Source organism: Cyclobacteriaceae bacterium (assembly GCA_025808415.1).
In the GTDB taxonomy this organism is placed as follows: domain Bacteria; phylum Bacteroidota; class Bacteroidia; order Cytophagales; family Cyclobacteriaceae; genus UBA2336.
The window spans coordinates 920,687-972,500 of record CP075525.1 but is presented as its reverse complement, the minus strand read 5'-3'; the positions used below and the strand labels follow the sequence as shown (position 1 = coordinate 972,500).

The 51,814-nt window shown below is 43.3% G+C and carries 43 protein-coding genes, 2 tRNA genes and 1 pseudogene (1 of these 46 only partly in view); 18 read left to right on the top strand and 28 right to left on the bottom strand.

Going from position 1 to position 51,814, the window contains the following annotated elements:
* The 4 genes from KIT51_04515 to KIT51_04500 form a co-directional block, all read right to left on the bottom strand.
* Positions 1–766: the 5' portion of an adenylosuccinate synthase gene (locus KIT51_04515; protein UYN87532.1), read on the bottom strand. The gene continues 518 nt to the left of window position 1, outside the view; 766 of the gene's 1,284 nt are visible here — the first part of the coding sequence; its start codon is at positions 764–766; the stop codon falls past the left edge of the window.
* 20 nt (positions 767–786) lie between these two features.
* Positions 787–1,119: an STAS domain-containing protein gene (locus KIT51_04510; GenBank protein ID UYN87531.1), complete on the bottom strand. Its 333-nt coding sequence runs from the start codon at positions 1,117–1,119 to the stop codon at positions 787–789.
* Positions 1,120–1,122: 3 nt separating this feature from the next.
* Complete coding sequence (locus KIT51_04505; GenBank protein ID UYN87530.1) at positions 1,123–1,602, bottom strand: transcriptional repressor; 480 nt, start codon at positions 1,600–1,602, stop codon at positions 1,123–1,125.
* Positions 1,603–1,671: 69 nt separating this feature from the next.
* Positions 1,672–3,897: a bifunctional (p)ppGpp synthetase/guanosine-3',5'-bis(diphosphate) 3'-pyrophosphohydrolase gene (locus KIT51_04500; GenBank protein ID UYN88498.1), complete on the bottom strand. Its 2,226-nt coding sequence runs from the start codon at positions 3,895–3,897 to the stop codon at positions 1,672–1,674.
* A gap of 144 nt (positions 3,898–4,041) precedes the next feature.
* On the opposite strand from KIT51_04500, the gene KIT51_04495 reads away from it, so the two are divergent.
* The 4 genes from KIT51_04495 (at position 4,042) to clpX (ending at position 7,707) form a co-directional block, all read left to right on the top strand.
* Positions 4,042–4,123, top strand: a tRNA-Leu gene (locus tag KIT51_04495).
* Positions 4,124–4,197: 74 nt separating this feature from the next.
* Positions 4,198–5,544: a trigger factor gene (locus KIT51_04490; protein ID UYN87529.1), complete on the top strand. Its 1,347-nt coding sequence runs from the start codon at positions 4,198–4,200 to the stop codon at positions 5,542–5,544.
* Positions 5,545–5,698: 154 nt separating this feature from the next.
* The gene (locus tag KIT51_04485) at positions 5,699–6,370 is read left to right on the top strand and encodes an ATP-dependent Clp protease proteolytic subunit (protein UYN87528.1); all 672 of its coding nucleotides are present in this window, start codon (positions 5,699–5,701) and stop codon (positions 6,368–6,370) included.
* Positions 6,371–6,474: 104 nt separating this feature from the next.
* Positions 6,475–7,707 (top strand): ATP-dependent Clp protease ATP-binding subunit ClpX, encoded by a 1,233-nt coding sequence (clpX, locus tag KIT51_04480; GenBank protein UYN87527.1) that lies wholly within the window; start codon positions 6,475–6,477, stop codon positions 7,705–7,707.
* A 12-nt stretch (positions 7,708–7,719) separates the two neighbouring features.
* On the opposite strand, the gene lpxB is transcribed toward clpX, so the two are convergent.
* The 16 genes and pseudogenes from lpxB to KIT51_04400 all read right to left on the bottom strand — a co-directional run bounded on the left by lpxB (position 7,720) and on the right by KIT51_04400 (position 26,923).
* Complete coding sequence (gene lpxB, locus KIT51_04475) at positions 7,720–8,850, bottom strand: lipid-A-disaccharide synthase (GenBank protein ID UYN87526.1); 1,131 nt, start codon at positions 8,848–8,850, stop codon at positions 7,720–7,722.
* A 32-nt stretch (positions 8,851–8,882) separates the two neighbouring features.
* A complete protein-coding gene (locus KIT51_04470; protein UYN87525.1) occupies positions 8,883–9,302 on the bottom strand; it encodes a 6-carboxytetrahydropterin synthase in 420 nt (139 codons plus the stop codon).
* Between the two features lie 10 nt (positions 9,303–9,312).
* Positions 9,313–10,050 (bottom strand): hypothetical protein, encoded by a 738-nt coding sequence (locus KIT51_04465; GenBank protein UYN87524.1) that lies wholly within the window; start codon positions 10,048–10,050, stop codon positions 9,313–9,315.
* A gap of 134 nt (positions 10,051–10,184) precedes the next feature.
* Positions 10,185–11,600 carry a hypothetical protein gene (locus tag KIT51_04460; protein UYN87523.1) on the bottom strand — a complete coding sequence of 472 codons (1,416 nt, stop codon included), beginning with the start codon at positions 11,598–11,600 and terminating at the stop codon, positions 10,185–10,187.
* A gap of 18 nt (positions 11,601–11,618) precedes the next feature.
* Positions 11,619–13,484: a SusD/RagB family nutrient-binding outer membrane lipoprotein gene (locus KIT51_04455; protein UYN87522.1), complete on the bottom strand. Its 1,866-nt coding sequence runs from the start codon at positions 13,482–13,484 to the stop codon at positions 11,619–11,621.
* 18 nt (positions 13,485–13,502) lie between these two features.
* Positions 13,503–16,754 carry a SusC/RagA family TonB-linked outer membrane protein gene (locus KIT51_04450; GenBank protein UYN87521.1) on the bottom strand — a complete coding sequence of 1,084 codons (3,252 nt, stop codon included), beginning with the start codon at positions 16,752–16,754 and terminating at the stop codon, positions 13,503–13,505.
* A 131-nt stretch (positions 16,755–16,885) separates the two neighbouring features.
* Complete coding sequence (locus KIT51_04445; protein ID UYN87520.1) at positions 16,886–18,823, bottom strand: OmpA family protein; 1,938 nt, start codon at positions 18,821–18,823, stop codon at positions 16,886–16,888.
* 15 nt (positions 18,824–18,838) lie between these two features.
* Positions 18,839–19,435 carry an aminotransferase class IV gene (locus tag KIT51_04440; GenBank protein ID UYN87519.1) on the bottom strand — a complete coding sequence of 199 codons (597 nt, stop codon included), beginning with the start codon at positions 19,433–19,435 and terminating at the stop codon, positions 18,839–18,841.
* Positions 19,419–20,396: an aminodeoxychorismate synthase component I gene (locus KIT51_04435; GenBank protein UYN87518.1), complete on the bottom strand. Its 978-nt coding sequence runs from the start codon at positions 20,394–20,396 to the stop codon at positions 19,419–19,421. Before KIT51_04435 ends, KIT51_04440 begins: the two co-directional genes overlap by 17 nt.
* Before the next feature lie 31 nt (positions 20,397–20,427).
* The gene (locus KIT51_04430; protein UYN88497.1) at positions 20,428–21,009 is read right to left on the bottom strand and encodes a radical SAM protein; all 582 of its coding nucleotides are present in this window, start codon (positions 21,007–21,009) and stop codon (positions 20,428–20,430) included.
* A gap of 52 nt (positions 21,010–21,061) precedes the next feature.
* On the bottom strand, positions 21,062–21,949 hold the full coding sequence (locus KIT51_04425) for a bifunctional 5,10-methylenetetrahydrofolate dehydrogenase/5,10-methenyltetrahydrofolate cyclohydrolase (protein UYN88496.1): 888 nt from the start codon (positions 21,947–21,949) through the stop codon (positions 21,062–21,064).
* Positions 21,950–22,132: 183 nt separating this feature from the next.
* Positions 22,133–22,420 carry a hypothetical protein gene (locus tag KIT51_04420; GenBank protein UYN87517.1) on the bottom strand — a complete coding sequence of 96 codons (288 nt, stop codon included), beginning with the start codon at positions 22,418–22,420 and terminating at the stop codon, positions 22,133–22,135.
* Between the two features lie 26 nt (positions 22,421–22,446).
* Complete coding sequence (gene lepA / locus KIT51_04415) at positions 22,447–24,231, bottom strand: translation elongation factor 4 (protein UYN87516.1); 1,785 nt, start codon at positions 24,229–24,231, stop codon at positions 22,447–22,449.
* Positions 24,232–24,300: 69 nt separating this feature from the next.
* Entirely contained in the window at positions 24,301–24,756 is a 456-nt protein-coding gene (locus KIT51_04410) for an RES family NAD+ phosphorylase (GenBank protein ID UYN87515.1), read from the bottom strand.
* Complete coding sequence (locus KIT51_04405) at positions 24,753–25,235, bottom strand: DUF2384 domain-containing protein (GenBank protein UYN87514.1); 483 nt, start codon at positions 25,233–25,235, stop codon at positions 24,753–24,755. The genes KIT51_04410 and KIT51_04405 overlap by 4 nt, the downstream gene beginning before the upstream one ends.
* 111 nt (positions 25,236–25,346) lie before the next feature.
* Positions 25,347–26,923, bottom strand: a pseudogene (locus KIT51_04400) (amidohydrolase family protein).
* A 220-nt stretch (positions 26,924–27,143) separates the two neighbouring features.
* On the opposite strand from KIT51_04400, the gene KIT51_04395 reads away from it, so the two are divergent.
* A complete protein-coding gene (locus tag KIT51_04395) occupies positions 27,144–28,463 on the top strand; it encodes an ammonium transporter (protein ID UYN87513.1) in 1,320 nt (439 codons plus the stop codon).
* Here the strand turns inward: KIT51_04395 and KIT51_04390 are convergent.
* On the bottom strand, positions 28,460–32,461 hold the full coding sequence (locus KIT51_04390) for a DUF4011 domain-containing protein (protein ID UYN87512.1): 4,002 nt from the start codon (positions 32,459–32,461) through the stop codon (positions 28,460–28,462). The two genes, KIT51_04395 and KIT51_04390, sit on opposite strands and share 4 nt — an antisense overlap.
* 28 nt (positions 32,462–32,489) lie before the next feature.
* Complete coding sequence (locus KIT51_04385) at positions 32,490–33,389, bottom strand: helix-hairpin-helix domain-containing protein (GenBank protein UYN87511.1); 900 nt, start codon at positions 33,387–33,389, stop codon at positions 32,490–32,492.
* 152 nt (positions 33,390–33,541) lie between these two features.
* Here KIT51_04385 and KIT51_04380 point away from each other — a divergent pair, with 152 nt between their 5' ends.
* The 4 genes from KIT51_04380 (at position 33,542) to KIT51_04365 (ending at position 36,294) form a co-directional block, all read left to right on the top strand.
* On the top strand, positions 33,542–34,033 hold the full coding sequence (locus tag KIT51_04380; protein UYN87510.1) for a sigma-70 family RNA polymerase sigma factor: 492 nt from the start codon (positions 33,542–33,544) through the stop codon (positions 34,031–34,033).
* 2 nt (positions 34,034–34,035) lie between these two features.
* Positions 34,036–34,647, top strand: coding sequence for a hypothetical protein (locus KIT51_04375; protein UYN87509.1), 612 nt, complete (start codon positions 34,036–34,038; stop codon positions 34,645–34,647).
* A 148-nt stretch (positions 34,648–34,795) separates the two neighbouring features.
* A complete protein-coding gene (locus KIT51_04370) occupies positions 34,796–35,692 on the top strand; it encodes a LytTR family transcriptional regulator (GenBank protein ID UYN87508.1) in 897 nt (298 codons plus the stop codon).
* 185 nt (positions 35,693–35,877) lie between these two features.
* Positions 35,878–36,294, top strand: coding sequence for a hypothetical protein (locus tag KIT51_04365; GenBank protein UYN87507.1), 417 nt, complete (start codon positions 35,878–35,880; stop codon positions 36,292–36,294).
* Here KIT51_04365 and KIT51_04360 read toward each other — a convergent pair.
* Genes KIT51_04360 through KIT51_04340 form a run of 5 tightly spaced genes read right to left on the bottom strand, consistent with a single transcriptional unit; the run spans position 36,278 to position 41,173 of the window.
* The gene (locus tag KIT51_04360) at positions 36,278–36,913 is read right to left on the bottom strand and encodes an N-formylglutamate amidohydrolase (protein ID UYN87506.1); all 636 of its coding nucleotides are present in this window, start codon (positions 36,911–36,913) and stop codon (positions 36,278–36,280) included. The genes KIT51_04365 and KIT51_04360 overlap by 17 nt on opposite strands.
* Positions 36,914–36,954: 41 nt before the next feature.
* The gene (locus tag KIT51_04355) at positions 36,955–38,196 is read right to left on the bottom strand and encodes a glutamate--cysteine ligase (protein UYN87505.1); all 1,242 of its coding nucleotides are present in this window, start codon (positions 38,194–38,196) and stop codon (positions 36,955–36,957) included.
* Position 38,197: 1 nt separating this feature from the next.
* Positions 38,198–39,643 (bottom strand): RimK family protein, encoded by a 1,446-nt coding sequence (locus tag KIT51_04350; protein UYN87504.1) that lies wholly within the window; start codon positions 39,641–39,643, stop codon positions 38,198–38,200.
* A gap of 7 nt (positions 39,644–39,650) precedes the next feature.
* Positions 39,651–40,373, bottom strand: a complete 723-nt coding sequence (locus tag KIT51_04345; protein UYN87503.1) for a C39 family peptidase — start codon at positions 40,371–40,373, stop codon at positions 39,651–39,653.
* Positions 40,374–40,384: 11 nt separating this feature from the next.
* Positions 40,385–41,173, bottom strand: a complete 789-nt coding sequence (locus KIT51_04340) for an RMD1 family protein (GenBank protein ID UYN87502.1) — start codon at positions 41,171–41,173, stop codon at positions 40,385–40,387.
* A 95-nt stretch (positions 41,174–41,268) separates the two neighbouring features.
* Between KIT51_04340 and KIT51_04335 the strand changes: the two genes are divergently transcribed.
* Positions 41,269–42,030, top strand: a complete 762-nt coding sequence (locus KIT51_04335) for a S1/P1 nuclease (GenBank protein ID UYN87501.1) — start codon at positions 41,269–41,271, stop codon at positions 42,028–42,030.
* 30 nt (positions 42,031–42,060) lie between these two features.
* Positions 42,061–42,132, top strand: a tRNA-Arg gene (locus KIT51_04330).
* A gap of 348 nt (positions 42,133–42,480) precedes the next feature.
* Here the strand turns inward: KIT51_04330 and hflX are convergent.
* Entirely contained in the window at positions 42,481–43,686 is a 1,206-nt protein-coding gene (gene hflX / locus KIT51_04325) for a GTPase HflX (protein UYN88495.1), read from the bottom strand.
* Between the two features lie 141 nt (positions 43,687–43,827).
* Here hflX and KIT51_04320 point away from each other — a divergent pair, with 141 nt between their 5' ends.
* From KIT51_04320 to KIT51_04290, 7 genes are read left to right on the top strand one after another with little or no spacing between them, the layout of a single operon-like run.
* Positions 43,828–44,955, top strand: a complete 1,128-nt coding sequence (locus KIT51_04320) for a glycosyltransferase family 4 protein (protein ID UYN87500.1) — start codon at positions 43,828–43,830, stop codon at positions 44,953–44,955.
* Positions 44,942–45,496 (top strand): dTDP-4-dehydrorhamnose 3,5-epimerase, encoded by a 555-nt coding sequence (rfbC, locus tag KIT51_04315; protein ID UYN87499.1) that lies wholly within the window; start codon positions 44,942–44,944, stop codon positions 45,494–45,496. Before KIT51_04320 ends, rfbC begins: the two co-directional genes overlap by 14 nt.
* A 12-nt stretch (positions 45,497–45,508) precedes the next feature.
* Positions 45,509–46,267, top strand: a complete 759-nt coding sequence (locus KIT51_04310) for a polysaccharide biosynthesis/export family protein (protein ID UYN87498.1) — start codon at positions 45,509–45,511, stop codon at positions 46,265–46,267.
* Between the two features lie 16 nt (positions 46,268–46,283).
* Complete coding sequence (locus KIT51_04305; protein ID UYN87497.1) at positions 46,284–48,605, top strand: polysaccharide biosynthesis tyrosine autokinase; 2,322 nt, start codon at positions 46,284–46,286, stop codon at positions 48,603–48,605.
* Positions 48,598–49,326, top strand: coding sequence for a capsular biosynthesis protein (locus tag KIT51_04300; protein UYN87496.1), 729 nt, complete (start codon positions 48,598–48,600; stop codon positions 49,324–49,326). Before KIT51_04305 ends, KIT51_04300 begins: the two co-directional genes overlap by 8 nt.
* Before the next feature lie 2 nt (positions 49,327–49,328).
* On the top strand, positions 49,329–50,315 hold the full coding sequence (locus KIT51_04295) for an NAD-dependent epimerase/dehydratase family protein (GenBank protein UYN87495.1): 987 nt from the start codon (positions 49,329–49,331) through the stop codon (positions 50,313–50,315).
* A gap of 57 nt (positions 50,316–50,372) precedes the next feature.
* On the top strand, positions 50,373–51,782 hold the full coding sequence (locus tag KIT51_04290; protein ID UYN87494.1) for a tetratricopeptide repeat protein: 1,410 nt from the start codon (positions 50,373–50,375) through the stop codon (positions 51,780–51,782).
* Positions 51,783–51,814 lie beyond the last annotated feature (32 nt).

Genomic DNA, 51,814 nt, shown 5'->3' with positions numbered 1-51,814 from the left:
GAGGTGCAACACCTAAACCAGTACATGCCCCAGCCGTAACTGTAGTTGAACTTGTTACGAATGGATAGCTTCCAAAATCAATATCCAACAGAGAACCCTGGGCACCTTCAGCCAGAATAGAGGACCCTTCCTGAAGTTCATGATTAATCAAATACTCGCTCTCAACCAGTTTAAATTGCTTCAAAAACTTTATTGCATCCATAAAATGAGCTTCGAGCTCAGTCCAATCAAAACTCAATTCAAAATTTTTAAGGATACCAAAATGGATGTTTGTAAGCTGCTCAAATTTATTTTTGAAATTATCCGAAAGAATATCGCCAACACGTAAGCCCTGACGACCAATTTTATCCTGATAGGTTGGCCCAATGCCCTTTAAGGTTGAACCAATTTTACTTTCACCTTTTGATGCCTCATATGCTTGATCGAGCAGTCGGTGAGTGGGTATAATTAAAGATGCCTTTTTTGAAATGTACAGGTTTTCAAAAACGTTCAGGTTAAACTTTTTAAGGGCCTCTACTTCGCGTTTGAAAATCACGGGGTCTAATACAACGCCATTCCCGATAATGTTTTTGGTCTTCTCCCTAAAAATGCCTGAAGGTATTTGATGAAGTACATGTTTGATGCCATCGAACTCTAGTGTATGGCCGGCATTGGGCCCGCCCTGAAAGCGTGCCACCACATCATACTTTGGTGCCAATACATCAACAATCTTGCCCTTACCTTCGTCTCCCCATTGAAGACCTAATAATACATCAACCTTTGCCATACTTAGATGTCCATGAAAAACTATAAATCTATAACCTCATCTTCTGATTTAACAACCTGAAAGATGGCATTCAATTTTGTGATTACAAGCAGTTTCTTTACACCTTCGGAAGGGTTAAGAAGGTAAACTTCACCCCCTTTGTTTCGAAACTTTGTGAGTACCGTAATGAGCACCCCTATGCCACTACTGTTTATATACCGTAGGTCAGAAATATCGATAATACATTTTTTAACACCTTGCTGCAAGGCATTGGTGGCAACCTGAAGAACATTTGTACCCTCATTTTCACCAATAAGATCGCCCGAAAGGCGAAGGATTAACGTGTTGCTTTTTACTTCACTGGTATACTTCATGACTTATCCATTAAATGGTTTACCCCTTTTATTCTCACAATCAGGCTTGGTGCATGATGCGTAAAGGATAAGGGAATGGTGCATCACATTAAAATGAAGGATTTCTTCAACCGTTTTCTGAATGTTTTGAATGCGCGGGTCACAGAACTCTATTACCTTATGGCAATCGGTGCAGATTAAATGATCGTGTTGTTTGTAGCCATAGGATTTTTCATACTGCGCCAGGTTTTTTCCAAACTGGTGTTTGCTTACCAAATCACATTCAACCAGAAGATCAAGCGTATTGTATACGGTTGCCCGACTGACGTGATAATTGTTATTTTTCATGCTGATGTAGAGCGACTCCACATCAAAATGCCCGTTACGCGAATAGATTTCCTCTAAAATAGCATACCGTTCCGGTGTTTTTCGAAGCGCCCTGTTTTCGAGGTATGCAGAAAAAATCTTTTTTACCTCTTCGTATGTATTTATGGCTGCAGACATTGTTAAAATCAGAAGCAAAGATAAGAACCTGCATACCGCTTACAAACCCGTATTGGTTACCTGAAATAACTATTCAACCAACTTGGAATCGAAACGGCTCACTTTTACCACACCCTCTACTTTTTCCAGTTTATGGATCAATTGTTCAAGGTGGCGGGTGTCGTGGACATAAAGCATTATCTCCCCTTCAAATATGCCGGAATCTGTATAGAAAGACATGGAACTCATGTTTACTTTCAGTTCTTCTGAGATAATTCTGGAAACATCGTTAATGAGGCCCACGCGGTCCGTTCCTTTAATCTTAAGCCCTGTTAAAAAAGCTACTTCATGCTGTGAAGTCCATTTGGCTTTTACCACACGGTTGCCATGATTAGCCAATAACTCGGCTGCATTCGGGCAGGTTGTACGGTGAATTTTTATACCCTCGCTTACGGTAACAAAGCCAAAAACGTCATCGCCCGGTATGGGTGTGCAACATTTGGCCAGTTTGTAATCCACAATGTCCATGTCTTCGCCTATGAGCAGGATATCTTCGTAACGGCCCTTGGTTTTTGTGATTTCCTGCTCAATGGTTTGGGCATCGGCTACCCTAACATTTGGTTTGTTTTTTAAAGGGGATTTGGGTTTGAAGTCCTTAAATCGTTTTATATCCGAAGCCGGTATAATTCCCTTCCCAATCCTGTAGAACAAATCGAAATGCGATGGTGTGTTGAAAAATTCGCGTAGCTGCTCAAATACGATTTGGGTCGGTTCAACCTTCATCTGCTTAAGCTTGCGCATGACGATCTCTTTGCCGTCTTCGGCTACCTTCTTTTTATCTTCTTTAAGAACATCCTTAATCCGGCTCTTAGCTTTTGAGGTAATGGCAAACCTTAGCCAGTCTTCATGGGGTTTTTGCTTCTGCGATGTAAGTATTTCAATTTGGTCGCCATTTTTCAATACGTAATTGATCGGGACCAATTTATTATTGACTTTGGCACCAATACATTTTGACCCAACCTGGGTGTGTATTTCGAAGGCAAAGTCTAAAGCGGTGGCGCCATACGGCAAAGTTTTTAGTTCACCTTTGGGTGTAAAAACAAATACTTCATCACTGAAGAGATTTCCACGAAAATCATTTACAAAATCAAGGGCCGAGTGATCATTTTGCGCAAGGGAATCGCGGACTTTCACCAACCACTTTTCAAGGTTAGACTCGTGTGCAGAAGCCGTTTCTTTATATTTCCAATGGGCAGCATAGCCCTTTTCGGCTATTTCATCCATGCGCTGGGTACGTATCTGCACTTCAACCCACTGTCCATTTTTAGCCATTACGGTGGTGTGAAGCGATTCATACCCATTGGCTTTGGGGGTACTTATCCAATCGCGCAGCCTATCGGGATTAGGGGTATAAAAATCTGTTACTATAGAGTACACTTGCCAACATACGGCTTTCTCGTTCTCTAACGGAACATCAATTATTATCCGTATGGCAAACAGATCATACACTTCTTCAAACGGGATGTTTTGTTTGCGCATTTTATTCCAAATGGAATAAATGGATTTAGGCCTGCCTTTTATTTCATACTTGATTTTATGCCTGTCCAATTCCTCTTTAATCGGTTGCATAAAATTTTTGATAAACTTATTCCGGGAAGCCCGTGTGTCGTCAATGTTTTGGGCGATTGATTCGTACACCGGCCGGTCGGTAAAGCGCAGGTATAAATCCTCTAACTCACTTTTTATAGCATTAAGCCCTAACCGGTGCGCCAATGGGGCATAGAGGTAAATGGTTTCAGAGGCAATTTTTAATTGCTTGTTGCGCGGCATGCTGTCCAGCGTGCGCATGTTGTGCAGCCGGTCCGCCAGTTTGATGAGAATAACCCTTACATCATCGGCAAGGGTGAACAACATTTTCCGGAAATTCTCGGCCTGTTGGGAGGTGCCAAATTCAAATACGCCCGATACTTTGGTGAGCCCATCGATTATCTGGGCCACTTTTTTGCCGAACATCCGCTCAATGTCCTTTAATTCGATGTCGGTATCCTCTACTACATCATGAAGCAAAGCTGCAATAATGGAGGTTGTACCCAAGCCAATTTCTTCTACGCAAATTTGGGCCACGGCCAGGGGGTGGAAAATGTAGGGTTCGCCTGACTTCCTGCGCATGTCCTTATGCGCTTCAACTGAAATGGTGAAGGCTTTCTTAATCCGGCCGGCATCGCCCTCCTTAAGCACGGGCTTAGCTTTTCTTAGCAGTTTCCTGTATCGACCAATGATTTCCTTCTTCTCCTGCTCTACATCAATTACCATTATTCGTTTGCCGCTTAAATGAGTGAAATAAGAACCTTTAATTTAACACAAAATCAGACTTCCCAATTTCCGAATAATCTATAAATTTGCGCTCCTTTTACGCACACGGGTAAAGCCCGTACAAAAAACAAGGAAATTACCAAAAATGCGGATGTGGCGTAATTGGTAGCCGCGCCAGACTTAGGATCTGGTGCCGCAAGGCGTGGGGGTTCGAGTCCCTCCATCCGCACAAACAAGAACCCTTAATGCCTCAACGGTGTTGAGGGTTCTTGATTTATTACAGCGACATCAAAATTTATTGCTTTGGAAATCACATTAGACAAAAAAAACACAACCGAAGGCATTATTAAGGTTAAATTACAACAGGCCGATTATAAGCCCACCGTTGACGAAAAAGTAAAAGACTATGCCCGAAAAGCTAGCATAAAGGGTTTCCGGCCTGGGAAAGTACCGACAGGTGTAATAAACCGCATGTTTGGAAAATCGATTCTTGTTGAAGAAATAAACCAATTGCTTTCGCAAAAATTAAATGAATACATCCGCGAAAATAAGCTTCGCATTATCGGTGATCCACTGCCTGTGGCAGATGCTGAACGGGCTATTGACTGGGAGAACCAAAAAGATTTTGAGTTTGACTACCAGATCGGTATGGTTGAAGATTTCACCTACGAATTATCACAAAAGGTAAAAATCAAATCTTACCCGATTGAAGTTGATGAAAAGGTGATTGCAGAAACAGTTACCGACCTTAAAAAACGATTTGGTAAAGTAAACTATCCGGAAACCAGCGAAGCCGGTGACAATCTTATTGGGGAATTGAGCAATGAAGACGGATCTTTTAAGAAAGAAGCTGTTTTCATTCAAACCGATAAAGTTTCCAAAAAGGAACAAAAGAAATTTATTGGTTTGATAAAGGAGGATGTAGTAAGCCTGGATATCGAAAAATTATTTGATGACCATACCGATCTTGCTCAAGTGCTTGACACTACCCTTGAGGAAGCCAAAGCAACAAAAGGAAAGTACACCTTAAAACTTTCCTCCATTAGCCGTACCGAGCCCGCTGACGTAAACCAGGAATTGTTTGACCGCGTGTTTGGTAAAGATGCAGTTAAAAGCGAAGAAGAGTTTACCCAAAAAATAAAAGAAACCATTCAGGGCAACTATCAACGCGAAACTGATCATTTTCTCGAACACTTTATTGAAGATCATTTTATAAGCAACACCAAGATAAATTTACCGGAAGGTTTTTTGAGAACCTGGTTAAAAGCCACCAGCAAAGGACAGGTAACTGACGAGGTTCTGGGCCAGGAGTTTGATGCCTACATACGCAGCCTGAGGTGGGATTTGATCAAAAATAAAATTGCCGAAGACAACAACATTAAGGTAGAAGCAGAAGAAGTAAAAGCCAGGGCTAAGGAAATGATTATTGCCCAGTTTGGCGGGCCGGCAATTGCCAGCCAGTTGGCCGATCGGTTGGATACCATTGCCGACAACTACCTTTCAAACGAAAACGGACAAAATTTTATGAAGCTTTATAACCAACTCCGCAACGAACGGATTATGAAGCACATAAAGGAAAACATTAGTATAAACGAGAAAAAAGTAAGTGTTGAAGAATTTAAAAAAATTGTTGAAGAACACCGTCACTAAACTAAAATACACCCCTTTTTACGACTATGGTTTTGGTGCACCCAAAACCATTTTTGTTTAAAATGGGTTTACCCCAAAGAATTCCGATGCTTTTAGTAAAGCTATTCAGCTAAAAACCATAATTTGACACGTATAAACAGAACTTTTATATCCTATGGACAATACCAATGAATTCAGAAAATACGCTGTGCACCACCTGGGCATGAGCGGGAACACTATCGACAACTATGCCCAAAAAATCGAAAACATGACGCAATACGTTATCGAAGAGCGTCCCGGAAATTTCAGGGCCATTGATGTATTTACCCGGCTAATCTCCGACCGGATTATATTCCTGGGCATGGGCGTAGATGACCAAATCGCCAACTTGCTTATTGCTCAATTACTTTTCCTCGAATCGGCCGATCCGAAGAAAGATATTATTATGTACATCAACAGCCCGGGAGGATCGGTTTATGCCGGCCTGGGTATTTACGATACCATGCAATACATTAACCCGGATGTTGCCACGATCTGTACGGGGTTGGCAGCTTCCATGTCGGCTGTATTGCTGGCAGCCGGGGCAAACAAAAAGCGATCGGCACTGCCCCACAGCCGAATAATGATCCACCAGCCATCATCGGGCATGCAGGGAACCTCCAAAGACATGGAGATTTCACTGCGCCAAACCGTTGAGGTAAGGGCTGATTTGTATAAAATTTTGGCTAAGCACACAGGAAAAACCTTTGAGGAAATAGACCGGGATAGCGACCGTGACTACTGGATGCGGGCTACCGAAGCCAAAGAATACGGAATGATTGACGAGGTTTTAGAGCGCAAGAAATAATTTGAAGATTAGCCAATAAGTCAATAAGTCAATGGGTTATGAAATATTTGGTACCTTTGTATTTCATTGGCTCATTGGCTAATTGAACTATTGAATAATTAATTATGGCTGAAGTAACCTGTTCATTTTGCGGCAGAAACAAAAAGGATGTTGACCTGATGATTTCAGGCATACACGCCCATATTTGCGATAAGTGCGTTACTCAGGCCAGCCAGATTTTACAGGAAGAAAAGAAGAGTAAAACCGAGGCAGGTGTTACGCCAAGTTTCAAGCTTGTAAAGCCTCAGGAAATAAAGAAGTTCCTGGATGAGTATGTTATCGGGCAGGATGAAGCAAAAAAAGTGATGTCTGTAGCGGTGTACAATCACTACAAGCGATTGATGCAGCGCAAGATGGATTCAGACATTACCATTGAAAAATCGAATATTATTATGGTGGGTGAAACCGGCACAGGAAAAACCTACCTGGCCCGTACACTCGCTAAACTTTTACAAGTTCCCTTTTGTATTGCCGATGCCACTGTACTTACAGAAGCCGGTTATGTGGGCGAAGATGTAGAAAGTATTTTAACCCGTTTATTACAAGCAGCTGATTACAATGTTGAAGCAGCCGAACGTGGAATTGTTTATATAGACGAGATTGACAAAATCGCCCGTAAGTCAGACAATCCCTCCATTACGCGCGATGTAAGTGGCGAGGGTGTTCAGCAGGCCTTATTAAAACTATTGGAAGGCACTTCAGTTAATGTTCCGCCACAGGGAGGCCGCAAACATCCTGATCAAAAGATGATCAGCGTGAATACTGAAAATATCCTCTTTATTTGCGGTGGTGCATTTGAAGGCATATCCCGATTTATCGCCAACCGTTTAAACACCAGGCCCCTCGGCTTTGCATCTTCTTCAGGCCTGCACCCATCTGATATTGACAAAGACAATTTAATCCAGTTTGTTTCGGCACAAGACTTAAAAAGTTTTGGCTTGATCCCGGAACTTATTGGCCGACTGCCGGTACTTTCTTTCCTTAACCCGCTTGATCATGCCGCGCTTAGAAAAATTTTAACAGAGCCTAAAAATGCGTTGGTAAAACAATACAAAAAGCTCTTTGAAATGGAGAATATCGAGCTAGAGTTTAAGGATGGTGCCATTGATTTTATTGTAGAAAAAGCTGTTGAATTTAAACTTGGCGCACGCGGTTTGCGCAGCATTTGCGAAGCTGTTATCAACGATGCCATGTTTGAGCTCCCCTCTGAAAAAACCATTGATAAACTGGTAATTACCCGCGCTTACGCTGAAGAAAAATTCAGTCGCTCACAATACAGTAAGCTGAAAGTAGCGTAATCGATTTGATGATTAATCGATTTGATGATTTGAAGATTGAAGGTAGTGTAACATAAGGTCTGCCGTATTTTCAGATGCTGATCCTGTATCCAAGATATTTCTAATCTCATTATACCCGTGCAATATTTTCTCGCGGTACTGGTCATCCTTTAAGATCAGGTTAAGTTCTGTAGAGACATCCTTATTATTGGCTTTTTGCTGGATCATTTCCTTTACTACTTCCCTACCAGCAATAAGATTAACAAGCGATATATAAGGGACCCGAATTAAGTTCTTTGCTATCAGGTAACTTATGGAACTCGTACGATAAACTACCACTTGGGGCACTTTGAACAAAGCGGTTTCCAATGTGGCAGTGCCCGAGGTAACAATTGCAGCCTGCGCATAGGTGAGCAAATCATAGGTAGCGCCTGTAACAAAACTTACATTCGGTACAGCTCTTAAAACACTATAAAATTCCTGAGGTAAATTATCTACAGCAGCCACCACAAATTGAAACGTTTGATTTTTCTTTGCCACTTCGGCCATTAACGGGATAATACGCTTTAATTCCTGTTTTCTGCTGCCTGGTAGAAGCGCGACCAAAGGCTTATCGCTCAGTATTTTGTTCCGGGTTAAAAATTCCCGAGCAGCCTGATGCATTTTTACCGCATCCAGTACAGGGTTTCCTACATAATCCACTGTCCAATCAAACTTCTTAAAAAAATCCTTCTCGAACGGAAGAATAACAAACATGCGATCAACATTTGCTTTTAATTTAATTGCCCGATTTTGATTCCACGCCCAAACTTTTGGCGCGATGTACCAAAAAACTTTTATCCCATTTTGTTTTGCAAATTTCGCAATACGCAGGTTAAACCCGGCATAGTCAATAAGGACCACCACATCAGGTTTAAAAGCAAGGATGTCTTGCTTGCAGAACTTAATCATCCTGGATATAGTGGAGAGATTAGCCAAGACTTCAACAAAACCCATAAAGGCCATTTCGTTGTAATGAACGGGCACTTCCATGCCGGCTTCCTTCATATAGTCGCCACCGAAACCACGACAGAGCAAGCCTGCATGTCTTTTCTTCAATACATGGATTAGGTTGCCTCCATGCAGGTCACCCGACCTTTCACCGGCAACAAAATAAAACTTCAAAGGGGTTGAATCATTCACGCGGGAAGATAGTCCTATTCCCCGAAGTACTCAATATAGTTTCTTGGGGTTTCGTACAGGCGAACACAATATAATTTACCATGGGTAGTAATAGCGGGCAGGTTCCGCTCCAGGATTTTCCATATCTCCACGATCAGGTTTTCGCAACTGGCCATTTTACCCTGCATAAAGTCAACGTCAAGGTTGATGTTTTTATGGTCCAGTTTATCGATCACCTCAGTTCGGATGAGCGTACTCAACCGTTTCAAATCCACCACAAATCCAGTCTCGGGATCAGGAGTGCCCTTTACAGTAACAATTAAATCAAAGTTGTGACCATGCCAGTTATCGTTGGCGCAGGGGCCAAATACCGCAACATTCTTCTCCTTTGTCCAGGCAGGGTTATACAGCTTGTGTGCTGCGTTGAAGTGTTCTTTGCGGGAGATGTAGAGCAATGGAGATCGTTTACAAAGAATTATAGAAAGAAAACAACTTTAAGAGGTCTGCCTCATTATTTAATTTTATTCCTTGTTTGCGGATAAAATCATCAATCAACTTATCGTTTCCTCTTTTTAGTGAGTGTAAACTTTTCCTAGATTTTATCCGAATTAAGTCTTTATCAATATTATAGTAAAACAATTCTTTTTTCAGGATCCTTGTGTCCTTACTACCAACATTCAATGCGGGGTTAAAATCAGGTTTCAATATTTCAAGCCTTAGCTTTTTATATAAATTAACTTTTCCCTCCAAAATTACCTCAATAAAGCCTGTTAAAGGCACGCCATCTTCGAGGTAGTTTCGGCAATTTGTTAAAAACCTTGGGGTGGCTTTAAGTGAGTCAATCCAAACTACATTGCTCACTTTACTGCCTGGAAGAACCCGAACTTCGTTATTCTGCAACCTGAATTCGAATTCATCTTTGTAAAGATCATATCTTGTAAAATAACCTTCAATCAATTCTTCTCCTTTGATTAGCATTAATGAAGATTTGCCCCAATGCTTATCCCAATAAGTATCGCCTAAAACTTCTGAGGTCTCCGAAACAGAAACGCCCATCAAGGCTACCCCTGACTGAGGTGCATTTCCAATCGCCGCCATACGCTGTTGAAAATTATTTATACGTGTTATCTTCAACAAATTATCGTCTTGCGCCAAAACGCTTGTACCCGAAAGTAAAAGTATTTTTAATAGTAGATATCTCATACTTCAAAATTAAAGTATCTGGGTAGTTAAATCAAACTTACATTTCACGCCAAAAAATTGGCTTTAAAGCCCCCCCAAAAAAAAACGGGCTGCCTTTCGACAGCCCGCTTTTACAAGGAAAAACATCAGAAAGATTAAAGTTTAGTTAAGGTTAGGTAAACACGAGTGTACCAATTACAATAACCATTCCTTCTACCATACTCATCAACATCATCATCAACTGAAATTGAGAACACATCTCCTGGTGTCAACCCATCGCGATCGAACCGATAATAACCCCGGTTAGGAAATACCCTTTTAGGTACACCTTTTGGCATTTCCAAATCACCACTAAATGTTCCTGGCGCACCCGGAAGCGTTGGATTGAACTGAGCGGCAGTCATAATGTAGAACTGGCGATCTGGTGTACAATTAGTTGTTGTGTTGATCAACGGCACCATAATTGAACCAATGTTATTATTAGTAGTACCTGCAGGGAATCCTAAACCCGGTATTGTTGGAGGGGCTGGATTACTTATTGCATTCATGGTTGCCAAAGCAGCAGTACCAGCTGCACCAGTAAGACCTCCTCCAGTCTGGCCAAAAGATTGACGCTCAAAATTAATAACTACAGTAACATCCTGTCCGCGATACTTGCAAGTAAACTGGCGCATTGTTGAAAGGCCATTTGGCACTTTCTGTAATGTGACAGTCTGAGTTGAGTCTGTGCTTGAAGTAGCGAACACAAACGGCCTCATCCAAGGTTGCGGAAAGCTCTTCAGGATTTGAAGGTTATTAGCATTAGTAGCAAAATCAGGAGCCCAACGTGCTACTTGAGCCATTCGGTAAGTTCCTGTATAAGCATCATCATTTGCTGTATCAGTCATGCGTTGTACAAACATAGTATAGAGCATTGGGCTGCTATAGAAAATACCACCAGTAAGGTTTGGTGTAATATTAGCCTCGTTCGCATTGCCAAGTTTTGGGGCTGCGGCTACCTGAGGGTTATTCACAGTGAAAGCTCTACCCTTATTGTCATAAATTTTCACTCGGAAAACCACCCGATCGCCTAAACCCAAAGTACCCGGGAATGGTAAGGCAGGACAGATATCGGGAAAAATACCGGAACAAGTGTTGCCATCCGGATCAGTAGTCAGGGTGTTCAATGCATCCAAGGTTTCTTGTGCTGTAATCTTGATCGGTGCTGAACGTAAGTACTTACTTCCTGTGGGTTCTGGAACGTTGGCAAACCCCATTTCAGAGAAATTAAGGGATTTTACGAGCACTTCATTGGTAATTAAACCTCCAGCGGAACGGTATGTAGCATACCATTCTACGCGCGTGAGATCAGCACCAAAATTACGATCTACAGATTCATAAACAGCTTCAAAACCACTACGATCCAACGCATCAAGATCCCAAACAAATGAGGAAATCTTGATAACTCGAAGATAGGATCCTGTTTCGCGGTTGTCATACGGCAGAGGATACAAATCCTCATTCGGCTCACAAGCCAATAACACCCCAAAGAGGGTTAAAACAGCTAACGCTTTATATCGATTAATTTTCATGTCTATTCCTTTAAGGGGTTAGAAGTTAAGGTTTGTTGTGTTGTTATCCCAAAACACCTTAGATGTCAAATCTGCCTTTTGCTGAACAGAGTTATTTAGGTTAGCAAAATTAGCAGGATACCAGAATGATCTGGGGAAAGCACCAGGTGTTGCATTAATAACAGGTTGCATACCGGTAGGCTTACCAGTTCTTCTGTACAAATTATAGGATTCATAGCCATTACCGAACAAAGCAATCCAATACTCGCGAGCAATGTAATTCATGGCCTCATCGTTATTTACAAGAATCCGGTCATCATACGCTGCCAATGCAGCTGATACATAATTATTTACATCTGCATCATAATTGGTTGCCGAGTAAAAACCATTGATTGTGGTTGCTTCGTTGGGTGAGGCGGCTACGGCCGAAGTACCTAAGGTACCTGCAACAGACCAGGTACGCACATCAGCAAACGAGTTCCTGATACCGTTTTCATAGTGTACCCTTGCATTTGTAGTACCTGTACCCAAATACAAAGCAGCCTCAGCCAACATGAACTGAACAAATGAGCGCATCATAATTGGTTGCATACCTGCACCACGCATACCTTGGGTTTGGGCTACTGCCTGACCATGGTTGTTGTCAAAGCGTCCTCCAACAGGGTAAGGTCCATAGGTAGTGCGCAGAAGTCCATCTGGAGGAATACCTTGTGGGTCAACATGATCCCTTCCCCAATATCCAATATTAGTAGGCGTACAGAAAGTCCGACCCCATGCCGCACTAGCAGCATTTCTAGAAGGGTGGGAAGGATCCTCTCCCATTGGGGGTATTCCAGCCAACGCATTAGGTGTAATTACTGTGCCGGAAGATGAAGGATAATGGTCAGGACGGCTTTCACCAAGGCAGCGCAACTCGTTTGTACTGGTAGAGTTAGAGGTTACTTGCCTATTGAAATAAAAGCGCATGCGCGGGTCCCCTGGCGCAACACCAGCAGTAGTCGTGTTGTTAGCGTTATAGCTGTGGAACATATGCCACATAAACCAGTTGGATTGGTAGTCACCACCTCCACCCGGATATTGAGCGATGAAACGAGGGTGACGGGCGGCAGGATCTGATAAACTAGTACCATACCTCCAGATAAAGTTCTGGTCTGCCGTGGTTATAAACCCACCTGTACCGGCAGGAAGTGGAGCCTCGTTGATCAAAGCATTTATAGCCGTGGTCGAAGCTGCGGGCTGTGTTAATCGAAGGTTTAAGTGAATTTTTAGCTTTAAAGTATTGGCTAACCTTACCCACTTATTGTAGTCATTGGAATAGAATTGATCCTGAATTGCTGGAGCAACTGGATTTAAATATCCAGGGACCAAAGCGGTTGTAGGGGCTGTCCTTAAATCCTCTTTGGCTTTATCTAAAATATTTAAAGCTAATGTATAAAGGTCAACTCCTTCATCTGCCTTGGGATTAAAGTTGGATGCACCACCAAACGCTTCTGAAAAAGGAACATTACCGAAATAATCCACTAAAAGCACTATGGTATAGGCTTGAATGACACGAGCCATTCCGGCATGTCGTGCAAATCCATTGGCATCGGCAATTTTTAACAAAGCATCAATATCCATCAATATATCTGCATAAGCAGTAGACCAAAGGCCATTAAAACCTTCCGGTGTGGTAGCGTTCAGGTACAACTGACCACCACCATTTAGTTGCCGGGTCATTTGGGCACCTGAGCCATTTGCACCGTTAAAAAGTGCCGGTAATGATCGCTGTATTGAGTTTAATAACAGCGATGGAAGCGCCTGTTCAATCTGTACAGCATTAGGGTCTTCCCTAAGATCAAGCGTACAGCTACTTGCGAGTATTATAGTTAAGGCCAATAAAGCCGTCTTAATTTTTTTTGTCATGGTTAAATCGTTTATCGATTAGAAAGTAACTCGAAGAACAGCTCCATATCTACGCATACTAGGTCCAGTCAAGAAATCGAAACCAAGTCCTTGGTTCACACCCAAACTGGCCACTTCAGGATCCCACTTGGTGTATTTCGGTACACCAAAAGCAAAATACCAAATGTTATTTCCGTTAAGCGTAATCGATGCCGTTTTGAACGGTGTTTTACTCAGCACAGACTTTGGTAAGTTGTATCCAAGTGAAATCTCCCTGATGCGGATATTGGTTGCGTCATACATGGCGTTGTCGTTCCTTCCTCCGAACTGAAGGTTAAATCCATAATCAGCAGCGGTAAGTGTGATATCATTTGGGGCAAAACCATCTTGCACACCATCACCATTGGTATCAATTCTCTTTACACCAGGGGCAATGAAGGCCAAATCACGATTTAAAACACTTTCCGGGGCAAGAACGCCACGTGCCAACAAAGCTGAAGGTGTTGAACCGTACATCATACCACCTTTACGGTAGTCTAGTTGAACGGATAACATAATTCCTTTGAAGGAGAATGTATTGATCAAAGTAGTTAAGAAATCAGGGTTAGGATTTCCTAATTCACGAATAATCGGGTCAATTTCGTGGAATCCGTCAGCAGCTACGATTTTATTACCGTTGGGATCGCGTGCAATGGCGGTTCCTTTAATCATGTTCATCGGACGACCAGGAATAGCAAAGTTCCCAAGGTTTGTAAAACCAGCAAGTACGATTTCATCTATCCCGGTACCTAATGTAATTACTTCAGGGCGTACAGCTGTAAAATTCCAGATTACATCCCATTGAAACCCATTACCTAAGCGAACAGGAGTAGCATTCAGTCCAATTTCAATACCTTTATTTGATACCTTACCTAGGTTTTGTAAAGTGGTAGTCGAACCTGTCGCGGGGTCAATTGGTGCATTCGTAATGAGGTCACGAGTTTGGCGATCATACACGGTAAAGTCAATTCCCAATTTGTCTTTCAAAACTTTTGCTTCGAAACCAACTTCAAACTCACCGATTAGCTCACCACGCAAGCCTGAGTTACCCAATTGATTGGCGATGGTATGTTCAGCATAAGCTATTCCGCCTACATCCAAAAATCCACGTGCATTAGACGCAATAACTGTACGAGTACTGTAAGGTGACGGATAACCTGCAGAGGTTCCATAGCCAAGTCGAAACTTCAAGAAACTTAAAGCATTGGACTTGATATTGGGCAATGCATCGGTTAACACAACGGAAGCGCTTGCACTAGGATAGAATAAGGTATTATTTCCTTCTTCAAGGAAAGAAACCCAATCATTTCGTCCTGCCAGGTTTAAGAATACAAAGTTCTTATAGTCGAATTGGAAGTCCCCATACACACCGTAACGTTGCGACTCTTGCTCAAACAAGAATACCCGGCCACCAAAAGCAGCACTTCTGGAAGACGATACCTGGAAGTTATTGTGGCGCATTAAACCGAACACAATTTGTTGTTCAGAATACAAGCCATCTCGGGAAATTAAGTCGTTCCTTGCATTTAAACCTACCCTGGAAGTGAAATTGATATTTTCAGATATTCTTTGATTATAGCCAACAATCACATCGTGGTTCCAAATCTTGCTGGTCAGTGTCTGTGTTTGGAATACTCCAAGGTCAATTGGTTGGAAAGTTGGGCTTACACCTTTATTATATTCGCGATTCTGGCGCTGGGTATAATAATCGAAACCAACACGATAGCTTAATGAAAGACGGTCGTTAAAATCATAATTCAACGTTGTACTGTTGAAAATACGGTCTGTAACATCCGTTTCGCGGGTATGTGCTGCTAACCAACGAGGGTTAGGGATATCGCTGTTCGAACGGTACCAAACCATGCGCCTGTCTACTGGTGTCTCAAAAGGAAAAAGTGAAAGATCATTCAAATTGTAGTTTCCGGGGGAATATAAGAATGTGGCATACAACGAAGGAGGTGCCCCGGCTACAATCTGCGAACCACCACCAGAAGCTGCATTAAGCGGAGGCGTGGTAAAGTCGGTGTTGGAGTACATTACGTTGGAGTTAATGGTCAACTTATCGGTTAGCGCTGCATTAAACCCAACTGAAGCATTAATCCTCTTTAGGTCGTTCCCGGGAGCATAACCTTCTTCGGTGGTATAGCCCACTGTTGCAGTTACACCCATTTTATCTGTTCCGCCTGAAATTGATAAGGATGTATTGGATGTCATACCAGTCCTAAAGAAGTCCCTTACATCCATTGAATGTTGGTAAGGGATCCGCTTAAAGGCAGTTTGCTGTAAAAAGGGATTACGTCTTGTTAGATCACCCAGCCACTGATAAGGGTGTCCTATGGAGTCAATCTCCTTGTAATTTGCACCCCAGTTACTAAAAAACTGTGCCGTGTTCGTTAATTGCTGGAAACCATTTCCGTAATTCTTTTGAAAGTCTGGCAACGAAGCAATTTCGTTCATGGCTACAGTTTGCTGGAACATAATTTCAGCAGTGCGCTTCTTTTTGCTACCAGCCTTTGTGGTTACCAGAATAACACCATTACGCCCCTGATCACCGTACAATACGGTTGCGGCAAGTCCTTTAAGCACGTTGATGCTTTCAATTGAGTTGGGGTCAAGATCCAAGAAACGACTGGTAGCCGTAGCTGTTCCACCAGTAGTAAAACCAGAGGCATCATTAGTAGCACCACTAAAAGGAACGCCATCAACAACCCAAAGTGGTTGCGTATTTCCTGTAATAGTAGAATAACCACGAATGTTAATCTGAGACCCTGTTCCTGAAGTACCACCAGTAGGGTTAATTGTTACTCCGGGAATTTTTCCCATTAGGATACGACCAACATCTTGAACCGGGCGGGCTGAAATAGCCTCTGATTCCACACCTGCAACTGCATAACCTAAAGCTCGTTTTTCCCTGGCAATACCTTGTCCAGTAATTACGACTTCGCTCAACTGGGTAGCGTCCAGTGCCAATGAAACATCAACTACGGACCTTCCACCAATCGGAATTTCTTGCGTTTGCAAGCCGATAAATGAAAATACAAGTGATCCGCCTGATGCAGGCACTGATAACGTGTACCTTCCGTCTGCATCCGTGGCGGTTCCAACAGTGGAACCCTTGAGAACCACGTTAACCCCAGGAAGCGGGGAACCATCTTCAGTAGATGTTACTCTACCCGAGACAGTTCGTTCTTGTGCCATCGCTGCGCTAAAAGCGAAGAGAAGCACCATTGAACTCAGTAAAAGTCTCCTCATAATGTTTAAGTTTTAGTTAGTAAAGTGTTAAAAATATGCAGTCAAGATGAATTAAGAAAGTACTGCCTTGATAATTTTAGCCGAAATTTTATTGCAAGACCTTCATGTATTGGTTATCAGGCGTTTCGGATTTATTGGATTTTAAACACAATCCTACGGTTCTGCGCCCTGCCTTCTTCGGTATCATTCGTAGCCACAGGCTGAGATTGCCCATACCCTCTCCAAGTTATGCTATTTCTATTTACACCATTGTTAATCAGGTAGTTATAAACTGAAAGTGCCCTTTTTTCCGATAATTGAAGGTTGTAAGCAGGGTTACCGGTATTATCGGTATGGCCTCCTATTTCTATCTGGATTTGAGGGCTTTCGGTCAAAAACCGAATAATCTTTTGTAATTCGGTAATTGATTTTCCCTGCAGGTCGTATTTATTGGTTTCAAAAAAGATGTTGTTCAACACCACTGAAGATCCCTTTTTGGCTTGCTCCAGCGCAAAATCCATCCGAATTGGCTCAAAATCTGTTCTTTCCGAGTAATTGAAGTTGGAGCTGGTGAATAAATACCCCTTTCTATTGATGTAAAGGGCATATTCAGCCCCTTGTGTAAGTACCATCAGGTAATCGCCCGAGATGGAGTCGGACTCAACCACAGCTTCAATTTGATTACTGTTAATATTGAATAATTCAATGGTAGCCTTAAGCTCCTTGCCTGTCTGCTTATCGCGAATTGTACCGTTTACAAAATTGCTTTTGTACCTTACCTGATGGTCTTCCGGAAACTGGATCTCATAAATGCGGCTTCGGGTATTGCCCTGTCCAGTAGTTTCTTCATGAGAGAAATAGCCCCTTTTCCCATCAGCAGTGATAAATAAGGAAAATTGATCCTCAAAATCATTGATCGGGCTGCCTATATTAATGGGTTCAGACCAACCTTGCTCCGTCCTTTCCGAAGAGAACAAGTCATATCCTCCAAATCCGGTATGACCCTTTGAAGCAAAATACAAAACCTTGTTATTGGCGTGTATGAAGGGGGATATCTCATCATACTGGGTATTTATCGGTGGCCCAAGGTTTTTGGCTTTGGCCCATTGCCCCTTTTCGTCAAGGGAAGAAACCCAGATATCGCGCCTGCCCAAACCGCCACGTCTGTCGGACACAAAATAAAGTGTACGGCCATCAGCCGAAAGGGCCGGCTGCGATTCCCATTCGCTTGAATTAACGTTTGGCCCAAGGTTAACCGGTTCCGTCCACTCGTTTCCAATTTTGATACTCTGATACAAATCGCAACTCCCAAAACTCTGCCGCCCCATACATGAAGTGAAAATCAGCTTTCGGCCATCAGCAGAAATTGCACAGGTGCCTTCGTTTAATACAGAGTTGATATTTTTTGAAATCGAAACAGGGCTTGTCCACCGACCGTGATCATCCTTTCTGGAAACCACCAGATCTTCATCATGCTCACCAGACGAGCCCAGCCTGCGTGTAAAAAATAACTCCTGCTGATCGGCCGTAAGCACCGGAAAGTATTGCAATGGAAAACGGTTTACTGTGTCGCTCAATGGCCTCAACTTCCATTCGGCATTCACTGCAGCATTAGCTTGTGCAAACGCGGCATTTTTTAGTAATTGTTCCGCGCGCTCAGCCTTCTGACGATTTTGATTTTCGACTTTTACAAAATCAGTGAGATACTTAACAGCCTTGTCGTATTGACCGGTAATCAGATACGCTTCCCCAAGATCAAACCAGTATACCTTTTGCTTTTTGGGATCGGTGGTTAGTGTAAGGCCCTTTTCAAAATTGGAAATAGCTGAAGGATAATTCTTCATGTTCATATAAACCAGCCCAAGCCGATAATAAGCTTCCGCAAAATTCTTGTCTTTGGCGATAGCCTGATTTAAAAGGGTAATGGCTTGCTCGTGTTGGCCACGAACACGATAATTATCTGCCTGGTTGTAAAGCTCAATGGCCTTTTTTGATTTTGTGCTGAGTTGCACTTGGGCGATTGCCCCTACCGGAAGGAGAAACAATCCAAAAAGTAAAAATACTAAAACCTTCCAACACTTTACTTTCATGTACATGGATTAAAACTAAAAAACTATTTGCGATATAGAAAGTTCGGGACCATCTAAACCCAGCATCGCGTTGATCAGTTTTAATTTCTTAAATAAACGAATGTCGGATAAATGAATTGTTGCCTCTTTGATTTTTCCATCCTTGAGCAGGGCTTGACGCATTGTTCCGTTTAATAGCGGAGTTGAGGGAGTAAACCAATCAGCGCCATCATATAAAATTACATTGCTGTAATATGAATCAGCAAGAAATCCGTTTTTAACAATAAGGATATCATCACAATCCTCCCTGAGTTGATAAAGTTGATGAAGGGCCGACCGATCTTCAAACTTATGGGCATAATCAATGCTGTCTGCTCTTATTATCTTTAAACTAGAAACAGGTTTAGTTTTGTAGGGTATGAATTCAATGCTATGAATACGGTTATCATAAATGATCCTACACTTGAATAAACCTTGGGTCGGATAGGTTTGTGCATATAGAAAATCCTCTAACTGAATTTCGTTTTGCTGATGAAGAATTTCGCAAACTGATTTATCCATTCTCATCTGATGGTACGGCAAACGATGGAATACTCCATCATTCAGGCAAATCGATTCAATTAACCGGGACATAGATTTTTTGGATGGCCTCTTCGTATTCTGCCTGCGCTAAACTTTGAGTAGTGATTCCTCCTCCACTTCTGTAAACGTAGTCATTACCCGATTTCTCAATAAACCTGATCATCACGCCACTATCAAGATTTGTTCCGTCAAAATAACCAAACACACCAGTATAATACCCACGCTCCTCACCCTCAGCTTCACGAATTATCTCAAGCGTTTTTGGCTTAGGTGCACCGCTAACAGATCCGGCAGGTAGCAGAGCGATAAGTATATCACCCAATCGTTCGTTATAGTCTGCTGTAAGATTGCCAACCACTTCAGAACTTACCTGCAACAACGTAGCTTGATTCGTTTTGATTTTCTCGATAAACCGAAAACGCATTACATTTACATCCGAAGCTACCTGGCTTAAATCATTCCGGATCAGATCAACAATCGTAATATGCTCCGCCATTTCCTTCGGATCATTTAAAATAACCTCACGGGCATTGGCAGTGTGAGCATCAATGGTTCCTTTCATGGGAAAGGAATAAATTTTTTGATCGTGGATTTGAACAAATGTTTCCGGTGAAAACACCAGGAACTGATCCTTGTACCACAGTTTATATTTCGATTTACTGGTAAAAAATAAATCCCGTAAGCAAAGATGCAACTCGATTTTTGTTTTTATGGTGAAGTTGGTAAGAAAGGAGTCGCCATACCTGAGGTGTTGAATCACTTTATCAAAACGTTGCTCATATGTAGAAAAATCAACGGGATACTTATTTTTCAAAAGAATTCCCTTGTCAGCCTTTACCGGATTGTCATTGCCATTGGAAAACCCATTGAAGAAATATAAAATTTCATGAGAACCAATTTCATCTAACCGATACGCTTGTGGTTTTTGCAATTCAAAATCAATCAAAAAGAAAAAAGGAACCCGATCAGTTCCCCATTGATTTAATGTTCTGACAAACTCGTTAATTGTCATTTGAATTTTTGCTTGAACAGCTTTTGATACACTATGGTATATCCATGTACTTATGCACCTGCAGGGATATCCGCCATTTGGGATTTTGTTTCACGTAATCAATAATCAACGGAAGCATTTCCTCTTCACGCGACCACTCGGGCTGCAAAAATAATTTACACGGTGAATTCACTTTCTCTGCGAATTCTTCCGCCCACGAAAAATCACTTTTGTTATAAATAATCACCTTCAATTCATGGCTTTGTGCAAACACGGATGCAACAGGTGCTTTAAATTTTTTGGGTGAAAAACAAACCCAATCCCACGTGCCGGTTAGTGGATATGCGCCTGAAGTTTCTATGTGCGTACGCAAGCCCTCTGCTTTCAGTGCAACTGTTAGTTCTGTCAGGTCATACATAGCAGGTTCACCACCGGTAATCACTGCAATGTTGCTGCCACTGCTTTTTGCCCGATCAACCATTTCGGAAACTGAAACCTGAGGATGAGCAGCGGCATCCCACGATTCCTTTACATCACACCAAACACATCCTACATCACATCCGCCTAACCGGATAAAATAAGCTGCATGCCCCTGAAAGTACCCCTCACCCTGAATGGTATAGAAATCTTCCATTAATGGAAGGGCATTTGTGTTCGTATGAGTTTGAGTAATAATGTTAGATGAGTTAGGCATTACGAAGTTCAGTCGCCCGTAAGGTGTTCAGTAACAAAGAGGCAATGGTCATGGGACCTACACCACCCGGCACAGGTGTGATGAACGAACATTTAGGTGCAACATTTTTAAAATCAACATCACCCTTAAGGGCAAAACCGTTTTTGTATTGCGGTCCTTCCACGCGTGTTGTTCCAACATCAATAACAACAGCTCCGTCTTTTACCATGTCGGCTGTTATCAAACCCGGTTTACCCACGGCCACAATGAGTATATCGGCCTGCCGGGTAAAATTCGCAAGGCCTTGGGTGTACTTATGACAAACCGTTACGGTAGCCCTTCCATGTTCAATCAGCATCATGCTTAATGGAGCACCTACCAAACGACTGGCCCCAACAACAACACAATTCTTTCCCTCAGTTTCTACGTTGTAACGCTTCAACAATTCCATCACACCGAAAGGCGTAGCGGGCATTAACAATGGATTTTTTGAAACAATACTTCCGAAATTTCTATTGGTAAACCCATCAACATCTTTATCGGGTTTAATATGTTCGGTAACTTTCTCGACAGAGATATGTGCCGGTAACGGAAGCTGAACAATAAAACCGTCCACATCCTGATCACGGTTCACCTGGTCGATATGCTTCAATAACTTCTCCTCACTGATGGTATCGGCAAATCGCATCATGGTGTAATGAAAACCAACTTCTTTACAAGCCTTTACTTTATGATCCACATAGGTCTGACTGGCGCCATCATCGCCCACCAAAATAATAGCGAGATGCGGCACCTTCTTTCCCTCGGCCTTTAATTCACTAACGCGTTGAATGATCTCTTCCTTGATTTGGGAAGCAACCTTGCGGCCATCAATTAATGTGTAGGTTGAAGTTTCTATCATCTTGTCATTTTTCGTTTCAACCTTCTGGTTTCCAGCCATAGGTCAATAAACTCACGTGCAATTTTCTTATGCAAAGCTTTGATCTCAAGCAATTCAATTTTCTTTTTCGAAAGTTTTGCTTCTAAGCGATTTACCTGTACGATACTCACGCTACTTCCTAGAGTACGCTTTCTCAGTTTCGATCTACTTTTTCGCATTCTTTATTTTACTGAGAAAGTAACGATTCACTTGGGATTGCATCTGGCTAAACTCACGCTGATCTTTGATAGATTGCTCTAATTTTCTATTGAAGGCCTCCATGCTTTTTTCATGTTGATCCAGCCTGGATTCTGCCTTTACCATTCTACGAATAGTAAGTTCCATGCGTTTATCAAATGACTCCATTCGGTCGTTCTGCCTTTCAAGAGCTGTTTCAATTGCAGCCAATTGAATCAGCATATCTGATATCACCTCATCATAATTTCGCTCCATAAATAATTACTAATTATCTATTAAAGTTAATCAATCTTTAATACGGCCATAAAAGCTTCTTGTGGAATTTCCACATTGCCGACCTGGCGCATACGCTTCTTACCCTTCTTTTGCTTCTCCAGTAGTTTGCGCTTTCGCGAGATGTCACCACCATAACATTTTGCCAACACGTTTTTGCGCATGGCCTTTACCGTTTCGCGGGCAATAATTTTCTGGCCGATAGCTGCCTGAATAGCAATTTCAAACATCTGACGTGGCAGTAGCTCACGCAACTTCTCGCATAACTTTTTGCCCCATTCATAGGCTTTGCTTCGATGTACAATGGCAGAAAGTGCGTCTACTTTTTCGCCATTTAGTTGAATATCCAATTTCACCATATCCGATTCACGGAACCCGATCAGGTGATAATCTAATGAAGCATATCCTTTGGATATTGTCTTAAGCTTATCGAAGAAGTCAAATACGATTTCTGCCAACGGCATTTCAAATGAAAGTTCAACACGGTCGGTGGTCAGGTACGATTGATTCTTGATCACCCCACGCTTATCCATGCAAAGTTTTATGATGCCGCCTATGAATTCGGACTTGGTAATAATCTGGGCTTTAATGTAGGGCTCTTCAATATGGTCAACCGTGTTCGGGTCGGGCATTTCGGAAGGTGCATTGATTTCGAATGTCGTACCATCTGTTCGAACCGCCAGGAATTGTACGGAGGGAACAGTAGTGATCACTGTCATGTCAAACTCACGCTCGAGGCGCTCCTGGATAATTTCCATGTGTAGCATACCCAGGAAACCGCAACGGAAACCAAAGCCCAAAGCAGCAGAAGTTTCAGGCTCCCACACCAGTGAGGCATCATTTAACTGAAGCTTCTCCATGGAAGCCCGCAGTTCTTCAAACTCGGTTGTATCCACCGGGTAAATACCGGCAAATACCATAGGTTTAACATTTTCAAAACCCTTAATGGCAGCGCCTGGCTTGTCGGTATGGGTAATGGTATCCCCCACTTTAACTTCTTTTGCTTCTTTAATACCGGAAATGAGGTATCCCACGTTACCGGCACTAATTTCTTCCTTTGGCAGTTTGTTCATCTTCAGCACGCCAATCTCATCCGCTTCATACGTTTTATTTGTGCTGACAAACTTTACCTTATCACCTTTTTTAATGGAGCCATTGAATACTCGGAAGTAAACCTCAATGCCTCGAAAAGAATTAAAAACCGAGTCGAAAATCATGGCTTGCAACGGTGCGGCCGGATCGCCTTTGGGTGGCTTTATACGATGTACAACGGCTTTTAAAATATCTTCAATACCAATGCCCTCTTTGGCACTGGCGCGGATAACATCCTCGGGTTTACAACCAATCAAGTCCACAATCTCATCGGTAACCTCTTCAGGCATGGCATGGGGCAGGTCAATTTTATTCATCACCGGAATAATTTCCAGGTCGTGCTCCAGCGCCAGGTAAAGGTTGGATATGGTTTGCGCCTCAATGCCCTGGCTGGCGTCCACGATCAACAGGGCACCTTCACAAGCCGCAATAGAGCGTGACACCTCGTACGAAAAGTCGACATGGCCGGGGGTATCAATCAGGTTCAGAATGTACTCTTGTCCATCCTGATTATAATTCATTTGAATGGCATGAGCCTTTATGGTAATGCCCTTTTCACGCTCCAAATCCATATTATCCAGCACCTGGGCCTGCATTTCACGCTGGGTAAGGGTACCGGTAAACTCCAATAGCCGGTCGGCCAGGGTGCTTTTACCGTGATCAATATGGGCGATGATGCAAAAATTGCGGATGTTTTCCATACCCCGTCAGTTCCTCAAAATTTTAGAACAGCAAAAGTAGGAATTATTGGGCGATTTCAGCGACTGGGATTACCGTACAATCCGATGGTCCAGCTTTAATGGAAAAACTTTCCAAGACACTTTGTTGAAGTTTTTACCGATCGGGTTTATCACAAAATTCAACGAGGTACGGTCGACAACCGAGGGGATACTGAAGCATAAAATGCCTTCTTTTAACCTGGCTGTACCGAATGCCTGTGAAGCGTGTTGGGGAGGAATACTATCCCAACCCTTGGGCAGGTCTTTTGAGCGGAGCTGTTCAATCAGCTGGTCAGGGCAATTAAATTCCATTACTGAGTACAACACGTACCGCTCGGCCGCAAAAAGCTCCGGATCGATGGTAAGCCGTTCAAGCAAAGCTGCTGAAATGGTGGCACTTGCATACAATGCCGGATAACCCGGTAGGTTCCACCGCCCGCCATATCGCTTGGCACCCTCCCCGGTAACATCGCAAAATTCAGTTCGGGCAATGCGGTAAAAAATCATACGGCAACCCCATGTTGCAAACGCATGATTTCAGTTTTTAAAACGCTGATACCCTCAGAAACATCAATGAGGTTAATGGGGGTAACATTTCCCAAACTAAATAGTGGTCGTTCCATCCAACGTTTAAACCCCTCCTTACCGAAGTACTCAATACCGGTGGCATAAAGCTCAGCCAAAGCATACATTTTTTCCGATTGCACGGTATCAAAAACCTGCGTGCGTTGAATGGTTTTAGACGATACTGCCAATGCTGTTGCCAGCGTTTCGTTATCTAAACCTGTAACTTCCTTTAAACGCTCAAACGATTTTTTGCGCAATCCTTTTCGGAAGGTTTCCACACGGTTGAGGGGTTCACTCACCTTTGCGGGTTCAATTTCCAACAATTGATGTGCGGCCAATTGCTGGGCCCTCTCATACGCCACAACAGGCTCATGCACTTCAGTGGGAGAATGTTTTCGGGTGTATTTTCGGGGTTTCATGACTTCGGAAATTTGTCCACTAATGTAACGAAATTTGTCCGAATTCAGTTTGCCCAAACGAACTTTATTTTTGCTTTATCCCACTTTGTGTTTTGGTGTTTTCATGGCTAATTACTCCACACCAGGTTGTTTCAAAACGAAACCCGTTTTTGCTTTTTCGGCATCCACTATCTTTTTCACATCCGCCAGCAACTTCTTGGCATCATAGATAATGCCATCTTTAACAGTATACCGAACACCACCCACCCGAATGGCTTTGTTATCATCCGAAAGTTTAATAGCACCCGTTCCATATAATACCTGAAGATTTTCTAACGGGTTTTGATCGATCAATACAAAGTCAGCAAGCTTGCCTACTTCAACGGAGCCCAGCTCTTTTTCAACGCCCAGGGCTTGTGCACCATATAAAGTAGCTGAACGGATAACTTCCAGCGGATGAAAGCCTGCCTCGCGTAAAAGCTCCAGTTCGCGTATGTAAGCAAAGCCATACAACTGAAAAATGAAACCTGAATCGGAACCAGTCGTTACGCGGCCACCGCGGTTCTTATATTCATTTACAAATTTCATCCATAACATATAATTCTCGCGCCAGTTTACTTCCTGCTCCGTGCCCCAGGCAAACCAGTACGAGCCATGGGCCCTGCGGTTGGGTTGAAAGAATGACCAAAGCTGCGGAAGCGTGTAGTCTTCATGCCATTCGGCCCTGCGCGCCCGGTGCAAATCACGACTCGCTTCGTAAATATTAAAGGTGGGTCCAGCGTGAAGTCAAGTTTGATGAGTTCATTCATCACATTGTTCCAATGTTCTGAATAAGGAGGAGCAGCCTGCTTCCACAACTTACCCGCATTTTCAAAACGGTGTTGTTCATTCTGGTAATTATAATCCAACGGATAATCCTGTATGGTGCGGTCGGTGAACAGTGCCTCCGGCAATCCATACCAATGCTCCATACTGGTTAGACCGGCACGAGCGGATTTTACCACATTCCAGCGTGCCACATCCATTTGGGCATGATGACAAGCTGATCGTAAACCAAGTTTTTTGTTTTCTTCCAGGGCAGCCTGCATTATATCCGGAGCTGCCCCAAAAAATTTTATACCGTCTGCGCCTTTTGCTTTGTTCGCACGAACCCACTCGCGTGCCATTTCCGGTGTGCTGATGGGTTTATCGCTTCCCTGGCCAAACGAGGTATAAGCGTGGATGCGCGGGGCAGTAATAGCATTATTTGCACTTTTCTTCTTATGGTCCAGCACCCAGTTTAACCCATTGCCTGCCGATGGATCGCGTACCGTGGTAATACCATGGGCCATCCATAATTTAAAAACATATTCGGCATTAGGCGCTTGTCCTCCACCAATATGGCCGTGCATATCAATGAACCCGGGTGTCAGGTACATGCCTTCAGCGTTAAGTTCTTTGCCTCCTGCTTCCAGCTTAGGCCTTCTCTCTTCTGTAATAGGCACACCCGGATACCCTACGTTTACAATCCGTTCAATACGGTTTTGTTTCACCACAACATCAACAGGCCCGATGGGAGGTGCACCCGTACCATCAATAAGGATTACACCACGGATAATAAGCTGCGTATAAGGGCCATCTCCTTCTTTTGCGAGAGGAGCGTCACTCATGCGCCCTTGCGCTAATGAAAGAGCGGTAATGAGGCTGAACAGGTAAAGAAATTTTTTCATAGGGAATTGTTAAAGAGCAAAAGCTAAACAACTTCCTTCGAAAACAAAACGAAGAGAATGACGACAGGGTAATGTTTGTTAACTGCTGAAAACTGACTTTCCCAATCAGCAGGTACATTTATTACCCTATTTCAATCGATTTCTATACTTTTTTTAAAAATTAGGCTCATTTTTTACCCTTTGGTTGTAAAATTGGGTAAAAAAATAGTCAATCATAGCTATGAGCAAACCAAAACCCCGCTACATTGTAATCTTTGGACTGATTATTCTGTTGCAGATTATTGCCCTTTTCTCAACGTCTGGAGACGCCACGACTACAGAAGCGGGGGAAATCAACCAAGCTGATACCGCATGGATGATTGTTGCGACTGCCTTTGTTTTGTTTATGACGCCCGGCCTTTCCTTCTTTTATGGAGGCATGGTGGGTTTTAAAAATGTGATCTCCACCATGTTGCAAAGCTTTATTGCACTCGGTGTAATCAGTTTGCTCTGGTATGTGGTAGGCTTTAGCCTTGCCTTTGGCGAAAGCTTTCATGGACTTATCGGGAACCCAACAACCTTTTTTGCCTTTAAAAATGTTGGGCTGGCACCCAACCCCGATTTTTCTGCTACAATACCCTTTCTCATTTTCAGTTTGTTCCAATTAAAATTTGCCATAATTACTCCAGCCCTTATTACCGGTAGTTTTGCCGAGCGGGTAAAGTTTACCTCCTACCTGATCTTTATGTGTCTTTTTGCCTTGTTCATTTACACACCGCTTGCCCACTGGACCTGGCACCCCGATGGCTTTTTGCGCAACTGGGGCGTGTTGGATTTTGCAGGTGGCACCGTGGTTCACATGTCGGCTGGATTTGCCGCCCTGGCAGGGGCTGTAGTGCTGGGAAAACGTGAAACCAATTCACATCAACCGGCCAATATTCCTTTTATTATCCTAGGCACAGCCATGCTTTGGTTTGGCTGGTTTGGTTTTAATGCCGGATCGGCCCTGGCTGCCGATGCACTGGCCGTTCAGGCTTTTGCCACTACCAACATGGCCACTGCATCCGCTATGATAACCTGGGTTATGTTCGATGCCCTGGTGGGAAGAAAAATATCGGCCATGGGCGCATGCATTGCTGCAGTTGTAGGATTGGTGGCCATTACACCGGCTGCCGGTTTTGTTACCATTGGTCAAAGTGTGTTTATCGGTTTTGCTGCTGCCCTTGTAAGCAACCTGGCTGTTTATTATAAACAACGAACATCGATTGACGATACACTGGATGTTTTTCCATGCCACGGTGTGGGCGGCATGGTGGGCATGATTTTGACCGGTGTTTTTGCCAGTGAGGTTGGGCTTATCTATGGCGAAACGAAAACATTTTTATACCACTTATTGGCGATGGTAATTGTAGGGGCATTCACGTTTTTTGGCTCGCTATTGATTTACAAAATTGTGTCACTGATAACCCGGTTGCGCGTGAGCAAGGAAGAGGAGGCTGTTGGGCTAGATATCAGCCAGCATGGCGAAACCCTTAAACTAACTTCATCAGGTCCACATTAACTTGCCTTTGCCTGATTAAGTTGGTAGATGTACCGGGCTACCTCGTGTTGCAATTTTTCACGGTCTATCCACCAATTGCGACTAAAAAGCCGAAGGTGCGTCCAGTGGTTCTGCTCCAGTAAGCCCGGTGTATAAACGTGAGCATCTTTAACTGAAAACATCTGTTCATAAATCTCATCATCGGTGAAAATAATTCCTGCCGGTAAATCATCCTGCTCTAAAACAATATCCGCACCAGGCAAGTTGTGGGCCTTAAACGTCATTGGTGTTTTCTCCAGGTTACTCCAGCGCAAGATCAACGAGCTTAAATACCAGTCGGGATGATGACCAGCCTCGGCAACAACACGAGGAACAAATTTGCCAAGCGACACTTCACGGGCATACTCAAGCCACTGCTTCAAAAGTTTTGGCCCGTCATTTTTTATGCCCTGTAGTTTCAGTGCGTCCGGCAAAATACTGGCCACTACTATAATTTTTTCCCTCGCACGGGTTATGGCAACGTTTAACCGGTTTTCGCCACCGGCTATGTTTAGGCTGCCAAAGTGCATGTTCATTTTGCCGGCTTTATCCGCGGCATAACCAATGGAAAAAATGATAACATCCCTTTCATCGCCCTGCACGTTTTCGATGTTCTTAATTAATATAGATTGTGGCAATGCAAGGCCGGCTTTTGCAGCCGAACTGTCCAGTAAATCCTGTACAAGTTCCTGTTGTGGTTGGTTAAACGACACTACCCCAATTTCCTTTTCAGGATGCTGGCGCATCACCTCTAAAACAACATCAACCACTTTCTCGGCCTCACGTTGATTGGTTTGATTTTCCCAAATTCCATCCACAAGAATATAGCTGATTGCAGGTTTTTTCTGCTCCAAAACTTTTCTATCAGGCATGAGCTGAAGCTTGCCCCGATAAAAATTATGGTTTGAAAAATCGATCAACTCCAATGATTGGCTGCGGTAATGGCCATTCAAAAATGAAGTATCGAAATAACGTGAAGTAAGTTCCAGCAATGAATCAATTTCCAGTTCAATATCTTCGCTGCCTTCGTCCCATCGCGCCTGGTACAATTCAAACGGCCGAAGTTGTTTGGTGTCGCCTGCTATAAGCACTTGTCGGCCACGGTATAGGGAGGGAATACCCCGCTCGGCAAAACACTGGGAGGCTTCATCAAAAATAACCAGGTCAAACAATTGTTGCATGGGAAATATGGCAGAGACGGATTCAGGAGAGGCCATCCAACACGGTATAAGTTTAAACACTTCCTCAGCATATTCAGCAACCAGTTTTCGTACCGGCCAGATTTTTTTCTTTTTTGTGGCCTGGTGATACAAATCGCGGTAGGTAATGCGGTTGTTTAGCCGGTTGTACTCAATGCTTTCGCAAATGCCCTCACGGGCTCTTAACAAAAGTATTTCCTTGCTCATGCCCAGTTTTTTTGATACCAATTGTTGCAGTTCTTCCTGCATATCGGCCATTTTTAAGGTTGAGGCTGAACGTAACACAGGGTATTTCATTTCAATGTGTTCGATCCACGCAATGCGCAGGCTGTTCTGGAACATGTTCACAAAAACGTCTGCATCCCAGGCTTGAGCTTTATCTGCAATCCGGTTTATCACTTCCTTTTCGTGGGGCAATAAACCCTCTTTCACCTGGTCAAATTCCCTGAGGTGATCGAAATCATTTCTCAATGCTGCAACCAACTCTTCTGCCTTCTCCGGTTCATGGATAAGTCGATTAACCTGGTAGGGCGACAAAAATTTTTGCCACTGTTCGCGGTGTGCCGCTGCCGGCTGCACGGCATCCATCACTGTCCAGATAAGCCTGATAAACTCGTCACGCGTGAAATCAGCAGGTTGTATGCCCTTCCTTATTTCACGTAGTGAGTTGAAAATAAGCTTTGCACGAACGGCATGCTTTTGCTTTTCAAACCATTTCTTAAAACTCTTCTGGTTATACTCTTGCGGAAGGTCGATAAGCCAGGGCCGGGCTTTCAATGCAGTAAGATGATGCTCAAGGTTTAGCCGGTTATCGATCCGTGCTTCAAGTACCCGCAACCCGTTTTTGGTGTAGGGCAACCCGTTCCCAATTAAAACACGTTTCAGGAAAAATTTATGTTGAGAAAAAAGTTCCCACCGAACCATTCGTATCAAACTCCTGCGTGCCACCATGCGTTGTTGCAAAGCACCCTGGCATACCCCTATCTGATCGGGACGCAACGTATCTTCAACACCGGGCGAATCGAAACAATTAAGTACCAGTCGCTCCATGTTCTGTAACCACAACAAACTGGTCTCGTCATCTTTCTCATCGGCCATGGCCTTAAAAAAAGTATAGGCAGTTTCATCGGCCAGTAAATTCACCATTTCGTCCACCGCTTCCCTTCGGTTGCGCAAGGTTTCGCAATCTTCCAGGTTCAACGATACACCCATAATTTTTTCAAGCTGTTGCGATAGTGCCCACTGGAATGCCGGTATATCCATCACGGTATGTTCTATGGCCTTAAAATCAGCAAGCGAAAAAGTGGAAAACGAAACACGGTTTCGCCATGCATATCCATCTTGCTCAAAGCGTTGGGCATAGCGCACGTATTGTTTAAGTCTTCTTAAAAAATCATCCAGCGCGTTAAAATGAAACTGTTGATAGATTTGCGTAACATTAATACCCTCCAGGGCCGGGTTTGAGGTTAGGTATAATTCTTTCACGCTAAGCCCACATTCATCACGGTGAAATAAAGCCCTTCTGAATTCCTCAAGTTCTTCGGTTAACTGGTCAATCCTTCGGCATACCTGGTTGAACCTTCGCTCGGTTTGAATGGCATCAATTCCGCGGTTTACCATTTTATATTCCTCTAAACGATCAACCTGGCGTGCAATTTTCGTGTAGATTTCTTTGCGGTCATCGCGAAAATCATGGATCAATCCCACAAAATCACTCAAGCCAACGGAAGTAAGCCTATCGTATACAACATCAAGCGCTACCCGCTTCTGGCAAACCAACAGTACACGTTTACCTGCAGCGATACAATCGGCAATCAGGTTGCTGATCAGTTGCGACTTACCGCTTCCGGGCGGGCCTTGTACCACCAATGAACGGCCTAGCTTAACCGATTTCAAGGCATGCTCCTGCCAGGCATCCATTGGGAAAACGGTATGGACTTTTTCTTCCTTAACACCCAGGTTAACCGATACAGGGTCATCGAACAGCCTGCCAACCTGCGATTGGTTTTTTGAAGCAAACAATGCTTCAAGCGTGTTGAATTGATTCTCTTCAATCAACTGGAGATAATCCGGCACCAACTGCGACCCCGCCTGCGGAAAAATTCCCAACACGGCCTCGGGAAAAAGTTTCAGTTCCCCATTGCGGTGCAATTGGTTGAACTCTTCCTTTTTGAATTCGTGAAATGGGAGCAGTTGATCGGAAAATGTATCGGGGTTAAAATTAATTTCAATGCGATCCCTTAACAGTTGGTAAAGTTGTGTACGAAAAACAGTACTGTCGGTATCAAAATCTTCAACATCAGCTTCCAATAGTTCTTCATTGGGCTTTACCTGATTGAAGTAGGAAAAAGCCAGCAAAAAAGTTTTATTTAATGTGGTGCCAGCTTCTTTTCGAAGTTTAAGTACCCAAGTGGTTTCATCCTGTACCAGGCTTACCGGAAAAAAAAGTAGTGGGGTACGCACCAGGGTACCATCAGCCAGTTTACCACGAATAACCGGCCAGCCCACATGTAAGTCGTTCGAACCGCGCTCCTCAAAAATAAATTTGTCGATACGCTGTAAGCGCTTTAATTTTTTACTGGCTTCATTCACCGCTTCCATGCGGCTATCCAACAACGGACAAATCTTTTTATCCTTACCGGCAATAAGGGCCTTGATAATTGCAAAGGCCGGTTCACCGTTTAATTGACTGAGTTGTTGTAAATCCATCAACTGCTCGCTGTGAAGCCGCAATAACAACAACAAACGGTTATTGCCACTCAGGCTGGTAAGCCTGCGCATATAGGTTTGCAATATGGCTTGTGCCTGGTTAGTCAACCGTGATATAGGGTTTTAATTTTAACAACATGGCATCATCCACATTAACAATTTTCCGAAGGTCATCAATGGAATGGTAGCGCCCATGCTGGAATCGATAAGTTACAATAGCCTTGGCCATTCGTTTCGAAATGTACGGATGAGTTCCCAGTTGAGCTTCTGTAGCTTCATTAATATTAAGCATGCGTGGGTAAAAATCGGGCTGAACAAAAGATGCCTGCTGAAGCCGTTGAACGGTTGTTGAATCGAGGCCATAAACTTCATAAAGTTGGTTAAGGTAAATAAACCCACCCAGCGACTCGCGAAAGATGACAATCCGTTTGGCCAGTTTGGAGCCAATGCCGTTGATGCTTTTAAGCAGCACGGTATCAGCCCGGTTAATATCAAATTTAATTTCAGCCTGTTTAATTATCGGTCGCTCTGTGGCTACGGATGATCCATCATTTTTTCTGTGGGCTTCCGGTAACAAAACAAATGGCCTTATGGCTTTGTAAAACGATGAGTCCATTCCGTAAAGTTTAAGCAGGTCTGACTTAATTTTAAACTTGCCTCCTGCTTTGCGGTAATTTAACAGGCGCTTTGTTAGCCCAGCAGAAAACCCCAGGGCCAGCAACTCCTCCGCTGTCGTCAGGTTGGGATCAAACAGATACAACGTTACCGGAGCCAGTTCTTCCGTGGGTGTATTGTTCAATTCATCTTTTTTCCAGGTGGCTGCAAGGCTGTCTAACAGCGTTTGTTCAGGTGAGAAATCGCGTGGCTGACGGCCCTCCCACCAACGGTAAAGCGGGGCAGAAAAAATAACCATTACCACCACCGGAAGAAGCACCAGAAAGCCATACGTTTGGCTTCGCGAAAAACTGAAAAAATTCCTGATCCACCGGGTTAGGTCCATAGTCCAAACTATGTATATGGTTTCGAAATAAAAAGCAGGATGATACTTTTCGATGCCCTCAAAACTTTTGGATACAAGCGTTAGGATTCATGGCATTTCGATACCTGTAATTATCTTTCTTATCTTTCGACATACCAATTGAAGTGCCTGTTTTGATAAGCGACCAAGAAAAATCTTTTGTTAACCTGGTGAACGAGCATCAGGGGCTTATCCACAAGGTTTGCAATTTGTATGAAACCGATCGGGAGGCACGCAACGATTTGTTTCAGGAAGTTGTACTCCAGCTTTGGAAGTCTTTCCATACGTTCCGGGGAGACTCCAAGATAACCACCTGGATGTACCGCATTGCACTGAACACGGCCATATCGGGTTTACGAAAACAAAAGCGCGGCCTGCAAACGGAAGACCTGAACGAAAGGCATTTCAACATATCCGATTCATCTTCGGATCATCATGAGGAAAACCTGCAAAAACTCCAATGGAGCATTCGGCAGCTTTCGGAGATTGAGCGGGCTATTATTATGATGGCCCTGGATGAAATCCCTTACGATGAAATCGCAGAAACCATTGGCATTACGCAAAACAACGTACGGGTGCGCATGAACCGGATACGCGAAAAACTTAGGAAACTTATGAATCCATGACCATGGAAGAACTGGATGACTTAAAATCAATTTGGAAGCAGCAGGAAACCTTCGAAACTAAAAACGAGAAGGAAATTCTTGATATGCTGGGCAAACGCAGCAATGCCCTGATCCATAAACTGAAGCGCAACGTTTGGTTCGAACTTGTCTTCACCATACTATGCATGCTTGCGTTGGTGGGTTACAGCCTAAGCCTGAAAGATGGTGCCTTGATGTGGACGATCATCAGCTTGGTGATCCTGCTGGTATCGTTCACGTTATACTATGTGAAGAAAATCATCCTGTTAAATAAGTACGATTCGGGGCATGAAAACCTGAAGGATAACCTGACACACTTGCTGAAAAAACTGGATGCCTATATGAAATTCTATAAACGCAGCTATGCCATCCTTTATCCATTATTTTTTGCTCTGGGGTTATTGTTTGGGGCGCTTGAATCTGGCTTTGACAGGTTTTTTGAAAAATTTGAAAGACCGGTATACACCATTTCATTTATTGTGCTTTCGGTGGTATTTATGGCTGGGGTTTACCGTATTACCGATTGGTACCTGAAAAAACTCTACGGCAACCACATTGATAAGCTCCGATCGCTTCTCCAGGAACTTCAGGGGTGAAATACCCGGGCTTTTTACCCCAAAACCAATACCTTTCACCCCAAAATTCCCATGGGTGAACCTGTACCGATCCCAGATGATACTGGGTTAACAATTGATTGATGACAATGGGAGAACTTTAGCCTGAAAATTCCGTTTTCCGAGTACCATGCAATTGGCAGAAAAGTTAAATACGCCCTTTCCTTTTTACCTGAATGATGACCGCAAAAATTTAGGCCTCATTGCAGTAATCACATTGTTTGTGTTTGCCTTTATGATTGCTTTCCGGAGCAGGAATGACCTTGACCTTACTTTGCCCCAACATCTTCTGTTTGCCGGCATTACATTTATCTGCCTGGCAATCAATATAATACTTCTTCCAAGGCTTTTCCCGGTTTGGTTCGATCCTGTAAGCTGGACGGTTAAAAAATATATTGTCCTAAATATATGGCACTTGGTCCTGATCGGTATTGCCGCTTCGGTGGTGGATATTTATTACATATGCCCCGAAAAAACAGTTTGGGAAAACATTATTGAAGCCAACAGCAGGGTTGTGCTTAGGGGCATAATTCCTATTGCGTTAACTACTTTGTTTCTGCGCAACATTATGCTGCAGGAAACCCTTAAGGATGCCTTGAAAGCAAATACCGAGCTTCAGAAAATCCAATCCCTTAAAAAAGAAGTCCCCAAAAGCAGTCATTCCAATACCATTATACTGCATTCCGATACGAGCGAGACCCTTTCCATCAACCTGCCCGATTTGCTGTATGTGCAGGCCGATGACAACTACTCCACTGTGGTTTGGAAAAATGGAGAAGGTATTCAAAAAAAGTTATTGCGGGCAAATCTTAAAAGCATTGAAAGCCAGATGGATAACTCGTTTACCATGCGTTGCCACCGGTCATACCTGGTCAATATCAATGCTATTGATATGGTTTCGGGAAATACCAATGGCTATAAATTAAAAATCCTGGACACTGACATAGCCATACCGGTGTCGCGGCAAAAGGGTAAAGAAGTGCTGGAGAAGATCAGCCAATGGAAAAACGTAATGGAACTCTCTTAAAAAAATTGATTTTACCAAGGCATAGTCCTATTTCAGCGTCCTCCGCTCACCCCAAAAAAAATCACGTTCACCCCAACACTTTGCATTTCCTGACACAAGTGTTACCAATCACCACAACCACCAAAATAATCCGTCCAATCGCACGTCCTTAGCGTTGTACTTACAACACTAAAAAACAAACCGCCATGAAAAACCTGTACATGTTCATCCTGTTGTTTTTTGTTGCCGTGGCAACAGAAACATTTGCGCAAACTGCCCCCCGCACTGAATTTGCCATTCAGCTTAGTAAAAATGCTTTGGAAGTAAAGGCCGGAACAACAACCGAGTTAAACGTAAACATCCACCGTTCGAAAACTTACACGAAATCAAAGGCCAAACTCGGTTTCTCGTCTCAGTTACCAGAAGGTGTATCGGTAACATTTGAACCAGCCGAAGGCATGTTCGAAACCAGTGTGGCAACGATTAAAGTGGCTGAGAATGCCAAAGTCGGAAATTATCAACTCATTTTGAATGCCGAACTGAACAATAAGGTAAAGGGTTCAATCGTAAAGCTGGTAATTACGGAAGCCAAAGGCAATGCAGTGGTTAGCTTAAACGAATAGCTTCACCAAAAGCCCGCTGAATCCTTAACCAGGTTGGGCTACCTACAAATTTTTGATTGAGTTCAATTTCAATTCCCAGGTATTCAGTGCCTGGGAATTTTTTTCGCATGGCCATGGTAACACCATCATCGGTTCCATTATAAGGCTCATTGAATTTGATCCTTAGATCAGGCAAACGGATTTCGAGGGATTTTTTTAGCGCAGTACAAAACCTTGTTTCTGACGCAACATTCGGATCAAACAGTAAACCTACATCAACGTTTCGCTCAACTCCATGTAAAACGGGGGTAAAAGAGTGCACAGACAAATGAAGCACCGGCCTCACATTATGTGCTATGGCCGCTTCAACAGCATTCCGATACGGTAAATAATAGTCCTGCACAAGTTGCGATTTTTCTGTAGTTGAAAGACCGCTGCTAAACTCAGAAAATAATGTTGTGCTGTTGAGCGAACGGTTCATCTCGATCAATAACCGTGTAACCGCCATACTGTAAACGGGTACATGCAGTTGGTTGGACAAATACGTGGCTACCTCATACGCACCAGGATCCCAACCCCTGTGAGACTGCAACAACTCTTCCGACCCGTCAAATAAAGGCTTGAATTTTTCCGGAACCAAGTTTCCGGCATGCTCGCAACTAATAACAATGCTTGCGTAAATCAGGGGAGGAATATTTTATTTTGAGCCAGGCAATCGGCCAACTGACTGTAAACTTTATGAACAGAAGCTCGGCCTAAATCGCCATGAAGTGCCTTTACAATGCGCGTAGCCAATGAGCCTTCGTTGAGCAGGATGTTCAATTCGGGGCGCCACCGTTCCAACACAGTGTTACCGCGCCTGATCAAGGAATCCAGTATAAACTTCCAGAGATCACCCGCTCTTACAGGCTTATCAGCACCAAAAATTTTCAGGTATTCGGCATCCTGCACCATAGCTTCTTCCGCACGCTCAACACACAAATCGAAAAGCTGTACCAGGGTGTCGGTTTTATATCTCATTTGTGCATCGTGGTCAATCAACTTTCCATTCACCAATGCTTTAATGGTTTCAATGACCAACTCCAATAGTGCAATATCCGCAGCCGGGCATTCCTGCACATCCATGATGCGGATTTCAATAGAACCCCTGTCGAAGCGTGGTATGGCACCACGCGAGTTTACCCAAATGGGGTTTAATAGCTGTTGTGGGTCATGAACCGCAATATCGCTCTTGATTTTTTCATAAATCGTGTTCAGGTAATTTCGTTTAGAGAAAACTGCTTCGGGAATTACCCGGCCAGTAATGGATGGTATTTTAGACTGGTTGGTTTTGTAATATTTCAAACGCGTATTCAACGAGCCTGTCAATCGCCCCTCGATCATTGGCGTGCTGGCACACAAGGCCGGTAGGATGGGCAGCACTAAACGCACGGCTGCATGGAGCCGGGCAAATTCCTCATCGTCATAAAACGGCAAATTTAAATGCGTGCTTTGCACGTTGGACCAGCCGTGGCCACGGCAATCAAAAATCTTATTATAGACCTCGTATACTTCATTGCTTTCATGCGGCCATAGCTTTGTTTCCGCCAATGGGTCCATAAAAGGGTGGGCACCTGTGGGCAATAATTTGGCGTTCCAACCGGTAAGTATGGCGTTGATGCGCTTAACATTATCCGCAAAGGCATGCTCCAGCACCGTGAGGTTATTTTCAGGAAAAGTGGACTTTAATTCAAGCACGTGAAGCACCAACTCGTTAGACCATGTAACCATTCCGTTTTCAAAGTCACTGCCATAACTGCCCAACTCATGTTTCAGCAGTTCATCGGCAATGGGTTTTATGGCCAGCGTCTCCTGGTTTACAATCATGTATTCCAATTCTACGCCATAGCCTTGAAACAGATGTATGCGCGGGGGTTGTACCATTTTATCGATCGGCTTTGATCTTATTTAAAAATACGTCCATTATGGTGGAATACAATTTATCCTTCAGGATTTTATCTTCAATGCCTCCATCAATATTAGGGTTATCGTTTATTTCAATAACGTAAAACTTACCATCGGCTTCCTTCATGTCTACACCATACAAACTTTTGCCAATGAGTGCAGTTGCTTTTAAGGCAGTACGTATCAAACCGGAGGGTGCCTGATCAACCGGGATGCAATCTACATTTCCTTCGCGCGAACTTTCCTGGGCATTCCAGTTTACGATTTGCCAATGCTCGGAAGCCATGAAGTATTTGCAAACATAGAGCGGCTTACCATCCACTACGCCTACCCGCCAATCGAAAGGTGTGGGTAAATATTCCTGGGCAATAAGCAAATCTGAATCTTTGAACATGGCCGTGGTTACTTCTTTAAATTGATCGGCAGAGGATATTTTAAAGACACCTTTACTAAAGGCACCATCGGGTTGTTTAAGTATAAATGGAAAAGGTAATTTATCAGGCAATTTTTTATAATTCTCTTTGCTGATGACAAATGACCGGGGTGTCAAAATTTTATTGGCGTTCAGCAATTCAAACAAGTAAACTTTATTGGTGCACTTTAAAATTGATTCGGGGTCATCAATTACCGCAAGCCCTAATGATTGTGCCTTTTTTGCAAACCTGAAGGTATGATGGTTAACATACGTTGATTCACGGATAAACAAGGCATCAAACTGTACGAGTTTATCCAGGTCATTCTTTGTAATCAGCTCGGTATAAAAACCTGCCTGGTCGGCCGCTTTGATAAAACGCTGAATAGCCTTTTCATCGGAAGGCGGATTGGTTTCCTTGGGGTTTACCAGAATAGCCAGGTCATATTTTTTCTTGTCGGGCCGGTACTCACGCTTTCGCTGAAGGTATTGTTCAAGGCCTTTTTGCAACAGGCCAAGATCAGTTTCAGGAACTTCACCAATGCTCAAAGGTTTGATGCTTTGCAAGAGCCATTTGTTGCGTCTGCCAAATACGGCCTTTAGGGAAGGGGCTTGTATATATTGAAATAAATGACGGGCCAGTTTATTCAGGTGCTCCGATTTGGTGATGCCAAAATAGATGTTGAACTCAACCCTGTCGTCTGTATAACTCTTAAACACACTTTGGATCAGGTTATCAAAATCCTGTGAATCTTCACGTAAAATCGAAGGAAAGCGAAAGTCCTGGATGGTAGCCACACCGGGCAAAACCTTATGGTGCCTGGCCTCGGCCAATAGCGACACATAATATCCATAACTTTGATAGTGGTACGACTTGCACAGGTTTAAAACTTTTAAGCCCTTGGCTTGCTGGTATACCTCACCATCTATATACCGTGCGGGCGTAATAACGTCAACATCTTCCAGCTTGAATTGCCAGCGTTCAGGGTTCTCGACAACAATTAGCTTTGGCATAACAGGGTTATCGGATTTTTTTTCCGGGTTCTATTACTAACAAGTTGGCATCGTAGGTAACTATGCCCAGCATAATGCTGTTGATAAGGCGGGGAAAGCTAACATTATACACCTGCCCCTTGCCGAGTGGATTAGGTGTCATCGGGTCCGCCAGGTAAACTGCATTTTTATCTTCATCGTATCCGCTAATCACCACAAAATGCCCCACCGGCTCGCCTTTAATGGAATCGTAAATGTTGAACTGGGGTATTTCCCGAGAACTTCCGTAAAGATACGTTGCGCTGAGGCCTGTTAATACTGGTATGGATTTCTTCAGGTAGCCTTTGATGAGTTTATCATCCAGTTCAAGGTGACGAACCTCACCGCCCGATTCCAGGAATTTAATATAGGCCTTTGAAGCTATCTGCAATTTCCTGCGTTTATGCTTAAACTCCATTTGTTGTTTAAGGAACTGAACAATTTTTTTTGAAGGATGCTTGAACCACGTTGGATCAAAAACATTGAGGTTGTAGGAATAAATACAAACCTTATAGCCCCGCTGCAATGCGTGGTTACCAAGCATAACCGCCAGCGTACCGCCCGACTTCAATTGCTTTACCTCCCGGATGACATCCTTCAACGCAACGTCATCACCGTAATATTGGTACAAAGCCTGCAAACAGGTAGGGCCGCAGGTCACTTCATCGGGCTGTGCTTTAATGTCAAATCCAAGATTAAGTTCCCTGCGCATATTACTAACTCTTAGAACAGTTTTGAAATGATCATATCCAATACCTCAACGAATATCAACAGAATAATAATCCACTCCAGCAAACTGCTTTCGCGTTGATGGGAAAGTTCCCTGAAGATTGTTAGGTTATCTTCGATGATGCGCATGGTGTATTCCAACTCACTGAAACGAACGCGCAAATCGAAGTGGCGAATTAAGCCCAGGTGAAGTTTATCGAGAAACTGATCGTCCCACACCAATTCAGGTGCATCGAAAATGTAGATGTTCTCGGCAATTTCGTTTTGTGTATTTAATGCCCGGCCCAAAAACTTTCGCATGGCCTTTCGGCTCAGGCTTAACCTGCCGCTCGTTTCCAACTCCTGCGTAAAACCCTTTACTTCCGCCAGCAGGTTTTCGGTAACGGAGTGGTAATAATCCATCGCAACCGATTGGGCCAGGTTGAACATAGTAATGCGCATAACCTTATCATCAAGCGAGCCCACTACCACCTCATTAAACTCAAATTGAATTTCGCTTCCAGGCTCAAACCGGATTTCATGGCTGTCGCGCAACCAGTGGGTAACCGGATTACGCTGAAAGGTCTGCACAGCCTTTATGGCCCACACCATTTCTTCTTCCGTATAACCTGCAAAAACAATTACACCATAGTTGAAATAGTGCTGATACTTGCCCTCGGCTAACCGGTAAAACAATTCTGATGAAGAATCAGCCTGGACTTTAATTTCCAGAAAATTCTTAATGCCTTTAATATCAAGCTGCTTGGCTACTAAAAAAGCGTGGAGTTTAACAAGCTGGGACATAACCGTACCGGTCGCAAAACATAAATTTAAAATAAAGGATTCACAAAACAGCTTTGGTTGTTTTTAAGGATATTTGCCCGCTAAATGATCAGCGAATGAATCGACTACTAACCACTGTATTGCTCACGGCCTTATCATTTTTATCCTTTGGATGGGGGGCTACCGGGCATCGTGCCACCGGCTACATTGCCAATAAGTACCTGAACAAGAAAGCAAAAAAGGCCATTGCGCGAATTCTTAACGGCCAGTCCTTGGCTATGGCCAGTACATGGATGGATGAAATCCGCTCCGACTCGACATATAACTATACAGCCGACTGGCATTGGGTTACCATACCCGATGGCATGACTTACGCACAAGCAGAAAAAAACCCAAAAGGCGATATCATTGAAAGCATTGAGCGTATTGTTGCTGAACTCAAATCTAAAAAGTTAACCCCCCAGCAAGAAGTTGAGCGGCTTAAATGGCTTATCCACCTGGTGGGCGATATTCATCAACCTTTGCATGTGGGCCGCGGTGATGACCGTGGCGGGAATGACATCAAAATTATGTGGTTTCGTGCCGATAGCAACCTGCACAGGGTTTGGGACAGTGACATGATTGACGATACACGATTAAGTTATACCGAACTTGCCGAGGCCTTGGAAAAACCTTCTGCCAACCAGGTGCAAACCTGGCAACGCAACACCGTTCGCGAGTGGGCCAATGAAAGCATGACGTACCGCAAGCAGGTATACGATTATGGAAATGCCCGGCTTGGGTACCAGTACTCCTACAAATATTTTGACATTGCCAAAGAACGGCTGCTTCAGGCAGGCGTACGGTTGGCGGGTTTGCTGAATGAGATTTACGGATAATCTTTTTTAACTTGCCGCCTCTGTTTTTTTGGCCCCGTAGTTCAATGGATAGAATAGAAGTTTCCTAAACTTTTGATACAGGTTCGATTCCTGTCGGGGCTACTTTACCAATCGTTGGTTCCATTTAAGGTTGAAACTTGCAATTTCTCCTTAGTTCAATTCTCACCCATACCGGGCGGTACTTTCGGGCGGGGATAGAATTGAAGTTCCCTAAACTTTTGATACAGGTTCCCTGCCTGACGGCTGGCAGGCATTCCTGTCGGGGCTACTTTACCCAATCGTTGGTTCCATTTAAGGTTGAAACTTGCAATTTCTCCTTAGTCAATTCTCACCCATACCGGGCGGTACTTTCGGGCGGGGATAGAATTGAAGTTCCCTAAACTTTTGATACAGGTTCCCTGCCTGACGGCTGGCAGGGATTCCTGTCGGGGCTACCACTAATCTGCATGCTTATACCTCCTCAGTTTGAAAAGGGGCGAACGCATAGCCGTCCTTCAGGTAATTTGGGAAAATGATAAGGTGTTTCTTTTTTACCTCCTCAAACAACAATTTCTTCAAGGCCAGCATATTTTCGCCCGTTTCGGCTGAAACAAAAATTACCTGAGCAAATCCATGCTCGTTGTAATAACTTTTCATGGAGTCCAGGTTTAAGGGGCCCTGAGCGTGTTGCTCTTTCAAAGCATCTACTTTATTCAATACCAGGATCACCGGAATCCCGGATGCACCAATTTCCGCCAAGGTGTTGCTTACTACTTCAATGTGATTGTTGTGGAACGGATGGGCCACATCAACCACGTGCAGCAGGATATCTGCTTCGCGTACTTCATCCAGGGTTGATTTGAATGATTCAATAAGGTGATGGGGAAGTTTACGGATAAACCCTACCGTGTCTGACAGTAAAAAAGGAATATTCCCTAGTGTAACTTTTCGAACGGTGGCATCAACCGTAGCAAACAGCTTGTTCTCAGCCAGCACACCTGAACCTGATAGTTTGTTCATCAGGGTTGATTTTCCAGCATTGGTGTAACCAACCAAAGCTACCCGTACAATATTATGCCTCGCTTTACGTTGGGTTTTTCGTTGTTGATCGATTTTTTTTAGCTCGTCTTTCAACAAACTAATTCGGTATCGAATATTCCTTCGGTCAGTTTCAATTTCACGTTCACCCGCCCCACCCCGGGTTCCGGTGCCCCCACGCTGGCGTTCAAGGTGGGTCCACATACGGGTTAACCGCGGAAGCAGGTATTGGTTCATGGCTAATTCAACCTGTGTGCGGGCCTGGGCAGTTTGGGCGCGTTTCAGGAAAATATCCAGTATCAACAGGCTTCTGTCATAAATCTTCACCTTTAACTCACTTTCTTTGGGATTAAGCTCCTTTTCAAGGTTACGCAATTGTGAGGGGGATAAATCATCATCAAAGATTACCGTGTCAACTTTATGAAAACCCACAAATTCCTTCAGTTCTTCCACTTTACCCTTGCCTATAAATGTCCGTGGGTCTGGCGTTTTTAAGTTCTGGACCATTCGCTTCACCGTGTGAATCCCCGCTGTCTCAGCCAAAAAAGCCAGTTCATCCAAATGCTCAGTGGTAATTTCAGGTTGGCGGGCATCGCCAAGTGCCAGTAAAACCGCAGTATGCTTAAGCTTCTTTTCCATCATTTTGCCAGTAAAGTTAACACCATTAAAATCAGTTTTTCAGAGCGGTTACTTTTATATAGTTTTGTTGATTCAAAACTTGGTTTTCGATTCAAAAAGCGTTTTTTAAGCTCATTTATAGGAAGGCCTTTAATCTGATTCATGAAAGTTGCCATTGTACTGAACACCTCCTGGAATATTGTCAATTTCCGGCTAAGCCTGATAAAATCGCTCCAGAACCTTGGCCACGAAATACACACCATTGCACCTGTTGACCCGTACACTGAAACCTTAAAGGAATTGGGTTGCATCCACCATCCGTTGAAAATGGATAGCCGTGGTGCAAATCCTATTAAAGATTTTGCCCTGATTTTCGAGCTATACTCCATATACAGGAGTATCCGTCCGGATGTTGTTCTCCATTATACAATTAAGCCAAATGTGTATGGGACTTTAGCCGCTGCATTGTTACGCATACCTGCAGTAAACAATGTTTGCGGGCTGGGGACTGTTTTCCTGAAAAAAGGACCTCTTTCGATAATCGCGAAGTTTTTATATCGTTCAAGTTTTCGTTTTGCCCGCAAAGTATTTTTTCAAAACCCGGATGACCTTGAACTTTTTTTAAATAAGAAATTAGTACCTGAAAATGCCGTGGACCTGATACCCGGTTCAGGCATTGACTTAAAGAAATTCGCGTCTGTTCCTTATACGCGCAATTCAAAATTTACCTTCTTACTGATCTCACGACTGATTACTGACAAGGGGATTATGGAGTACATTGAGGCGGTAAGAAAACTTAAAAGGCAGGGGCTTGATGCAAGGTTCCAGGTGCTTGGTGCTATGGATCCTGAACACAAAAGGGGTATTAGCCGCGATGTAGTCCAATCGTGGATTAATACAGGTACGATTGAATATCTCGGTACAACGGATGATGTGCGTCAATTTATCACAAAAGCTGATTGTATTGTTTTACCCTCATACCGTGAAGGCACACCTCGTACTTTGCTTGAAGCTGCCAGTTCTTCAAAGCCCATTATTGCCACTAATGTTCCTGGATGCACCCAGGTAGTGGAGCATGGCGTAAACGGATTATTGTGTAACCTGAAAGACGCTGACGACCTGGCTGAGAAAATGCGCACGCTCACCTTGCTGGATGACAATCAACTGATGACCTACGGGGCGAACGGCAGAAAGAAAATGGAAGCTGAATTTGATGAGGCACTCGTTATCAACAAATACCTGCAGACACTAAACGAATTAGAAGCAGCACCTTCCCATGCAGGTCGTTAAAACAAGCATTAAAGATTTATTGGAGATTACACCGGCTGTCTATCGTGACGACCGCGGGTGGTTTATGGAATTCTATAAGGAAGATGCCTTTCTACCTGCCGGTATAACCTATAGGTTCACCCAAGAAAATCTATCCTTCTCCAAAAAAGGTGTTGTTCGGGGCTTGCATTTTCAGCTTGCTCCTTATGAGCAGGCAAAACTCGTTTCCGTGTTAACAGGAAAAGTACTTGATGTAGTGGTAGACCTACGAAGAGGTTCCGAAACGTTTGGACAAGTTTATACCTGTATGCTTGATTCCGAAAAACGGAATATGCTTATGGTGCCCGAAGGATTTGCGCATGGCTTTGCCGCCCTGGAAGATTCCCTTTTTCTTTACAAAACTTCAAACGCATACAATCGCGAATCAGAATGTGGCATTGTGTGGAACGATCCAACGTTAGCCATTGATTGGCCTATCGATAATCCCGTACTATCAGATAAAGACAGGAAGCTCCCTACGTTTAATGAGTTGTTGGGAAAATCGTTAATTTCACGGGATTAAATTCTTTTGCCCTTGAAGTATTATCTTTTTTTTTCAAGTCAACTGGTGCTGGCATTAATGCTGTTTAGCGCATGCGCTTCGTACAAGCAAAACATTATGTTTAAGGTTGACGACCCCGGTGCATACCAGCAAAAAGCAAAGGAAACTGAGAAGAACTACGTTATTCAACGGAACGACCGTTTGAAATTTCGGGTTTACACCAGCAATGGTGAGTTGATCATCGATCCTGACCTTAAGTTATTAAAAGAAATCCCGCCCCAGGTAGCCTCCACACGCCCCGACCCGGAATACCTTGTCGATGTAGCGGGGGTTGCCAAGTTCCCTATGGTGGGTGAACTGAAGGTTGAGGGGTTAACCATCCGGCAGACGGAGGCGATTCTTCAAAAAGAGTACGAACGTTACTACACTAACCCATTTGTTGTATTGCAATACCTGAACAAGAGGGTTATTGTACTGGGCGCCCCAGGGGGGCAGGTAATTCCCCTGATAAACGAAAATGTGACCTTGGTTGAAATACTGGCTGCAGCCACCGGGCTAAATAATGAATCAAAAGCAAATAACATACGAATACTGAGGGGCGACCAGGTGTTTGTGGCTGATATGAGTACCATTGAAGGATACAGGCAAGGAAATATGATCATGCAACCTGGTGATATTATTTATGTTGAACCTGTGCGCAGGCCGGCCAGTGAGGCCCTGCGCGATTATGGGCCGTTATTAAGTATTATTGCAAGCCTTACAACATTGGCAGTTGTACTTAGTACACGCTAATTCAAACTTTAATAACGTGCAGCAATTCGAAAACAATAATATAGCATCAGACACAATCGATTTTAACAAGCTTAAGATCATTGTAAGGCAGCATTGGCTGGGTATTGTGTTAATTTTTCTACTTACCAACCTCACGGCATATCTGATTGTACGGTATACCAAAGATCTATACGAGTCTGAATCAGAAATTAAACTGGACATAAAGCAAGATGCCTCAGAGCTTGGCATCAGCGACTTTATTCCGGAGCGGCAAAAAATAAATATGATATCGGGAGAGATTGAAACCATTCAATCCAAACTCTTCCTCAGTCAGGTAATTGATTCACTGAAACTTCATGTAGGGTACTTTAGCATAGGGCAATTTTTAAACACCGAATTATACACCTCCTCCCCCATTGCCGTACACTACAAGCTCAGTAACCCTTTATATTATAACGTACCTATTGCTATTGAGCCCCAGGCCGATAATGGATATGAATTGAACTTGGGCAAGTCAGGAAAAACAGCAACCGGCAAATTTTCAGATACCTTGCAACTCGAAGGCCTGAAACTTTTCATAGAAAAAAAGCCTGGAATAGAATTTTACCCTGAAAATTCATATTCGTTTATTATCTACAGCCGTGATGTTCTGCTGGATTTCATTTCTAAAAACCTGACTGTTGAACCCCTAAAGCTGGAGGCCAACACCATCCGGGTTTCCTTTAAAGATAATAATCCCCATAAAGCCCGTGACCTTGTTAATGGCATCGATTCACTTTACCTGGCATTCAGCCATGAGCAAAAAAACCGCGCCAACAAACAAAAGATCGATTGGTTAAGCAATGAACTAAATGCTATTGAAAAGCAAATGGAGTCCTATGAGACCTACTTCGAAAATTTTACCCTTGCAAACAAAACAAATGACCTGGAAAGCGACCTGAAAAAAACTATTGAGTCGATCCACAAAATCGATTCGCAACGCTTTGAAGTGAACAAACGAATTGGCGAGCTTAATCAACTTATGGAGGCCCTGACAAACCGCGAGTTCTTTATTGAAGTGACCCAACGAACCATATTTCCTGAATACCTGAATAAAAACCTGGAAAAATTGCAGGAATTATATTTTGAAATGGATCGGATGAAACTTTCTTATAATGAAAACACATTCGCCTTTAAGCAAAAGCAAAACGAAATTGAAACGCTTCGAAACAAAGCATTTTCACAGTTAACAGATCTTAAAACCAGCCTGCTTAAAAAGCAACAAGAACTTAGTCAGGCTAAAAGCAAACTCGAAAATGACTTTGCTTCCATGCCCGATAAAAACACCCAATTCACCAAAAAGCAAAGGTTTTACAAGTTGTACGAAGAGTTTTATTTAACCCTGATGCAAAGCAAATCGCAATTTGAAATTGCCCAGGCAGGAAGTACACCCGACTTTAAAATCCTTTCAACGGCTAACCTGCCCACCAATCCAATTTCGCCCAACCGACCTCTCATTTTTGGAATTGGGTTTATGGCAGGTTTTGTGCTCAACATATTCTTTGTTGGTTTACTCTACCTGGCCAATAATAAAATCATAAGCCTGTATGAAATAGAACGGTTGCAAGTGCCGCTGCTCGGTGCCATCCCCACGATGCGCAAAAGCAACGGCACAGGTCTTTATATTCAAGACCATCCTAAATCAATGGTTAGCGAAGCTATGCGAACCCTTCGCACAAACCTTGATTTTTTCAACATCCACTCAACCAAAAAAGTAATTGCCGTATCCTCAACCGTATCGGGTGAAGGAAAGTCATTTATTGCGTTGAACCTCGGAGGTGTAATGGCCCTTTCTCGAAAAAGGGTTTTATTGCTTGACCTGGACATGCGCAAACCAAAAACAAATGAATTTTTTAAAGACGTTGACAAGAGCAAAGGGATAAGTACCATTCTGATTCGAAAAAACACTTGGGAAGAGTGTATTGTGAACTCATCAGTTTCAAACTTCGATTTTATTCCCTCAGGCCCGCACCCACCGAACCCATCAGAACTTCTTTTGAATGGAGAGTTCTCGCAACTGCTCACCGAATTGCAAAAGCATTACGACTACATTATTATGGACACCCCACCGGTTGGCATCGTTACCGATGGCATTATGGCCATGAAGCATGCCGATATTACCTTGTATATTTTCCGCGCCAATTACTCGAAGAAGGATTTTATCGACAACCTCAACCGCATTATTCGTGTCAATAAGTTCCAAAATATCACATCCATACTCAACGCAGTTCCCTCTACGTCCGAAACAGCCTATGGGTATGGCTATTACGAGGAACAAAAAACAAATTGGGTAACATCAATTTTAAAACGCGGTGCTTAACTGGTTCAGAAAAAAAACACCCGGCACAAACAACCCCATCCTGGTAGATATACACTCACACCTTCTTCCGGGGCTTGACGATGGCGTAAAAACCTTTGAAGAGTCATTGGATATTATTGAACGATTTGTGGCTCTGGGATATCATAAATTAATCACTACCCCTCATGTAATAAGCGACAGCTACCGGAACACCACAGAAGGCATATTGGAAAAACGCGATGCGTTAAATAATTATCTGAAAACGAGAAATATTACAATTGAGATAGAAGCCGCTGCCGAATACTACCTGGATGAGGACTTCGTCAGAAAAATATCAGCCGATGAACAACTGCTGACATTTGGCCGCAACTATCTGTTGTTTGAAACAAACTTCATGACCGAGCCCCTAAACCTGAAAGAGTTTATTTTCTTAGCCTCCACAAAGGGGTATAAGCTTGTGCTGGCACATCCGGAGCGATATCTATTTCTTCAAAACGATTTTAATAAAGCCGAGGACTTGATTAACCGTGGGGTTTTATTTCAACTTAATACATCTTCATTCACCGGGCATTATTCAAAAGAGGCACAACGCACAGCGCAGAAACTTGTTGATCGAGGCTGGGTACACTTTCTGGGCAGCGACTGCCACATGCAACAGCACGTAACCTTACTGCAACAAGTGCAGGCGAACCGATACTACCAAAAAGCATTAACTTTACCACTCTTGAATAACACCCTATAAGAATGATTGCGGTTACCGGAGCCAATGGTTTGCTTGGAAGTTTTGTTGTTCGGAAACTTATTGAAACACAAACATCTTTTGTTGCCCTAAAGCGAAAAAACAGCGATACCACATTGCTCAACGATGTGGCCGAAAAAATTACCTGGCGTGATACCGACATTCTCGATCCAGAATCATTGCAGGAATGCCTTAATGATATAACCGGAGTTATACATTGTGCCGCAAAGGTATCCTTCAATCCGCGCGATGAAGAAAAATTATTGCAGGTAAATGTGGAAGGAACACGACATATCGTAAATGCCTGCTTAGCACTGGGCATAAAGCGTCTGGCACATGTTAGCTCTGTGGCAGCATTAGGCCGTCAGAAAGACCAAACCCTGATTGACGAATCCAACCTTTGGAAAGATAGCCCATTTAATACTGCCTACGGGGTATCAAAGTATAAGGCAGAACTTGAAGTTTTTCGTGGGCAAGAAGAAGGCCTGAGTACAGTTATAATAAATCCCTCGGTTATACTCGCGCCAGGCGACTGGGAAAAAAGCAGTGCCAAACTTTTTAAGTATGCCTGGAAAGAGCGCCCGTTTTACACGGATGGCTCACTGAATTATGTTGATGTTCGTGATGCAGCATCCATTATCTATCAACTCTATTTTTCAACCATTGAAAGCGAGCGCTTCATTGCCAGTGGCGGAACAACCACCATTAAAGCATTCTTCGATAAACTTTGCGGGTTATTGCAAAAAAAGGCACCGGGAATCAAGCTTTCAAAACGAACCCTTCAGGTAGTGGCCCGATTGGAATTATGGCGATCGTATGTAACAGGTTCTGCCCCGCTGATCACCCAGGAAACCGCACGATTAGCCGATACTTTTTTTAGCTACAACAATAAAAAAGTGATAAATAAGCTCGGATTCCAGTTTCAAACGATTGACAAAACCCTGCACTGGTGCGCGGAATTTTATAGAAAACAAACGGAATTAAAAAATTAAAATTGGTGGTAGCTTTGAGCTGATTTTTTTTCTACCTTAGAAAAACCCATTAAGCACATGGCGAAAGAATTCCGCAAACGAGAGGATGAAGGCAATGAGCTGATCAGACGTTTTGAAGACCACCTACGAAAAAAGAAAACCGAATTTTTTGATCTGGATGCTTACGAAGAAATTATCGACTTCTACATGCTGCGTTCCAAGCATCAAAAAGCATTAAGTGCCGTTAACCTCGCCATCGACCAATACCCTTACTCCATTGAACTGATCGTAATAAAGGCACAAGTGCTGTCGCACCTGGAGGAGTACGATGAAGCCCTGGAACTGCTCGACTATGCCGAAAATCTTCAGCCAAACGATTCAGAGATTTTATTTACAAAAGGTTCCATCTTTTCGGTACGCGCGAAATACACTGAGGCTATCGATTGTTATGAACGTGCCCTGAACTTTACCGATGACAAAGATGAAGTTTATTATAACATTGGCCTGGCATGGCAAAATTTAGAGAAGTTTGAACAGGCTATTGAAGCCTATAAAAACGCGATTGAATACAACCTCGGCCATGAAGGCGCGCTTTATGAGCTGGCTTATTGCCTGGATGTGACCGGGCAGTTAGAAAGCAGCGTATCGTACTACAAAAAATTTATTGATGAAGACCCATACTCAGCAGCCGCCTGGTATAATTTAGGAATCGTATACAACAAACTGGGAATGTTTAACGATGCACTAAACGCATACGATTATGCTATTACCGTTGATGATACGTTTGCTTCCGCTTTCTTCAACATGGGCAACACGTACATGAACACTGGCGAATTCACCAAAGCACTGGAATCTTTCAAAAAAACAGTTGAACTGGAAGGCCCCAGCGCTGAAGTGTATTGTTCCATTGGCGCAGCCTATGAAAGCCTTGAGCAATATGATCTTGGCTTAAAATATTTTCAAAAAGCAACCAAGCTCGACAATATGTACGATGAAGCATGGTTTGGAGCGGGTGCCTGTCTTGAAAAACAGGAGAAGTGGTACCAGGCACTTCACTTCTACAACAAAGCACTGAAACTTCACGTTGAAAACCCGGAATACTGGAAAGCCATTGCCCATGCAGAGTTTAAAGTTGGCAACATCGTATCCAGTTTAGATGCATACGAAGAATCAAGCAAGCTTGATCCGCAAGACAAAGAAATCTGGTTGAACTGGTCGTTTATTTATTACGAACAAGGCGATTACGAGAAAGCCATTGAAGTATTGGCCAGGGGATTTGACGAGATTGCTGCCGATGCCGAATTGTTTTACCGGATGACCGTTTACATGATAGAGGCCGGCCATTTTAAGGAAGCCTTCAATTATTTAGAAAATGCATTAATTTTGGACTTTGATGCACACGCCTCCCTGTACGAGTTTTTCCCCCAACTCGAAACCCAAAAGGCGTTGTTCAAAATTATAGAGCAGTTTAGAAAAGAAAACAAGTAACCAAAAATTTTGCAACCCCACTTCCACCTATC

Excerpts from the sequence above, each read along its gene's own strand:
- KIT51_04395 (UYN87513.1), top strand. The coding sequence starts at position 27,144 with ATGAGCAAACCAAAACCCCGCTACATTGTAATCTTTGGACTGATTATT.
- KIT51_04450 (UYN87521.1), bottom strand. The coding sequence starts at position 16,754 with ATGAGGAGACTTTTACTGAGTTCAATGGTGCTTCTCTTCGCTTTTAGC.
- KIT51_04320 (UYN87500.1), top strand. The coding sequence starts at position 43,828 with ATGAAAGTTGCCATTGTACTGAACACCTCCTGGAATATTGTCAATTTC.
- KIT51_04335 (UYN87501.1), top strand. The coding sequence starts at position 41,269 with ATGAATCGACTACTAACCACTGTATTGCTCACGGCCTTATCATTTTTA.
- KIT51_04445 (UYN87520.1), bottom strand. The coding sequence starts at position 18,823 with ATGAAAGTAAAGTGTTGGAAGGTTTTAGTATTTTTACTTTTTGGATTG.
- KIT51_04340 (UYN87502.1), bottom strand. The coding sequence starts at position 41,173 with ATGTCCCAGCTTGTTAAACTCCACGCTTTTTTAGTAGCCAAGCAGCTT.
- KIT51_04295 (UYN87495.1), top strand. The coding sequence starts at position 49,329 with ATGATTGCGGTTACCGGAGCCAATGGTTTGCTTGGAAGTTTTGTTGTT.
- KIT51_04350 (UYN87504.1), bottom strand. The coding sequence starts at position 39,643 with ATGCCAAAGCTAATTGTTGTCGAGAACCCTGAACGCTGGCAATTCAAG.
- KIT51_04425 (UYN88496.1), bottom strand. The coding sequence starts at position 21,949 with ATGATAGAAACTTCAACCTACACATTAATTGATGGCCGCAAGGTTGCT.
- KIT51_04365 (UYN87507.1), top strand. The coding sequence starts at position 35,878 with ATGAAAAACCTGTACATGTTCATCCTGTTGTTTTTTGTTGCCGTGGCA.
- KIT51_04355 (UYN87505.1), bottom strand. The coding sequence starts at position 38,196 with ATGGTACAACCCCCGCGCATACATCTGTTTCAAGGCTATGGCGTAGAA.
- KIT51_04440 (UYN87519.1), bottom strand. The coding sequence starts at position 19,435 with ATGTCCCGGTTAATTGAATCGATTTGCCTGAATGATGGAGTATTCCAT.
- KIT51_04510 (UYN87531.1), bottom strand. The coding sequence starts at position 1,119 with ATGAAGTATACCAGTGAAGTAAAAAGCAACACGTTAATCCTTCGCCTT.
- KIT51_04370 (UYN87508.1), top strand. The coding sequence starts at position 34,796 with ATGCAATTGGCAGAAAAGTTAAATACGCCCTTTCCTTTTTACCTGAAT.
- KIT51_04420 (UYN87517.1), bottom strand. The coding sequence starts at position 22,420 with ATGGAGCGAAATTATGATGAGGTGATATCAGATATGCTGATTCAATTG.
- KIT51_04390 (UYN87512.1), bottom strand. The coding sequence starts at position 32,461 with ATGCGCAGGCTTACCAGCCTGAGTGGCAATAACCGTTTGTTGTTGTTA.
- KIT51_04385 (UYN87511.1), bottom strand. The coding sequence starts at position 33,389 with ATGGACCTAACCCGGTGGATCAGGAATTTTTTCAGTTTTTCGCGAAGC.
- rfbC (UYN87499.1), top strand. The coding sequence starts at position 44,942 with ATGCAGGTCGTTAAAACAAGCATTAAAGATTTATTGGAGATTACACCG.
- KIT51_04290 (UYN87494.1), top strand. The coding sequence starts at position 50,373 with ATGGCGAAAGAATTCCGCAAACGAGAGGATGAAGGCAATGAGCTGATC.
- KIT51_04375 (UYN87509.1), top strand. The coding sequence starts at position 34,036 with ATGGAAGAACTGGATGACTTAAAATCAATTTGGAAGCAGCAGGAAACC.
- KIT51_04405 (UYN87514.1), bottom strand. The coding sequence starts at position 25,235 with ATGAAACCCCGAAAATACACCCGAAAACATTCTCCCACTGAAGTGCAT.
- KIT51_04430 (UYN88497.1), bottom strand. The coding sequence starts at position 21,009 with ATGGAAGATTTCTATACCATTCAGGGTGAGGGGTACTTTCAGGGGCAT.
- KIT51_04460 (UYN87523.1), bottom strand. The coding sequence starts at position 11,600 with ATGAAAATTAATCGATATAAAGCGTTAGCTGTTTTAACCCTCTTTGGG.
- lepA (UYN87516.1), bottom strand. The coding sequence starts at position 24,231 with ATGGAAAACATCCGCAATTTTTGCATCATCGCCCATATTGATCACGGT.
- clpX (UYN87527.1), top strand. The coding sequence starts at position 6,475 with ATGGCTGAAGTAACCTGTTCATTTTGCGGCAGAAACAAAAAGGATGTT.
- KIT51_04455 (UYN87522.1), bottom strand. The coding sequence starts at position 13,484 with ATGACAAAAAAAATTAAGACGGCTTTATTGGCCTTAACTATAATACTC.
- KIT51_04345 (UYN87503.1), bottom strand. The coding sequence starts at position 40,373 with ATGCGCAGGGAACTTAATCTTGGATTTGACATTAAAGCACAGCCCGAT.
- KIT51_04485 (UYN87528.1), top strand. The coding sequence starts at position 5,699 with ATGGACAATACCAATGAATTCAGAAAATACGCTGTGCACCACCTGGGC.
- KIT51_04410 (UYN87515.1), bottom strand. The coding sequence starts at position 24,756 with ATGATTTTTTACCGCATTGCCCGAACTGAATTTTGCGATGTTACCGGG.
- KIT51_04465 (UYN87524.1), bottom strand. The coding sequence starts at position 10,050 with ATGAGATATCTACTATTAAAAATACTTTTACTTTCGGGTACAAGCGTT.
- hflX (UYN88495.1), bottom strand. The coding sequence starts at position 43,686 with ATGGAAAAGAAGCTTAAGCATACTGCGGTTTTACTGGCACTTGGCGAT.
- KIT51_04505 (UYN87530.1), bottom strand. The coding sequence starts at position 1,602 with ATGTCTGCAGCCATAAATACATACGAAGAGGTAAAAAAGATTTTTTCT.
- KIT51_04435 (UYN87518.1), bottom strand. The coding sequence starts at position 20,396 with ATGACAATTAACGAGTTTGTCAGAACATTAAATCAATGGGGAACTGAT.